We start from the raw sequence: 55,926 nt of genomic DNA, 5'->3' as shown, positions 1-55,926 counted from the left end.
CCGGGCCACAGCCTTTGCGCTTCCCGCGATCGAGATTGTTGGCAGCCGCGTGGCTAACTGGGACATCAAGCTTGCCGACACCATTGCTGACAATGCTTCCAGTGGCCTGTTTGTGCTGGGTTCGCGCCCCGTGAAACTGGATGCTTTTGATGTTGTTGGCTGCGGCATGGTGATGGAGCGTCGTGGCGATCAAGTCAGCGTTGGTATGGGGGCTGCCTGCATGGGCAATCCACTGCTGGCGGCTGTGTGGTTGGCGGACACCATGGCCCGTCTGGGTCAGCCGCTGCAACCGGGAGACATCATCATGACCGGTGCCCTGGGTCCAATGGTTGCCGCCGCTTTTGGCGACATTTTTGAAGCCAATATCCAAGGGCTGGGTCGCGTACGCGCCTCCTTCGCCCCTGCGAAGGAGTAACTGGACGTGAATCAGAACACTCGACTGAACGTCGCGATCATTGGTTCCGGCAACATCGGGACCGACCTGATGATCAAAGTACTGCGCAATTCCAAGCATCTGGCGATGGGTGCAATGGTGGGTATCGATGCCGCGTCCGATGGTTTGGCCCGTGCTGCCCGCATGGGCGTTGCGACCACGCATGAAGGCATTACCGGGTTGGTCAACCTGCCAGGCTTCGAGCAGATTCATATCGTTTTTGATGCGACCTCGGCCGGCGCCCATGCCAGGCACAACGAAATTCTTCAGGGGCACGGCGTCAAGGTCATCGACCTGACCCCGGCAGCCATTGGGCCGTATGTAATCCCCGTGGTCAATCTGGCGGATCACTTGGCGAGCCCGAACATCAACATGGTGACGTGCGGTGGACAGGCGACGATTCCTGTAGTGCGCGCTGTATCGCGCGTTACGCGGGTTCGTTATGCGGAAATCGTTGCCTCGATTGCCAGCAAGTCTGCCGGCCCCGGTACGCGCGCCAATATCGACGAGTTCACAGAAACCACGTCGCAGGCGATCGTCAGTGTGGGCGGCGCAGAGCATGGCAAAGCGATCATTGTGCTCAATCCGGCCGAGCCGCCGTTGATGATGCGGGACACCGTTCTGTGCCTGGCCGAAGCCAATGCCGATACCGACGCGATCCGCCAGTCGATCGAGCAGATGGTGAAAGAAGTGGCGGCCTACGTACCGGGTTACCGGATGAAGCAGGACGTGCAGTTCGACACGATCCCGACGGATCAACCGATCAACATTCCCGGGGTTGGTCTGGTGTCGGGCATCAAGGTGTCAGTGTTTCTGGAAGTCGAAGGCGCGGCGCATTACTTGCCTGCCTATGCAGGCAATCTCGACATCATGACGTCAGCCGCGCTCGCCGCCGCCGACCAGATTGCCGCAAAAATGATTGGGGCAGGGCAGGGAGATAACCATGAATAACACCAGGAAAATATTCATCCAGGACGTCACTCTGCGCGACGGTATGCACGCGATCCGTCATCAGTACTCCCTGGATCAAGTGATGGCGATCGCCAAGGCCCTCGACGTGGCCAAGGTCGACAGTATCGAAGTGGCGCACGGCGACGGGCTTGCCGGTTCCAGCTTCAATTACGGTTTTGGTGCCCACAGCGATCTGGAGTGGATTGAAGCCACGGCGTCGGTACTCGAACACGCCAAACTCGCCACTTTGCTGCTGCCAGGTATTGGCACCCTTCATGACCTCGACGCGGCTTTCAAGGCGGGTGTACGCACCGTCAGAGTCGCGACTCATTGCACGGAAGCCGACATCTCTCGGCAGCACATTGAGCACGCTCGCAAGTTGGGCATGGACACTGTCGGCTTCCTGATGATGTCGCACATGGCGACGCCACAGAAGCTCGCCGAGCAGGCGAAGCTGATGGAAAGCTACGGTGCCCAATGTGTGTACGTCGTGGACTCAGGTGGTGCGCTTACGATGCAAGGCATCGCAGAACGCTTCAAGGCGTTTAAAGAAGTCCTTGAACCGTCGACTCAAACCGGTATGCATGCGCACCACAACTTATCGTTGGGGGTCGCCAACTCGATCGTTGCCGTGGAAAACGGTTGTGATCGTGTCGATGCTTCCTTGGCAGGTATGGGCGCCGGCGCCGGCAACGCGCCGCTGGAAGTGTTCATCGCGGCCATCGAAAAGCTGGGCTGGAATCACGGTACCGACCTGTTCACGCTGATGAACGCCGCCGACGACCTGGTACGCCCGCTGCAAGATCGCCCGGTCCGGGTGGATCGCGAAACCCTCGCCCTGGGGTATGCCGGCGTTTATTCGAGTTTCTTGCGTCATGCGGAAGCTGCTTCGGCGCGTTATGGCGTGTCGGCTGTCGACATTCTGGTCGAGCTGGGCAATCGGCGAATGGTGGGAGGACAGGAAGACATGATCGTCGACGTCGCACTGGATTTGCTGAATAAAACAGGGGGCAAGGTATGAGCACGCTGGATATCCACGCCATTTCAACCGCGCTTGATAACGCGGCAAGGTACCAGGAAGAAGTCGATCCGTTGACCCCGGTCCACGGTTTTAACCTGGATGACGCCTATTTGATTCAGCGGGCGTCCATTGCCCTGCGGCACGCGCGCGGCGAGCTACCAGTAGGTATCAAACTGGGGTTCACCAGTCGGGCAAAGATGATCCAGATGGGGGTCGATAGCCTCATTTGGGGATTGCTGACTGACGCGATGTTGTATGAGGAAGGCGCGGTAGTTGACCTGGCTGACTTCATTCATCCCCGTGCTGAACCAGAAGTGTGCTTTTTGACCAAGCGCGACATCGACCGGCCGCTGACGTTACTGGAAGCCAGTGCCTATCTGGAAGGCGTTGCCCCGGCGATCGAGATCATTGACTCCCGCTACCGCAACTTCAAATTCACCCTGGAAGACGTGGTGGCCGATAACTGCTCTTCCGCAGGACTGGTGGTCGGTGCCCTGTCGGGCAACATCACTGACTTGGCGAACCTTGGGGTGGCGCTGCGTTTCAACGGCAAGCCTATGCAGATCGGCAGCACAGGCGCCATCCTGGGCGATCCACTGCGAAGTGTCGTCCAGGCTTCGCGCTTGGCTGCCCGTGCCGAAATGGTCCTCCCTGCCGGCTCGCTGATCATGGCGGGTGCGGCCACTGCTGCCCAAGCATTGACCGCTGGCACGCATGTCAGCGCAGAAATTAGTTCCTTGGGCCGGGTTGAGTTTTACACGGGAGCGCAAGCATGAGTACTGAAGCGAAATTGGTGGAAGGCAAAGCCTTGCCGCGCGGAAAGTTTCCCCACATCAAGCGGGCAGGGGACTTTCTTTTTGTATCAGGCACCAGTTCCCGTCGTCCGGACAATACGCTGGTAGGCGTCGAGGTGGATGAAATGGGCTCCACGCGCCTCGATATCGTGGCCCAAACAACCGCTGTTATTGAAAACATTCGGGACATCCTCGGCAGCGTTGGGGCGACCCTGGACGACGTGGTCGAGATTTCGACCTTCCTGGTCAACATGAATGATTTTGCGGGTTATAACGAAGTCTACGGTACGTATTTTGGCTACGAAGGCCCCACCCGAACGACGGTAGCGGTGCACCAGTTGCCACATCCATATCTGCTTATCGAAATCAAGGCAGTTGCCTACAAACCGTTGGCGCAGAAGGGGAATTGATGATGTTGACGTTCGGCAAACCATTGAATTTTCAGCGCTGGCTCGATGACCATTCCGACTTGTTGAAACCACCCGTTGGCAATCAACAAGTCTGGCAAGATTCCGATTTTATTGTGACAGTTGTCGGCGGGCCTAACTTTCGTACCGATTTCCATGATGATCCGATGGAAGAGTTTTTCTATCAGTTCAAGGGTAATGCTTACTTGAACATCATGGATCGAGGTCAGTTGGATCGTATCGAGTTGAAAGAGGGCGACATCTTTTTACTGCCTCCTCATTTACGGCATTCACCGCAACGTCCAGAGCCAGAAAGCCGTTGCCTGGTCATTGAGCGCCAGCGCCCTGAAGGCGTGATTGACGGTTTTGAGTGGTATTGCCTGAACTGCAATGGCCTGGTTTATCGGGTGGAGGTTCAGCTCAAAAGTATCGTGAGCGATTTGCCTCCGTTATTTGATGTCTTTTATGGCAACGTCGATTTGCGAAAGTGCCCTCAATGTGGTCAGGTCCATCCTGGAAAGGCAGCGTTAGAATCTGGCGTACGGGGAGATAAGGCATGAAAATCGATATGCACTCCCACTTCTTCCCCCGTATCTCGGAGCAAGAAGCGGCAAAGTTCGATGCAGATCAGGCGCCTTGGTTACAAGTCAGCGACAGGGGCAACACTGGTTCGATCATGATGGGGAAAAATAACTTTCGCCCTGTCTATCAAGCCCTGTGGGATCCGGCTTTCCGAATTGAGGAAATGGACGCACAAGGCGTGGATGTGCAAGTGACCTGCTCTACTCCCGTGATGTTCGGCTATACATGGGAAGCCAATAAGGCAGCGCAATGGTCGGAGCGAATGAATGATTTCGCCCTGGAGTTTGCAGCGCATAACCCCCAGCGCATCAAGGTATTGGCGCAAGTACCTTTGCAGGATCTTGAACTGGCATGCAAAGAAGCGTCCCGTGCCGTTGCGGCTGGACACGTGGGCATACAAATCGGAAACCATTTAGGCGACAAAGACCTGGACGATGCAACACTTGAGGCCTTCTTGACGCATTGCGCCAATGAGGATATTCCAATTCTGGTTCATCCATGGGACATGATGGGTGGGCAGAGAATGAAAAAATGGATGTTGCCGTGGTTGGTGGCGATGCCAGCAGAAACGCAACTTGCCATTCTGTCCTTGATATTGTCAGGTGCATTTGAGCGAATCCCCAAGTCACTCAAGATCTGTTTTGGGCATGGCGGCGGAAGTTTTGCATTTTTGCTTGGGCGAGTAGATAACGCCTGGCGGCATCGTGACATTGTACGAGAGGATTGCCCTCGACCACCTTCTGAATATGTCGACCGTTTCTTTGTCGACAGTGCAGTCTTCAATCCCGGTGCACTTGAGTTGTTGGTGGGTGTGATGGGTGAAGATCGGGTGATGCTCGGATCTGACTACCCGTTTCCGCTTGGCGAACAGAAGATTGGAGACTTGATTCTCAATAGCGATCTTGAACAATACGCCAAGAGCAAAATCATGTGGGGTAATGCGAGTAAGTTTTTTAATATAAATATCTAATTGCTTATACCATCCTGCCGCTCCATCGTGCCTGCAATAAGTTGGTTGGTGTAAAATAAAGATATTGTTTGGTTTCAGGCAGTGTGGCTCAAGTGTTTGCCGAGGCGCCAAACTATTGTCGAGTTTTTATCATATTGACCATCCTTTTGTAGCATGTTGGAAGGCAGGCGTTCTGCCGGAAGATAATGGCCATATTCCGGAGCGATTATCTTTATGCAATTCCGTGCTAAACTTATCTATAAGTTCATTCGATGCTAAGGTTGATCTCGTATAAGGAGTGTTATGGAAACTTCACCCATATCGACAATCACGCTAAGCCGAAAACTGAAATTCAACCAGCTCATGATATTTGAGTTGGTATTGGAGTCAGGGTCGTTTGTAAGAGCTGCGAATTCGATGGGGCTGACCCAACCGGCCATCACCAAAGCTATATATGATCTTGAGTCATTTTTTGGCGCGTCGTTGTTTGAGCGTTCCAATCGCGGTGTAACGCCTACGGAGTTCGGCGTCATGCTCGGTCGCCGAGTCAAGTCCTTGATCGCTGAAACCCGCTACATGACTGAAGAGGTTAATGCCTTTCGGACCGGAGAAGCGGGGCATGTGATTGTAGGAACTCTTATCTCGGCTTCAGCAAAACTTCTACCACGGACTATCGTAAAGTTGCGTAAGGCGACGCCTGGCGTACTGATTACGGTTCGTGAAGGAACAACAGCGCAAATGTTTCCTTCCTTGGCAACCGGGGATCTCGACATCGTTGTCGGGCGTCTTCCAGAGCAAGAATTACCTCTGACTCATGCTTTTCCACTCAAACACGAAGTTTTATTCGACGAATCTTTCTGCGCCGTTGTGGGCAAGGGGCACGTTCTGGCTGAGCGAAAAGCATTGAGTATTGGCGAACTCATGGGGGAAGAGTGGATCTTTCCACTTCAAGAATCGCCGTCCTACAATGCCGTAGAGAAGTTTTTCCGCGACACCGGTTTAGGTCTCCCTCCCCATCATATTAATTCTCTTTCTCTATTAACCAACATAGGTTTGTTGTTGGAAACCGACATGATTGCACTGATGCCCCGCGCTGCAGCATTGCAGTTTGTAAAAGCGGGTTTGTTAGTCATCCTGGATATGACGACGACGGCTAACTTTGGAGAGGTGGGGTTTTCAATACGGGCTGATAAAGATGTCAATCCGGCGTGTAAGAACTTTATTAAGTGCTTGCGTGAAGCGGCCAAGGAAATATTTGAGTAACACCCGTCGCGAAACAAATTTCTATCCCATCTAATAATGGCGAGTCATTCTCCATTGTCTCCGTCTGCTCTTTAATTTGAAGTCGATCATAGCAGCAGATATCTTAATATTGCTATTACCAACGGTAATGCACAGTCGCGGCATAATGATTGGCGTAAGTGTTTTGGTTGTTATAAAAAGATGATGTGTGTGTTTTTGGAGTTTTTCTTCGGCTTCTAGTAGCGCTCATAGTCTGTGCTGCTGCAATGATGCTGAGCTTGTTTCTGAGTCGGATCCATGCGTCAAACAGCTATTCAATAATAATTAACGGCTGTGGGCGAGCGGCATCTTGCTGCGCGTATCACAATAATAATTAATTTCGCTATCAAAGTCATAGATTGACTTTTTATGGAGTTCGCTATGCGCATAAAAACAATAAATTCAATCGTTTTGATTTTGGTTGCACCCGTAAATTTGGCGCTGGCCAGTCAGCAGTCCGATGCGAAAGGATTTGTCGAAGACTCAAAGGCGATCGTCAACATCAGAAATATGTACATGAATAGAGACTATCGTCAGTCGAATGCGCCACAGAGTTACGGTGAGGAGTGGGGCCAGGGTTTTATCGGCACCTTCCAGTCAGGCTTCACTCAGGGCATGGTTGGTTTTGGTGTGGATATAATTGGCCAGTTCGGCATGAAACTGGATACAGGAGATGGCCGCACAGGCGGGGGAACCGGCTTGTTGGAGAGGGATAAAGACGGGGCTAAGGACGAATATTCAAAGCTCGGTGGTGCACTTAAAGTCCGGTTTTCAAACAGTGTTCTGAAATACGGCAATCAGTTTATGTCATTGCCAATTTTGTCGACGTCGGATGCCCGATTGTTGCCAGAATCTGCCACTGGTTTGTCGGTAACCAGTAATGAAATAAAAAATCTTACCTTGTCGACGGGGCATTTTACCGGTCTCAATAATCGTAACGAGAGCAAGCCCGATAGCGCCAGACTGACCAGTCTGGATTACGTCGGCGGCGTCTACAAGTTCAATGACCAGCTGTCCAGTAGCCTGTTCTATCAAAAAATTGATGACTATTGGCGCAAGTACTACGGCAATTTGAATTATAACTTGCCGCTGAGTAACGCCCAGGCGCTCAACGTTGACTTCAATATATACGATACCCATAGCCTCGGTGAGGAACGAGCAGGTAAGTTGGATAACCGTATCTGGAGTCTGGCGGTAACTTACACTTTCGGTGCGCATCGCTTCATGATCGGTCGTCAAGAGGTGTCAGGTAAAGGAGATTACACCTACGGTATTGATGGATTGAGCACGGTGTATGTCGCCAACTCGGTTCAGTACACCGACTTTAACTATCAAGATGAAAAGTCCTGGCAGGCGCGTTACGATTTGAATTTTGCGCCTTACGGAATTCCGGGACTGACATTCATGACCCGCTACGTGAAAGGCTATGGATTCGATACGGCGGCGACGAACGATGGCCGTGCCTGGGAGCGAGACATCGATACCAAATACGTAGTGCAGGAAGGGACGGCGAAAAACCTCAGTTTCCGTTTGCGAAACGCTACGTACCGCAGCTCCGACAGAGGCGGCAAGATCGATGAGGTTCGGCTCATCATTGAGTATCCTTTGAGCATCTTTTAGTTTTTCGTAGTGGAACCAAGTCTTTAAAACGGCTATTGATACAGCCGTTTTGAAATAACACTTTGGGGGATGAATTAGTTATGCGAAAGCTTCGCCACCGATAAGAAGATGTTGGTCACTGACAAAGCCGTCCAACCCTCCCGCGAGATCATTGGCAGCGTTTGCAACGTCCTCTATCGTTTCTATGCATGGCATGGCATGGCATGGGGTGGGAATTACGAATGAAGTCTCGAAACTCGGCTGTCACTCCTTTGGTAAACCAGCCGACACCTTCGATTGCGGTGGGAAAAAATGAGACCGGCGCGATATCTGCGTTTGCGAGATCACAACGCCGAAACAGGTCGCTAGCCAACGACGTATGAGCAGCCAGGGATTGCCTTGGGCAGTGAGCGAAATGCCTATGGCCAAAGGCATCTTGATCCGCACCAGAAATTTCACGATCCAAAATGGCGGGCATGATCCTATTGTCGGTGGGCATCAAATCAATCCTTTGGCTGCTGGCATTTGGCTACGCATATTTTCGTTACTTCAGTAGGGCTGCAATAGTAATCCACCCCCACCCCCACACCGCCGTGGCAGGTCCTCTATGAGCGTCTCGCAATATGCCGCAAAGCATGCGCCAAATGAAGTGCTGGTCTAGAGCATCAAAATCGCAGGTGTTTTCACACAGTTTGGGTCGATTGCAGCCCATCGCGACAGGCAGAGATCGACCCAGGCTGTGTAAAAACACAGGCACCGTTTTGAAGTCTGCGTTGCTACGTAAAATCTGCCAGTGCTTGGTTAATCAGCAGACCTGAAATTTGCGTGGGAACGCGATTTTCCTTCTGGTTTTGACCGTAAAACCTGCTCTAAAACGTTTTTACACAGCCTGGACCCATTGCGGCCGGTCACTACAGTCAACAACCAAGACTAGTCAACCGCGTCAACCTCGCCTAGGTTGCCCGGCAAGAGATGGCCCTGCCGCATGTCTACAAAATGATTACGTCGCAACTTCCATCCGCAGTATCTTGGCATTTAACTGTCCAGCGTTGGGAATCCCCGATACCTTCTTCTGGCCGATGTTTGACTGTGGGCCGTCTATCGGCCGACGTAAGTTTTTTCCTGTCTCGAGCCCGTGACTCTGAGGCCCACCGACACATAGGGATTTTTTCCTCATAGCTCCCTATTATCCGCTATCCCGTGCGCTGCAATGTTGTTCGTAGAGCTCCCCCCAGAGAGGAATTTCTGGGAGCTTCATGCCAAGGACTTAGCTTATACCGAGTCATTGTTAGCGTGCTTGGCTCGACAGCAACGCTAAGCAAAACTCCAAAGCCCCAATATGTTGGCTTGAAAATTTCGTGCGCTCAGCTAAAGTTAGCTTTGCCTACTTAACATCATGTTGGTTTGTAATAGACGTGGTCTGTCTTATGAAGAATTCTTTTGAAGCCAAAAAGTAGCTTAGGTTGACTAGGCTTCTAGGAAGAAGGCAGATTTAAGTCTCGCAGCATGGAGGCATCCAATTTTTCTTCGCTATTCGATGAGTAGGAGTTCGGATAATGCAAACTACAGCACCTGAACCTGGTCCTGCCGGCCCCTTGGATAACATAGCTGAGGATGCTGCAAAGCTACTACGCTATTTAAAGTCTGATAATAAAGACGTTCAAACAATTCTATATTTCAGCTTGTTTTTGTGTGTTTTTCCCTTTGTGGCATTTTTCGGGTATCTGTTAGCAGGGATCATAATCATATCCCTGCCTCTCGTTCTTATGTTTTGCTGTGGTGTGCTTTGCTTCCGCGCAGCAAAAGCGATAGAAGGAGGCCGTTACCTATGAACACACCACCTATAGTAATTTTTGTCATCGTAGCCTTAATTACGATAGCCATCGCTGTTGCCTTTCTTTGGAATCAGCATCCAGTCGCAGCATCCTTCACTGCTTTGACTTCAACGCTGGCTGCTATGGTAGCTGGACTTACAATGCTGAATATTGAGTTAGAAGCTAAAATTATTTCTATTGAGGTGTTAGGAATTAAATTTGATGACGCGCACTTTGCGGTCACAGGAACGCCGGCATGGGTGTGGGTCATTGCATTTTTGTCAACAGCAGCGCTACTTGCATATTTTGCGAGGCTTTTAATGGCTGAACGAATCAGTAAACAAAAATTGAGACCGCCGGAGGATTAGGATATCAGGGTTCTCAATAGAGCTTCTAGCGCCGAGTTTAATTAATCAATTGTGCTCGGAAGGAACCAAATACACCGAGCCTTATGCAAAGCCATGAACAACTTTTCCAATAGAATGGCTAGGTAAAGTGATGGTATCCATTCTCTGCGCTGTTTGTAGGTGCACGCCATCGTGCAAGGCGGCATCGTCCGCTTCTGGCCGTTCTCTGTCGGTCGTCACTACGGCGCTTGTTGGCCAAGTCGAATGCAAACGGTTGGGCAGCACAGTATTCCATTACTCCCGCATTAAATCGGGATTCGCTCTTGAAGGAGGGGCAGGGGAAGTTAGATGATGCCTACGACTTGCGTATCCGCATGATGGCATCTGTGATCGCTTGTGCATTTGTGTCCAGCGTTTCCATGGCAGTCATTGCATTATCGGCGACACTCCCTACTCCGCTCTCTGAGAGCCACTTAGTAACCTCTTCGATGGCAGCAGCTAAGGCGTGCTGGTTGTGCAGGAGCAATGTCAGTGCGTCCGCTGTGGCGATGTGGGCCTCTGAATTATCTGACATGGCTATCGTCCTTGAGTGATGGTGCGGGAAGCCTAGATCATCTCGCCGCTGGTTGGGGACCACTTTTCCAGATCCGCTGACACCTGGGTAATTGCACTGACTTGACCACCCATTTGCGTCGGAATTGCCCAGCACACTTAGTAATCATGACCGGCATTGAACGGCCAATAGCAGACGTCCACCAAGCATGCGATCAGGAAATCAGATCATTGAAGGCAGATGGGGTGGCCTGATCGGTCAACTGCAAAGCCTTACTGCAGAGAAGATCAGCGCGAAACGGCCATCCAGCCCGCACAACCAGTCATTACGCCGGCTGACGTTCTATTCAGACGCTTCATTGCCTTCGGTGACTGGATGGCGCGCTTGATTCGCGATGCGGTAACGAGGTAAGCCAATTGGATGGTGAGATCGATCCCAATGCCGAGCGCGGTAATAAAAATGACTTCTGGCCAGGACAGCGCCGTCAGATCAAATGCATGAGGCAACACCGCGCCGAAAAATACAACGGCCTTTGGATTACTCAGCGTCAGCACAGCTCCTGCAAGAAGGCCTCGGCCTGCTGAGCGCTTTGGAGGTTCTTGAAGTTGTTCGGTGTTCTTCGACCATAAGTTCCATGCGATGAACAGGATAAAGGCAACACCGAGCCATTTCACCGCGATGAACACATGCTCGAACTGCAGTGCCAGCGCCGCAAGACCGAGGGTGGCGACCAGCAACCAGACAGCATTTCCCAGCACCATGCCTCCGATGAAGGGTATCGTAGACCTTGCGCCGCGCGACACCACTTGACCTAGAAGGGCTCCCTGAGCGGGGCCGGGGATTGCTGCTGCAATCGCGAATGGCACGACAAAAAACCAGATCGAAGAAGTAGCGCTCACGTGCAAAGCCTCCAGGTTGCCTTGGTTTACAAAGCAGCATATTTGCATTGGGTGAACTGGTAAAACAATACGGGAAACCTTTATCAGCAGCTTGGTGAACGGCCCGTTTGTTCAATCTGATCAGCCCCAGCGACCGGCTAAGAGCGCACGCTGAGACCAAGTACGCTTCCAGCAAATGCGGACAGTCGTAATACGCTTGATCTAAGCAGACAGATAGATAGACAGGTCTACAAACAGGTCAGCCAGCTGGCGGTGCTTCTCCAACAGGCGGCGCAATCAGGTGACCGACAGCGCCCGGTAATCCAGCCCCTTCAGCGCGAGCGTAATGCACACCCGATAGGACGAGGTGGACAGCGTTCCATGACCTGTACTCCTCAGCGGGCTGGCAGCACTTTGCCGCGGCACTCACCGAAACCGATGGAAGCAAACCCTTCACGACTGCAACGGCCACGCAGGATGATTTCGTCGCCATCTTCGAGGAACTTGCGTACTTCGCCCGACGCCAACTCGATCTGTTTTTTACCCCCCTCGGTGATTTCCAGCAGGCTGCCGAACTGATTGTTTTGTGGCCCCGACAAGGTGCCCGAACCAAACAGGTCGCCGGCCTGCAACTGGCAGCCGTTGACGCTGTGATGCGCAACCAGTTGCGCCACGGTCCAGTACATGTATTGCGTATTGCTCAGGGTCAGGCGATGGGCCGGCATGTTCTGCTCGCGCATGGCTTCGGTCAGCAGCAGCACTTCCAGTTCGATGTCGAAGGCGCCGGCGGCTTGATCGCGTTTATCAAACAGATACGGCAGCGGCTGCGGATCGCCTTCCGGACGTGCCGGCTGGGCGCGGCGGAACGGCTCCAGCGCTTCGGCCGTCACCACCCACGGCGAGATGCTGGTGATGAAACTCTTCGACAGGAACGGCCCCAGCGGCTGGTATTCCCACGCCTGGATATCCCGCGCCGACCAGTCGTTGAGCAGGCAGAAACCGGCAATGTGATCGGCGGCATCGCCAATGGCGATAGAGTCGCCCATCTCGTTACCTTGGCCAATCCAGATACCCAGTTCCAGTTCGTAATCCAGACGTGCGCACGGGCCAAAGGTTGGCGCGGTCTGGCCGGCCGGCAGGGCCTGGCCTTTTGGACGGCGAACGTCGGTGCCGGACGGGCGAATGGTCGACGCGCGACCGTGATAACCGATTGGTACGTACTTGTAGTTCGGCAGCAACGGGTCTTCCGGGCGGAACAGTTTGCCAGCGTTCTTCGCATGCTCGATGCCGACGTAGAAGTCGGTGTAATCGCTGATTTTTGCCGGCAGGAGCATTTCGCAGCTTGCCGCCAGCGGCAGCAGTTTCGCGCCTTGGGCTTCGATCTTGCCTTGCAGGGTGCTACCTTCCTGGAACAGTTCGATCAAGCGTTCACGCAGGGCGACGCGAGCCTCACGGCCCAGTTCGAAAAACGCATTGAGCTGACCGCCACGGGTGGTTTCGACAGCCGTTTTTGCCGCGCCGTCGAACAGGCCGGCGTCCAGCGCCGCCTCCAGATCAAAGATGTGGTCACCGATGGCCACACCGCTGCGCGGCGCACCGCCCTTCATGCTGAACACGCCCAGCGGCAGGTTTTGCAGCGGAAAATCCTCATGGCCATTGGCGGAGGCAACCCAGCTATGAGTGATGGAAGTTTGAGTCATGGGTTATCTCCGGTTCGGATCGAAAATGGCGGGTAATGGTAGACCAGCAGGCGTCCGATCTGAACACGCGTGTTCAATCAAGTCAATATCTCGAGCTCATGGCCTCGCATGCTCGTCCAGCTGAAAACATCAATAGCCTGGTGGCGCCGCTAGTTTTGCGGAAATCGAATGCGTTGCGTGTTCATGGGAAGTGCAATCTTGCGTTCAAGTCAGAGAAAATTGTCGTTTAAATGAAATGCAAATGGCCGGTTAGATGGCGGGCAATATCCCAGCTAGGTCAGGTGAGAAAGTGTCGTATGCACATGAGGGAACCACACACATATATATGCATAATTCAAATTGCATGAATTCGCTGGGGAATCCTCCGTTCTGGCCGACTTCTGCCTGTCGCCACCGACAGCTATGGGTCGATTAGCGAACTGCACGCATTGCCACTGATCCACCCTTGTCCTCCCTCAACCTGGAGGACAAGCCATGAACACTATCGCTTTACAGCGCCATCAGCCTTGGAACAAGGGAAGCTTGTAGGGCAGAAAGCCCCGCTCCGAGTCAGGGATATCTGGGCCATTCGGGTCAGGCTTCAGCTCGCGGAGAAGACACGGGATCTGGCTCTCTTCAACTTGGCCATCGACAGCAAACTGCGTGCCTGTGACTTAACCAAGCTACGAGTACGTGACATTACGCATGGGGAGCATGTTTCGTCACGGGCCATAGTGATGCAGCAGAAAACTCAACATCCAGTGCAGTTTGAAATTACTGAGCAAACACGAACGGTTCTGGTGGCTTGGATGCGTCAGGCGCATCTTCGCAGTGACGACTTTCTGTTCCCGACGCGATTGCATGACTCAGATCATCTCTCTACCAGGCAATACGCTCGAATAGTCAAAGCATGGGTAACAGCCATTGGACTTGACCCGACGATGTACGGTACCTACACGCTACGGCGAACCAAGGTTTCATTGATCTACCGCAGGACCAAGAACTTGAGGGCAGTTCAACTATTGCTTGGTCATACGAAACTCGAAAGCACTGTCAGGTACTTGGGCATCGAGGTAGACGATGCTCTAGAAATGGCAGAGCAGACAGAAGTCTAATCTTCCACTGCGACGGTCTGGGCCAGACCGTCGCTTTCCGACCCATTGTTGCCGGTCATAAGTGTCTTTAAATCAGGGGCAATCCGGTCGTCTTGGCTTGATTCATACAATAGCGATCCACGTCCACCACCGGTTATGATAGTAGATCACTCATAGTTTCAAATGATGGCCCGCCTAAGCAATGACCAAGTGACTGAGCTTCAAACACTCTGGATCAATCCTGCGTTCAGCCCGAACAGTCGCCACTCAGCTAGTGCAAACGTTTCGAACACGCCCTCGACGTGGTACGGGTCCTTCAGGGCCAGTGCCATCGCTTTGTCTGTCGACTGCGCCTGATAAATGAACAGTGCGCCCGAGCCGTCAGCGAAAGGCCCCGCCATGATCAGTTCTCCGTTCGCCTTGAGTGCCTGTGTATACGACTGATGCGCAGGCATCACTTGCTCGACGTGGGAGCGGTCGGACACGTATTTCGTGTAGTTGACGTAGAGGCGTGCGGTGTGTTCGTCCGGGGCGACGGGGATAGGGTCGGGTGCACGCGGTACGTTGGAAGGGGCACGCCGATTCGCAGGGACGAGCGAGGCAGTGAGCAACTCGATGTTGCTGTCGAGCACGGTCCATTCGGTCAGGCGATAGTTCGCAATCGCTCCTTTGAGAGCGAAGGGATCGTGTTGGGCCAGCATTTCGGCTTGCTGTTTCGATTCGACGTCATAAACGAGCAGGACGCCGCTGGGCCGTCCATCGTCGTCGAGCAGCGGTCCGCCCATCACCAGCCGATCGTGCTCGCGAAGCCTATCCGCATAGGTCTGGTGCTCGGCCCGGGACGCGTCCACCCTGGCCCGGTCCTGAACGTACATCGCGTAGTTCACGATTTTCATCTGGACTGGATTTCCCGAGAGCACTCCGGAAAGTGTGGGAAGTGAAGACGCCGCCATGACCGAAGGCATGTCGGTCAATGCAAGGCATGCGACACCTGCGGCGGATGCGAGAAAGCGGCGGCGCGACAGATCTTGAGACACAAAGTTGTCCTCGAGTTGGAGCACGGCTGATAAGGCGTATCGAATGTGGCTTTATTGCCCCTGCGATGCTTTCACCAGCACGGCATGCACGGCCTTCAAAATTTTATCGGACAACGTAGGGTCGCTTTTGGCGACGGCCCGGGCGACGGCCATGGCACCGATTTCCGCCGCGACGATGGTCATCGCCAGTTGGCGCCGTTCGGCCTCGGGAATGGTGTCGTCGAGCACCGCTTCGAACGCGCTCGCCTTGCTCTGAAACCCTTTGGCGAACTGTTCACTGATGTCCTTTCCGTGTCGGCTGATTTCACTCGCCGACGCCGTCAGCGGACAACTCATGCCTGGGTCGTCCCGGTTAAGCGGCGAAAGCAGGTAGTCGAGATACCCCGACACGCTGTGCTGGCGACGCGTCTCTTCGCCCCGGAACGCTTCGCGGCTCTGCATCAGGCCCAGCGAAAAGGCTTCCGCCGCAAGATCACCTTTCGAGCGGAAATGCGCGTACAGCGCTCCATGCGTCAGCCCGGCTTCGCGCGCGATTTGCGCAACGCCCACGCCATCGATGCCCCGTTCGCGAAATAGTCTGCTGGCCGTAGCCAGCAGCACTTCGCGGTTTTCGTCGGATTGCTCACGTTTTACATACACCACGGTCTTCTCCTGAAACGGCTGAAGTTCAGCGCTGCGCGAATACCAGCAATGGTTTGGCATCGTGTGCAGTGCTCTCGGCAGCCGTGAAGGCTTCGAATGCACGATCGACTGAATAGCGCTCTGTTGCCGGCGGTTTCAAGCTGCCCACGGCGATGCTATCCAGCAGATTGCGCAACGCCTGGCTGCTTTCATCCAGCCCCTTGCGTGCCAGCCACGAGAAGATGAGCCAGCCGCGCACCTCGGCACTTGAATAGATAAGCGCCGGGGCGAAAACAGGCATCTCGAAAGCCGCGGGGTCGGTCTGGCGGTGCGACGACAAGGCTCCATAGACGAGTAGGCGGCCATTCGGGGCCAACTGGCGCGCAAGCGTGGCGCCAGTGCGGCCGGCGACGCAATCGATTGCGCAGACGATGCCCTTGCCATCGGTGGCCTTCACCAACTGCTCGGGCCAGCTCTCGTCGGCAGTGCAGAGCACGATGTCACCACCAAGCTTCTGGATCTCGGCAACCTGTTCTGCACGGCGAACGAGGTTGATGGTGTGGACCCCCTGCGCTTTCGCGATCTGCAGTACAAGGCGACCCACCGTCGAGCCGGCCGCGCTCTGTACCAGCCAGTCGCCGCGTTGTAGTTGGTGCTCCGACATCGTCATCGCCCATGCCGTCATCGGATTGATCAGGGCCTGCGCGGCGTCCTCGTCGGAGATCGCCGCCGGTACAGGGATTGCGCGGGCCGCCGGACTAATGACTTGCTCTCTCCAGGTTCCGGGCACATCCAGTAAAACCACGCGTTCTCCGACCCGCGTGTGTGGCACCTCGCTACCGACGGCGTCGATGATTCCGACACCCTCGGTTCCGGGCGAGGCGGGCAGTACGGGCTGACGCTGACGGGCGAAGCGCCCACGGATGACATGCAAGTCGGACGGATGCACGGGCGCCATCAGCATCCTTACGCGGACTTCAGCTGGACCGGGCGTAGGCTCGGGCAAATCCCGCCAGTGGACTACCTCTGACGGCTCGCCGTTTTGTTCGATGATCAGGGCCTTCATGTGCTTTCTCCTTCACTCGAGTGACGGTGTCAATCATGCCCCCGTGGGCGCGACGCGATGCCAAGGCTGTACTCATGTAAAGCCAAGTTTAGAGTCTTGATTGTGGTCGCAATCAAAATGAGGCACAAGCGTCGCGCCACGCCCATTGACCAACGGTATGGATGCGCAATGAACCTGCCCCAAACTTTGGAGTTGTTTTCGTTTAGAACCTGCAATTCGAGTAAAAAATGAACCGGCATAAAAATACAGCAGCTGCCGGAGGCTCAAGCTAAAAAGGCCAGTGCTGAATTGGCACCACCCCAAAAAGTCTAAATACATCAGCGAAGCCGAGCGATTGAAGCTGGCTGCCGTGTCCAGTCAAGAACCAACTGTTTCTACCGAGAGTTGATTTGCAGCTGAAGCGGCATCTTCTGGAATCAGGGCCAAATGTCTTTGGCGACATCAAGAATGCTGGTCCAGTGCGATCTGTACGAGCCACTGTTCAAGCGATTGGCCGAACAGACCAGCTCGGCAGCATCGCCAATGGGATGGACGAGGGTGATGTTGTGCGGGGGAGAAGCCGATAGGGTGATCTGGCCGATGGTGTGCACAAGTGGAAAGATGCAGTTTCTGCTAAATCGTCACCATCTCAATGTGGCGCTATCCAGAGCTCGTGATTCGGTGATCATCTTCGGCCACTCGGATTGCCTGGCAGTTGAAGGCAAAAGCCTGGTTGCAGAACTAGTAGCGGTAAGGCACGCAAGGGGAGGTTGTTTGCAGCCCGTCACGACAGGCAGCAAATGGCCGATCAATGCCTGTCGCGAAGGTCAGCAATTCAAAGCAAACCTTCGACCTAGCGGTGACACAACCCAGATATTTCCTGATCCGGGTTGTAGTGATGCCACTCCGTCTGAATCTAATTCAGGGACAATTGGCGAAGCCCCCCGGATTACCAGAACTTAATCGTGTAACCGAGAATCAGGCGGTTCTCATCAACATCGGTGGTCAAGCCGTTGCCGGAACGGAAGGTGACATTGCGCCAGCGGATGCTCAGGCCCTTGAGGGCGCCACTCTGCACCACGTAGGCAAGGTCGCTGTCGCGTTCCCATTCTTCACCGTCATCAGTGCTGGCGGTCTTGACGTTGCGGCCGTCGACATAGCGGGTCATGAAAGTCAGGCCGGGGATACCCAGGCTGGCGAAGTCGAAGTCGTAGCGCAGCTGCCAGGCATCCTCCTCGGCGAGGGTGAAGTTGTTTAAGGTCACCAAGTTGACCACATAGGGGTCGCCGCCATTAAGGTAGGGAAAGGCGCTGTCGCCGGACATGTGCTGGAAGGCCGCACTGAACCGGTGCGGACCCTTGCTGAGGCTGACCATGCCGTTAAGGTTGCGGTTGTCGATCTCGCCGGCGCGCTCGACACCGTCGCCACGACTGTCGAAGAAGCGAAGGTCACTGCGCAGACTGAATCCGCCCGGCAGGGGTTGGGTATGCACCAGGCCGATGAACTGCTGGCGGTAGATCTCGTCCAGCCGGCCGTAGTAGTAGCTGACCGCCAGTTGGGGGTTGATGGTGTATGTGCCGCCAGCGAAGTCGAACGCATCGCTCGTCGCGGCACCGAATCCGACTTCGTCGCGGCCGGAGCTGTCGCGCAGGTTCGTGCGAGTCAGTCGGCCACCGTTGAAGGTCAGGCCATCCAGTTCCTGGGAAGTTAGCATGCCACCCTGGAAGGTCGAGGAGAGCAGCCGGGTGTCGTTGTAGGTAACCACGGGCAACTGCGGCTGTAGGGTACCCAGGCGCAGCACACTCTTCGAAACATGCAGCTTGGCGGTCAGACCGAGCTCGCTGTAGTCGTCCACTGGCTCCTTGCTAACGGGGTTGAAGGGCAAAAGGCCGGTGCCACGCCGATCGCGACTGGAGTCCAGCTTGAGCCCAAGCTGGCCGATGGCATCCAGGCCGACGCCTATCTTGCCCTCGGTGAAGCCCGACTCAAGGCGTGCGGTGAAGCCCTGGCCCCATTCAGCAGCTTTGGACTGGGGGGCGCCGCTCTGGCGGAAGTCGCGGTTCAGATAAAAGTTGCGCAGTTCCAGAGTAGCCTTGCTGTTTTCGACGAAGCCGGCCATGGCTGCGGAGACGGTAAGTAGGCAAGGAGCGGTGAATAGGATTGCAAGTCGCTGCGGGGTGAGCAAATAAGTACGGTTCATTGTTGTTGTTCCCGATACTGAGTCTTGTCGGTGAGCGTTAGCGTTCTGTGCTAAGTGGTGCGGGCAGCGCTGAACCCGGTCATGGAGCGGATGAAATAGGCCAGATATCCATCACCACCTCGTCTTCGATCACATTGCACTTGCAGGTGGAGTAGACGCCGGCGTTGCAGGAATAGTGGAGATCGGCACCTTGGTCGTCGCCGGAGCCGCACACGCTGACGCTATTGCGCGACCGTCGCTGATCAGAGTGATCTGGCTGGCGGCGCCATCGCGGCCTTCCGCGCTTCTGGCTGCTGCCGGCGACAGCGAACAGTTCGAAATGGATGTGCTCGACGGGCACGCCGCGTCCAAGGAGACTTGACGTCGATCCAGCGAGCGAACAGTTGACTGCGTTTGTCGGCGTCGGCCCGCCAGCTATAGAGATCCACGTCCTGCTGTTTGCGGCTGAACACGAAGATCAGGGTGAGACGCTGCAGGTGGCGGTTCTTCAGGTCTTCCAGTCGCTCACGGAACAGAGCAGGCGCTCCAGCTGATGAGGGCGCAATTGATCGACACTGGCGGTTTCCAACGTGTCGAGTCGGTAGGTTTTGGCGATTATGTTCATGGCTTCACTCGAATTGTTTTTATATAGCGGTCCATAGGAAGGGCATTGGCCGTCAGGAACAGCCAATGCCTCCAGAGGCGGTTTGATCTCGGCAGATCGGCGTCACACTCGTTCGATGATTAGTGATATCCCCTGGCCGACACCAATACACATGGTGCATAGGGCGTAGCGTGCCTGGCGCTCCTCCAGCTCGTGCAGCGCGGTGGTGACCAGGCGGGCGCCGCTCATGCCCAGCGGGTGGCCGAGAGCGATGGCGCCGCCATTGGGATTGACTCGCGGATCGTCGTCGGCCAGCCCCAGTTCGCGGAGCACGGCCAGGCCTTGTGCGGCGAAGGCTTCGTTGAGTTCGATCACGTCAAGATCAGCAAGGCTCAGGTTGGCTAGTTCCAGCACCTTGCGGGTCGCCGGTACCGGGCCGATGCCCATGATGCGCGGCTCGACGCCGGCGGTGGCCATGGCCACGACCCGGCCACGAGCCTTGAGGCCATAGCGTTGGGCCTGTTCGGAGCTGGCCAGGAGCAGGGCGCAGGCGCCGTCGTTCACGCCCGAGGCGTTGCCGGCGGTAACGCTGCCACCGTTGCGAAATGGGGTGCCGAGCTTCATCAGTTGCTCCAGGGTGGTGTCACCGCGTGGGTGCTCGTCCTGGTAAACCACCTTTGCCGGACCTTTGCGCTGAGCAATTTCGACCGCAACTATTTCTTTAGCCAGGCGGCCGTTGGCCTGGGCGGCAGCGGCGCGCTGCTGGCTGCGCAGGGCAAAGGCGTCCTGGTCGGCACGAGAAACATTGAACTGCTCGGCGACGTTTTCAGCGGTCTCGGGCATGGAGTCGATGCCGTACTGCTTTTGCATAAGCGGGTTGACGAAGCGCCAGCCGATGGTGGTGTCGAACAGTTCAGCCTGGCGCGAGAAGGCATGTTCGGCCTTACCCATGACCATGGGCGCGCGGGACATGGATTCGACACCGCCCACCAGCATCAGGCCGGCTTCGCCGCAGCGGATGGCGCGGGCGGCGCTGCCGATCGCGTCCAGTCCCGAGCCGCACAGACGGTTGAGGGTGGTGCCGGGCACGCTCACTGGCAGACCTGCCAGCAGGGCAGACATGCGCGCGACGTTGCGGTTGTCCTCGCCGGCCTGGTTTGCGCAGCCGTAGATGACGTCGTCGACCTGACTCCAGTCCACCTGAGGGTGGCGCTGCAACAGGGCACGCATTGGCACCGCGCCGAGGTCGTCGGCACGCACGCCGCTCAAGGCTCCTGCATAGCGACCGATGGGGGTGCGTACTGCATCGATGATCAGGGCGTCTTTCATTCGGGGGTCTCCTGCGCCAGCACTGTGCCGCGCACTTTGTAGGATTTGTCATGGAACAGCGCAATCAACTGCTCCTGCTTGTTTGCAATGCGTACGTCGTAGTTACTGGGCCGGCCGCTGCGGCTTTGCCCGCTGCACTCGGTGGTGAGGGTATCGTCCAGGCGAGCCGGGGCGATGTAGTCGATGCTGTAATCGATGGCGACGGTTGCATCGTTGTCACTGTTGCGGACGAGAGCGAAGACCGAGTCAGCAACGGCGAACAGGTAGCCGTCGTGGCCGGTGCCGTGGCCCTGGAACATGTCTTCACGCACACTAATGCCAACCTGGGAACTGTCCGGTCCACTGAACAGCAGGCGCATACCCATCCCCTGGCTGGCGGTGTTACGCTCGACTAGCGCGCGGGCACAGGCTACGGCGAGCGACAAGTCTTCATGGGTGGTCATGGAAGGCTCTCCCTTCGGCGCTAAGGCGGCGCAACAGCAGGGAAGGGCGGTAGCGCTCCTCACCATAGGCCGCCTGGAGGTTGCGGAGGATGGTCACCACGGCGGGTAGGCCGATGGCATCGGCCCAAGTCAGCGGGCCCTGGGGATAGTTCACGCCGGCGCGCATGGCTAGGTCGATGTCGCTGGCCGAGCCCACACGCTGGAACACCGCGTCGGCACCCTCGTTGGCCAGCATGGCGACGGTGCGCAGTACGACGAGTCCCGGAATGTCGGCGAGGGGGCTGACCTTGAGGCCGGCACGCCGCAGCAGAGCCACTGCTTGGTCGCGGGCGACGGCGGAGGCGCCGGCGGCCCAGGCGATACCGAGGCGGGAAGCCTTTGCGTAGTCCAGGGCGAGGTCCAGCAGCACCAGGTTGGTGAGGCCGTCCTCGCTGGCGCGCTGGCAGGCCAGGCGGCCGTCGGTCAGGGCCAGCACCGCGTCGCCGACCCGCAGCAGGCCGTCGCCGTCACGGCGGGTCACCTTCACGCCGACTTCGGCCAGGCGCTGCACCAGGGGTTCCGCAACTCCCAGGCTGCCTTCTACCACACAGGCATCGACGTGGGTCCCGCTACCGAGCTCGATGGCCTCGGGTCGCTGCGCGCCTTCGGTGTAGTCGTAGAAGCCGAAACCGCTCTTGCGGCCCAGGCGGCCAGCGTCCACCAGCTCCTTTTGAATCAGCGAGGGCTGGAAACGGAAGTCGCCGTAGTAGGCGTCGAACACCGAGCAGGTGACGGCGTAGTTGACGTCATGGCCAATCAGGTCGGTGAGCTCGAAGGCGCCCATGCGAAAGCCGCCGGCGTCGCGGATCAGCGCATCCAGGGTCGCGCAGTCGGCGGCGCCTTCTTGCAAGAGGCGCAGGCTTTCGGCGTAGAAGGGGCGCGCCACCCGGTTGACGATGAAGCCAGGTGTGGAGCGGGCGTACACCGGCTGCTTGCCCCAGGCCTTGGCGGTTTCATAGAGGCATGCGACCAGCACCGGGTCGCTGGCCAAGCCGGAGACGATCTCCACCAGGGCCATCAGCGGCGCCGGGTTGAAGAAATGCATGCCGATCATCCGGCCCTGGTGCTCCAGGCCGGCGGCGAGGCTGGTGATTGACAAGGAGGAGGTGTTGCTGGCGAGGATGCAGTCGGGGCTGCACACGGCTTCCAGTTGGCGCAGCAGGTCGCGCTTGACCTCCAGGTTCTCGACAATGGCCTCGATCACCAGGTCGGCGTCGGCCAGAGCCTCGATGCTCTCCACCGGCTGCAGGCGGTCGACGATGGCGGCGTGCGCCTCGGCGGCGAGCTTGCCTTTCTCCACAAGGCGGCCGAGCTGGCGATCGATGCCCTCGACCGCGTGAGCGGCTGCGCCGGCGCGGGCGTCGTAGAGCTTGACCGGGTGACCGCCTTGAGCGGCGACCTGGGCAATGCCGGCACCCATGGCGCCGGCGCCGATGACGGCGACGGTAGCGGAAGTTTTCAGGGCGGGCATGGGCTTAGCGTCCTTTGAAGGTGGGGGTGCGCTTTTCCAGGAAGGCACTGACGCCTTCGTGGTAATCCTCGCTGCGGCCGGCCAGACGCTGTAGGTCGCGCTCCAGGTCGAGTTGCTCGTCGAGGCTGTTGTTCAGACTGGCGTTGAGGCTGCGCTTGATCAGGGCCAGCCCGTAGGTGGGCTGGGTGGCCAGGTGGCGGGCGAGCTTGAAGGCCTCCTCGCGCAAGTCGGCATCGTCCACCACGCGGTAGATCAGACCCCACTGCTCGGCCTGCTCGGCGGAGAGGCGCCCCCCCAGCAGCGACAGCGCCTTGGCGCGGGCCATGCCGACGTGGCGGGGAAGGGTCCAGGTGCCGCCGGAATCCGGAAGCAGGCCGATCTTGCAAAAGGCCTGGATGAAGCTGGCGGAGCGTGCTGCCAGCACCAGGTCGCAGGCCAGAGGAATGTTAGCTCCGGCGCCGGCGGCGACGCCGTTCACCGCGCAGATCACCGGTAGTGGAAGGTCGCGCAGAGCGCGGATCAGCGGGTTGTAGAACTTCTCGATGGATTCGCCCAGATCCGGCGCGGCGGTGCCCGGCGTCACATTGCGGTCGGCCAGGTCCTGGCCCGCACAGAAGCCGCGACCCTCGCCGGTCAGCAGCAGAACGCGCACCTCGGCGTCCTGGCGCACCAGTTTGAGGACTTCGTGGACCTCGCCGTGCATCCTGGCATTGAAGCTGTTCAGTTGCTCCGGGCGGTTGAGACTGAGGATGGCGACGCCAGCCTCAATGGAAAAGAGGATGTGTTCTAAGTTCATGACTCGGGCGCTCCAGGGCGTCGGAAGAGGGCGGCCAGCGGTCACTGGCCGGTAAATTCGGGGCGGCGCTTTTCCTGGAAGGCGCGGATACCTTCCTCACGGTCGCGGGTGCCGGCCAGAAGTGTGAAGGCGTGGCGCTCGAAGCGCAGGCCGCTGGCCAAATCGGTGTCTTGGGCCTTCAGCAGCGCCTCCTTGGCCAGGCGCACCGCCAGGGGCGCCTTCTGAGCGATGCTCCGGGCAATGGCGATGGCCCGCTCGACGGTGAGTTCCGGTTGAGTTACTTCACTGACCAGACCAGCACGCAGGGCGTGGCGGGCGTCGATTGCCTCGCCGGTGAGGACCATTTGCATGGCCAGGGGCTTGCCCACCGCACGCAGCAGGCGTTGCGTGCCGCCAGCGCCCGGCATAATCCCGAGGTTGATTTCCGGCTGGCCGAAGCGGGCGTCCTCGCCTGCAATGAGGATGTCTGCGTGCATGGCCAGTTCGCAGCCACCGCCCAAGCAGAAGCCGTTGACGGCTGCAATCAGCGGCTTCGAGAAGCTGGCGATGTGTTGCCAATGAGCAATGCGTGGGTCGTTCAGGATGCCGACCAGGTCGCGTTCGGCCATTTCCTTAATGTCGGCACCGGCGGCGAAGGCCTTGCGGCTGCCGGTGATCACTACTGAACGGATATTGGCGTCCTGTTCGGCGGCAGCGAGTTCGGCGGCCAGTTCGCCGAGCAATTCGGTGTTCAATGCGTTGAGCGCTTCCGGGCGCTGCAGGGTGATCAGGCGGACGCCTGGCTCCGGGGAAAGTACGGCGAGGGTGAGAGACATTCCAAAATCCTCAGGCAGCACGCGCGGCTTCGCAAGCCGAACTGGTCATCGGTGTTAGTGCGTGTTGTCGTTCCAGGGCGGCCATGGGTCGCTGATCCGGCGCTGTCGTCGGCATATAGCGTCCATGGCCACGCGGGCCAGCTGCACCCGCGTGCGGCTGGCTGGCTTGCAAGCACTGGTTCGAGGCGCGGACTACCCGCGCGATCTTTCAACCGGCAAAGGCGTGGTCTTCATCAATCCGTTCTATGAATACCGCAGCCTCTTGAAGCGGCTTGCCGACGTCCGGCACGTGCGTCGACGACGAGACCCTCACCGGGTCCGGAACGCCGCCGACCAAGACTCCCGCCTGGACAGCTGCGCACACTTCGCTCATCGACAAGCCTGCGCTGCGGAATACCTGTTCGTTGTGCTCGCCGCGAAATGCCGGCGCGCTGCGCGGGCCGAGTTCGTCGTCTGAAAAACGCCACGGATAGCCGTGAAGACGATACGAGCCACCACGCCGATCAGGGACTTCCTGCACTGCGCCCCACTGCTTTGCCCAGTCGGTCTCGGCGAGTTCCTTCAGCGAACGGATCTGGCCGATGGCAATCTTCGCTTCGTCCAGCTGTGCATCGAGCGTCTGCAGGTCGCGGAACGAGAGCATCCATTTTTGGATCAGCGCATGCAGTTCGCCGTAGTTCTGTAGCCGCAGCTCAGCGGTACTGAAGCGCGGATCGCGCGCAAGATCCATCCGGCGCATCGCGCGCAGATAGTTTGGAAACGTGTTGGTGCCGACGATGCTCTGCGCCGCGACAAATGCCTCGCCCGCCGGTCCGACGAAGTGAGGGCCTTCTGTCGCACCGAGCACACCCGGTTCCGCACCGGTATCGACACCCGCGAGGTCAAGGTGCGCGCGTTCGTTTATGGACAGCATCACCGCCGCCATGGCCACATCGATGTACTGTCCGCGGCCAGTCACGTCTCGCTTGTGCACCGCAGCAAGCACCGCGATGGTCGCCTGCAAGCCCGCGTAGACGTCCGCGTGCGACAGCGGATCGGTCCATTTGCGCCCTGCATCGATGCCCTCGAAATGCCGCATTGTGTTGTGGGTGAAGCCGGCTTCGGCTTGCACTGTCGGCGCATAGGCCATGCGCGATGCCCAAGGTCCGCGCTGCCCGTAGCCGGTGATCGAAACATACACCAGCTTCGGATTGCGCAGGCTGAGCGTCTCGTAGTCAAGACCGAACGACTTGAGCGTGCCCGCACGGAAGTTTTCGACGATGATGTCAGCGTCGTCGCACAGGCGCAGCACCAGCTCGCGTGCGTTGCCCACATTCAGATCGACGCTGACGTTGCGCTTGCCGCTATTCTGTTGCGCGTAGTAGCCCGACATGCCGTTCTGGTTCGGGAACGCGGAGCGCGACACGTCCGGGCGAGGAGGCTCGATCTTGATCACATCCGCGCCAAGGTCGGCGAGTGTGCGTGCGCAGAGCGGTCCGGCCAGCACCCGCGAGAAGTCGACAACCTTGAGTCCGTTTAGTGGTCCAGTCATATCAGTCCCCCTTGAATTCTGCCGTGCCGGGTCCAGTCTTGCCGAAGGCTTCGAGTCCCCGCTTGAGATCCTGCGACGCCCAGATCGGCTTCTGTAGTTCGAACATCGCTTCGTCGGCTGCTTTGAGGCCCTCGTTGAGCGCGATGCTTACAAGCTGCTTCGTAGCGCCGTGCGCGACTGTCGGGCCCGCAGCCAGTTCCTGGGCGACCGACAGCGCTGCCTCGTCGAGGTTTTCGTCGGGCACTACCAGGTTGATCAGGCCCCAGCGCTCAAGCGTTGCGGCGTCATAGCGACGGCCGAGCATCGACATCTCCTTGGCGCGGGCCGGTCCCGCGCGCACCACCTGACGCTGGATTCCGCCAAGTAGCGGATGCAAGCCGACTGCGGCCTCGACTGAACCTATCTTGGCCGACTCGGCGACCACGCTGTAGTCGCACGCGAGCACCAGTTCGAAGCCGCCGCCGAGACAGGTGCCATTGACCGCTGCGACGATCGGAATCGGCAGCGTCTCGAATGCGCGCAGCACTTCGAGCGGATCGACCAGCCCTTTACCCTCTTGCGCAATGCGATCGGGGAACAGCGACACTTCGGCGCCCGCTGAGAAATGCCGCAATGCGCTGCGCAGCAGGATTGCGCGCGAACCGCGCTCGACAGCCGCGTCAATTTCCTCGAGTAGCGCACCGTACATCGTTGGACCCATCAGGTTGTGCGGACGAAAATTCATCGTCAGTACTGTCACGCGGTCCTTTATCTCGCGTATCACGATCGGTTCGTTCACTTTTTTGCTCCATATCACTGGTAGGTGTCTGCTACACAGACAGCGTTCGTTGCAATAGTCCGGGGGGCTTGAGTTAGCGGCTTCAGCCGGGCTTCCAGATCGCGTTCATCCGGCTGTCCCTCGCAGTAATTGGACGCCGGTCAGTTCACAGAGCGCATCGAACGACAGGTCCGTGCAGATCTCGATCGCCTCCAGGCCCGATCGCGTGACATCGATGACCGCGAGATCGGTATAGATCCGGCTCACGCAACCCATTCCCGTAACCGGATAGGAGCATCGTTCGACGATCTTGCTTGCACCCTCTCTGGTCAGATGCTCCATCATCACGTACACATTCTTCGCACCGGACGCGAGATCCATTGCACCGCCAACTGCCGGAATCGCATCGGCTTGTCCTGTGTGCCAATTCGCCAGGTCGCCACGGACCGAAACCTGGAACGCGCCCAAAATGCAGTAGTCGAGATGTCCGCCGCGAATCATTGCGAACGAATCGGCATGGTGGAAGAAGGCGCCTCCTGGAACCAGCGTGACGGGTTCCTTGCCAGCGTTGATCAGATCCTCGTCCTCTTCGCCAGGCACTGGCGCGGGTCCCATCCCGAGGACGCCGTTTTCGCTGTGTAGAATGATTTCCCGGTGTGGGTGCAGATGGTTGGCGACAAGCGTCGGGACGCCAATTCCCAGATTGACATACGCGCCGTCCGGGATATCTCGCGCGACGCGCTGTGCCATTTCGATACGTGTAAGCTTCTTCATTTCTGCGATCTCATCTCTAACTCTTCCACTCAATCAGCAGGCCGACTACGAGACCCGTACGACGCGCTGTACATATATTCCGGGCGTAACCACCGTCTCCGGATTCAACGTACCGAGTGGAACGATTTCGCTGACTTGAACGATCGTCGTTGTCGCCGCGCTGGCCATGACCGGGCCAAAATTGCGACCAGACATCCTGTACGTCAGGTTGCCCCAGCGGTCTGCGTGATATGCCTTCACGAGTGCGAAGTCAGCTTTCAGTGGTAATTCGAAAACGTAATTCTTGTCGCCGATCTTGCGGGACTCTTTTCCTTCCGCGAGCCTGGTACCGTAGGCTGTCGGGGTATAAAAGCCGCCAATTCCAGCGCCCGCTGCCCGCATGCGTTCCGCCAAGGTACCTTGTGGAATCACTTCAAGTTCCACCTCTCCTGCCCGATAAGCCGCGTCAAACAGGGTTGCTCCGGGGAGCCGTGGAAATGAACAAATAAGTTTCCTCACGCGCTTCTGCCGAATGAGCTCACCGAATCCGGAATCATCGCTGCCGGAGTTGTTGCTGATGATGGTGAGACCGCGCGCACCTTGTTCAACCAGCGCATCAATCAGCCGTAAGGGAAGACCTGCCCGCCCGAAGCCGCTGATCATGATGGTGGCCCCATCCTTGATGTCCTCCAGTGCTGTGTCACATGTGTCCAGAATCTTGTTCATCTTAAGAATCATCCAAGGGCGACTGGCATGCCCGTTCGCTTGGGTAAATGGTGTTCCATCGAGCGCCGGCGCCTGGTCTCGAGACAAACCGGGCACGAGTTCCTCCGCGAGGGTCGAATATTCGAACCACGTTCGGCATAGATGGAAAACTCTCTAGAGAGAGATGAGCAGCCAGAAGTCCGGGAAAGGCCTCAGTAATTGCTTGGCCGCTACCGAGGGCCGTTGCGTGTCAGCGTCCGAGATTTTTCAGGCGCAACCGGTCCGATCAGCCTTCGCTCGGATCGTAGGGTGAGGCGCAGTTCTCAAGCTTCCACCGCTTCTCGGCTACCGTATCGGGACGAGGCGGGTGAATGCTGTCGATCAACCAAAGTTCTTGCGGTGTTTCGCCGACATGCAACTCGAAGTGGTAGCCCCGGTCCTGAACAAAGGGTGCGATAGCGGCATTCGCCTTGCGTAGCCAGGAAGCCGTCCACTCGGGGTCATCGGCGATGTGCCTGGCGAAATGGTCCAGCCGGATTCTGACAAAATCACCGCGCGCCTCTCCTCCCATGTAGAAGGAGTCTTTGGGCTGTTCATGAAACAGAACGCCTACATAGAAGCGAGGAATGATGTAGATGTCGGCAATGCGATTTGCCATCTCCCTTTTTTCTTCTGCTGTATAGGCGCCGACTGGGTGATAGATATTCCACAAAGGCATTTTTTTATTCTCCACACTTCATAGATGCCGCTTTCCTCATGTCACGCATCTGAATTTCTTTAGAAAAGGTACGTGACATCTGTAAGACGGCGATATCAATAGCTCAGGAATGGGCTACCGGATTGAAATGATGCTTTTCGCAAATGCAGTATTCTCTTTTTGGGGAACGCGATTCGGCTTCCTGTCAGCTTCCCTTGGGTTTCGTGGGCAGCGTTCCAACCGGGTCCGTTGTAATCAGCTTCTTGTTAACGAACTCCTCGAATCCAGCCATCGACAGCTCCCTCCCGAATCCGGAGTTCTTGACACCTCCGAACGGTAGCTGAGGGGTCGTCGCAAACGGTCGATTGACAAACACCATGCCGCTGTCGATTTGCGTAGCAATCCGCTCGCCACGCTCAAGATCGGCAGTCAGGATTGAGCCTCCGAGCCCATACTGCGAATCGTTTGCCAGCCGAATGGCTTCTTCTTCATTTGCAACAACGAAGAAGGAAACGATAGGACCGAAGAACTCTTCCTGATAAATCGGAGCGCTCCTGTCGATGTTGCTAAGGATGGTGGGTTCGATATAGAAGCCTTCTCGATCGATACGATGGCCGCCACATTCGATTGTTGCGCCGGAATCCACTGCGCGCTGGATCTGGCCAAGAAGGTGTTCGAGGGCTCTTTCCGACGAAACCGGTCCGAGCGTCGTGTTCGCGTCCGTAGGGTCACCTGCCTGCAGGGCGGTCATGGCCTTTTTGAAACCACTGAGGAATTCTTCACCACGCTGCTTGCCGACGACGATGATGCGTTTCGAGCCAACGCAAACCTGTCCGCAATTCAACATCCGTCCGATTAATGCGGTATTGATTGCCCAATCGAGCGGCGCATCTTCCAGAACGATCATGGCATCGTTGCCGCCGAGTTCGAGCACCACCTTTTTCAGATTGCGCCCGGCTCGCTCAGCCACCGCGGCACCGGCTCTTTCACTGCCCGTGAGGGTTACACCACGCACACGTGGATCGTCGATGATCCTCCCGACCTGGTCAATCGACGCAAAAACGTTGGTGTAGACCCCCGTTGGCGCACCTGCTTCTTCAAATAGTTGGGCAAACGCCAGCGCGCATTGCGGAACGCTTTCAGCGTGCTTCAGGATGAGTACGTTGCCAACCATGAGCTGCGGAGCGGCAACGCGCGCGATTTGGTAGTAAGGGTAATTCCACGGCTCGACACCCAGCAGGATGCCAACCGGATTGACATGGACTCTGGCGCCCGAAACCTCAGGTACTGGTTTTGGCTCAACGAATGCGTGTGCATGCTGGGCGTAATAGTCGAGGATATTTGCAGACAGTCTCACTTCGACGCGTGCTTCGGCGATCCGCTTTCCCATCTCCAACGTAATGATCTGCGCATATTCTTCCTCCTTGTCGCGCAGTATAGAGGCGGCCTTCGAGATAATATGCGCACGATCCGCAACGGACCGGTGCCGCCAATCCATTTCAAAAGCACGGTGGGCGGTCGCGATCAGTCCCTCGATCTCGTGGTCATTAGCACCCTCGAACGCTTTGACTAATTTCCCGGTTGCCGGGTTGATTGTTTTGTAGTCCATCGAACAGTCCTCGCTGTGTCGGTCGCATAGGGATGAAAGATGGGATCAGACAGCGCCCGATTCCATGAATCTCCTTACCGCCCATGCGTCGTTTGTTCATTCTCGAACTGACGCTGTCGACTGACAATCCCATTGGGAACGGATGCTGTGTTCACTGCCAGTTAACCTTGCGCCTTCGTCACAGCCCCCAGGATCGGATGGGCGTGGCACGTCGATCAGTACACACGTGGCGAGGCCTGGTGTGGCGCGGGCGGTTGGTGCCGACGCGAACATGGCGTGTTCTGAGACGGACCGTTGGAGCGGGTGCTCCGGTGGTCAGCAGTGTGGTCAAAATGAACAAAGGGTTCTCGCGGCGGCGCCTGGGCCGCGCGATTATTGATACGCCTTGTTGACAGCTACGGTGCAACTAGATGGGGTGAGGCGTCGAATTGGCGCACCGGATGGGAGGGATGGCACAGGGTGATGCACTTACTTCCAGCACTCAGCGCATTCTCTCAATTCCATTTCCAGGTACTCCATCAACGCCCGCTTTGCGGGTGACGGGAAACGGCTGGGAAGCGTGAGAATATACAAGCTGTTTAGCTGGCCGACGATCTGGTACTGCGCAAGTACTTGCTGCAGATTTTTGGCGGTGGGTCCGCGCATTGCGTATGTCGGTAGAATACCGATGCCCATACCTTCCATTACCGCGTCGAGGATAAAGGGGTAGTCGGCCGATTGCAGCGTTGGCTGGATATGGACGAGTTGGGCGTCCGTGTCGTCATTTCGATTTCTAAGCTCGATCGTAGCCTCCAGACTTGGCGGCAATCCGATAAAAGTCTGCGACGCGAGGTCTGCAGGGTGGTTAATTGGTCCACGCCGCTGAAAATAGTCCGCAGATGCGCAAAGAATCCAGTCAATTGAGCAAACTTCACGCGCAACGCAATCCAGAGGCGGTGATCGCTCGATCCGCAGCGCGATGTCGACTTCGGAGGCGATAAGGTCTTCGATCCTGTTATTGAAGGTGATCGCCAGCGAGATTCCCGGATGAATCCGCGCGAATTCACGTAGCTTGGGCCCGACAAATAGCCTGCCAACACCAGTGGGTGCGCTGATGCGAATCCGCCCTGTCAGTGTTTGCCCAAGCATGTCGATGGATGCACGGGCGTTATCTAAATCATCCAGTATGCGCCGTCCGCTGGTGTAGAGAACCTGACCCGCTTCGGTCAACTCGAAGCTGCGTGCCGAACGTCGAACAAGTTGTGCTCCTGTTTCACGCTCAAGAACCTTGAGTCTCTGGCTGATGTTTGACTTCGACATATCGAGCTTGCGCGCTGCTGCAGCCAAGCCACGACACTCCACAATCTCGACGAACAACGTGATCAGATTCAGATCCATTTGAGGTACTTGATGAGTAGCGGCTGCAGGCCGGTGTCGACCTCTCAGTCATCGCACTGTGACTCGGTTACGAGAGGCCGGTAACGACGCAGGGCTACGTCGAAACTGATCTCACCATGTAGAAACAGGCCCTGGCCACGATCCAGGACCCAGGGGCGGATCTGGTAATCGATCCGCTTGTCGTCGATGGGCAGGTTGCCATTGTGCAGCGTGGATTGGTATTCAATCTTCGGCAGCGGGAGTCAGGCCGGCTGACGTCGCACCGGTTGTCTGAGGGTTGTCCATGGCAAGGAACAGGCCAATACCACCTAGAATCATCAGCGAGCCCATGACGAACAGTCCGTTGTTGAGACTGCCTGTCGTGACCTTGATCCAGCCCATGATGGCCGGACTGAAGAAGCTCCCCAACTGACCCAGGCTGCTGATGACGGCAATCCCCGCCGCGGCGCCAACGCCAGAGAGGTAGCGTTGCGGAATCGCCCAAAAGACAGCCAGGGCCGAGAAGGTCAGCGTCGCGGCAATGGTAAGTAACGCCAGCGCAGCCGGCAGGCTGTGTGTCCAGAAGGCCAGGACGAACAATGCAATACCGCCGCCGACCGCACAGATGAGATGGTGCCAGCGTCGCTCCTGCGTTGCATCCGAATGTCTGGAAATCAAGATGATTCCAGTGGTCCCGATACCGTAAGGAATCGCACTGAGATAGCCGACCTCAAAGATCGTCTTTGCGCCGGCGTCCTTGATCACGGCTGGCAGCCAGAAGCTGATCACCGCCCCTCCACAGACCAGCGAGAAATAGACTGCAGCCAGGAAATACACACGCGCATTCCTGAGCACATCCCTCGTGGAATTCGCTGTACCTTTCGTGTTTCGTTCGTCCTCTTCGCTCAGCCTGGCGATCAAGGTATCGCGCTCCAGCGGCGCCAGCCACATGGCAGTGCGCGGACCGTCATCGATCATCCAGTAGGCCATGATCCCAAGTACTACCGCGGGAATTCCCTCCAGTATGTACATCCATTGCCAGCCCCTGAGACCATGAAGCCCATTGGTGTGTTCCATGATCGCTCCCGACACGATTCCCCCAACGACGCCAGCAACGGTAATGCCTACGAAGATCCAGGAAATCGCGGAAGCTCGTCGGCTTGGCGGGAACCAGTAGGAGAGATAGAGGATGATCCCAGGGAAGAAGCCGGCCTCGAACACGCCCAACAGGAAACGCACAACATACATTTGCCAAGGTTCGACAACGAAAGCCATACCGGCGGAAACCAGACCCCAGCATGCCATGATTCGCACAAAGGTTCGGCGGGCCCCTATCCTGTGCAGGAGAAGGTTACTGGGCACTTCGAACAGGAAATAGCCAAGAAAAAAAATCCCTGCGCCCAGCCCGTATACCGCATCGCTGAAGCCGAGATCGCCCTTCATCTGCATCTGGGCAAAGCCAATATTGATACGGTCAATGAAGGCAACAACGTAGGCGACAAAGAGGAAGGGCATCACGCGGAGTGTGACTTTCCGGTAAAGAGCGTCCTCCGCTGCGGCGCAGCGGTTCTTATTCATAGGAATCATTTCTGTCTCCGGCTGCCTCTGCCTGCGAGCAGAAGCCGTTTTATGCCGCGTTACCTTTTCAGTTGGCGTCGCGGTCGATGAATATGGTTGGCCATTTCGACCATCCCAGGTAGGCCAAGGGCTTGAATCAGTGATGCGGGACAGGACTCCCTGGCCGCCAACGTCCTTCTGTCTGTGTGAGTTTCCCCAAATCCAAGGGCGGACGGAGTGAGCGAACTCTGCCGTCCACGCAGACGCAGCAAGGAACGGGCGGCGCAGAGGGACGCCCGCGCTGCCATTCGGCGGGGCCTGGCGCCAGCTCGTCTGCGGTTACGTCTCAGTCTTCTACACCTGCGATGATGCGCGCGTCCCTTTCTGCGCCATCCCCCAGTACGGCCAATACCTTTTGATAAGCCTCGCTCTGATACGCAGCAAGAGCCTGCTCGAAGCTCGGAAATTCAACCACGACTGTCCGCTGCTCCAGACCTGCCTCGGCCGCAACAACCTCGCCGCCTCGCGCCAGAAACTTTCCGCCCGCTGCCTTCACCACTGGTCCTGCGAGGGCTCCGTACGCCGCCAACTTATCTACATCATGAATTGCTCGATACGCTGCCACCCAATAGCCTTTTGCCATTTTTTTCTTCCTCAGTTGAAGAGCATTTGAGAACGCAAGGATCATTTACACAGACGTCTCTGCATGAGTACTGAGCGCGTGTATGCATGCGACGAAGAAGGGCCAAGGCATCACCGGCACTTGTCACAACGGAAACGGTGACGCGCGAAATATCGACTGGTCCCTAGTGCATAAACATACTTATTCACTCATCCAGACTGATGCCCATGGTACCGGTGGTTGGATTATGGAACTGTCTGAACAGAGAGGAGGGCTGATCGTATTCGATGGTAGTGCCGCCGACTGCAATCAGTGGCGCTTACAGGCCCGCGGCCCGAATCTCGCGCGTCATCTTGAATGCAGACAGATGTCTTGTAGTTCATCTAACGGTCCTCGCGGTGTCGGTCGAATATGGATGACATTGGGGTCAGACAGTGCCCGATTCCCTGAATCTCCTTACCGCCCATGCGCCTTTTTTTCATTCTGGAATTGACGCTACCGACTGACAATCCCATTGGGAACGGATGCTGTGTTCATTGTCAGTTAACCTTGCGCCTTCGTCACAGCCCCCAGGATCGGATGGGCGTGGCACGTCGATCAGTGCACACGTGGCAAGGCCTGGTGTGGCGCGGGCGGTGGGTGCCGACGCGAACATGGCGTGCTCTGCGACGGACCGTTGGAGCGGGTGCACCGGTGGTCAGCAGTGTGGTCAGAATAAGCAAAGGGTTCTCGCGGCGGCGCCTGGGCGACCGCGCGATTATTGATACGCCTTGTTGATAGCTACGGTGCAACTGGATGCGGTGATGCGTCGAATTGGCGCACAGGATGGGAGGGATGGCACAGGTTGATGCGCTTACTTCCAGCTCTCGGCGTATTCTCTCAATTCCTTTTCAAGGTATTCGATCAATGCTCGCTTTGCGGGTGACGGGAAACGGCTGGGAAGCGTGAGAATATACAAGCTGTTTAGCTGGCCGACGATCCGGTACTGCGGAAGTACTTGTTGCAGATTTTTGGCGGTCGATCCGCGTATTGCGTATATCGGCAGAATACCGATGCCCATGCCTTCCAGTACCGCGTCGAGGATAAAGGGGTAGTCGGGCGATTGCAGCGTTGGCTGGATATGGACGAGTTGGGCGTCCGTGTCGTCATTTCGATTTCTAAGCTCGATCGTAGTCTCCAGACTTGGCGGCAATCCGATAAAAGTCTGCGATGCGAGGTCTGCAGGGTGGTTAATCGGTCCACGTCGCTGAAAATAGTCCGCGGATGCGCAAAGAATCCAGTCAATTGAGCAAACTTCACGCGCAACGCAATCCAGAGGCGGTGCTCGTTCGATGCGCAGCGCGATGTCGACTTCGGAGGCGATAAGATCTTCGATCCTGTTATTGAAGGTGATCGCCAGCGAGATTCCCGGATGAATTCGCGCGAATTCACGTAGCTTGGGCCCGACAAATAACCTGCCAACACCAGTGGGTACGCTGATGCGAATCCGCCCCGTCAGCGTTTGCCCAAGCATGTCAATGGAGGCGCGAGCGTTATCCAAATCATCGAGCATGCGCCGTCCGCTGGTGTAGAGAACCTGACCCGCTTCGGTCAGCTCGAAACTGCGTGCCGAACGTCGCACAAGTTGTGCTCCTGTTTCACGCTCAAGAACCTTGAGTCTCTGGCTGATGTTTGACTTCGACATATCGAGCTTGCGCGCTGCTGCAGCCAAGCCACGACACTCAACAATCTCGACGAACAACGTGATCAGATTCAGATCCATTCCATGTACTCGATGAATAGTTGGTGGGAAGGGCTAAGCCAAAAGGCCTGGAGATCGTGCGTGCGTGGCCTCGAGCTGCTACGTGCTGATCGAAAACTACAAGGCGGGCTCGTTGGCGAAGTATGGGCTGGATTACGCCACCTTGTCCGGGCTCAATCCGCGACTGGTGTATTGCTCGGTGACGGGGTTCGGGCGAACCGGCCCTCGGGCGGCCGAACCGAGCTGTACTCGACGGTGGCCATTCAGGCCGCGTTGCCCAGTCGCGAGAGGACCTGCCCGGGCCAGCATGTCGACATAGCGCTGCTGGATGTGCAGGTCGCCACGTTGTGCAACCAGAGCCAGAATTACTTGGTTTCCGGCAAACCACTGGGGCGCTACGGCAACGCTCACGACAACATCGTGCCGTATCTGGCGTTCCGTGCCAGTGATAACGATTTCATAATTGCTTGCGGCAACAACTCGTAGCTTGTCGCCCTGTGCGAGGCCATTGCCTGCCAGACTTGCCCAAAGACCCGCGCTTTGCGTTTTAGCAATCAGTGGTTTTGAAGAGTTTTGAACGACTGACTGCTTTTGGCCGAAAGCGGTAGTTCGCCATCGGCAGCTATCGGACCAAGCAGCCACCCAGCAAGCAACGTTTTGATGAAGTATCGCTGAATCCGGGTGCCTCGATTTAGTGGTTTTTTGACGGATAATGCAGCGTACTTGATGACCCGTGGTGTCCTCGGGTACATCGCGAGCATGCTCGCTCCTACAGCTGTTTGCGTTCAGGCGAGATAACCAGAAACCCCATCCCACAGCAGTTTCCCGGCCGTCACCACCAGCAACCCATAACAGGCGCGATACATCTGGCGTTGATCCAGCCGTTCATGCAGCCGCCACCCCAGCCATACCCCGCTGGGCACCGCCAGCAGACAAATGCCCATCAGGCTCAGCACGCTTCCGGTCGGCTTGGCCAGCAGCAACCAGGGCGCGGCCTTCATCAGATTTCCCACCGTGAAAAACATGCTGGTGGTGCCGGCATAGAGTTGTTTGCTCAGGCCCAGCGGCAGCAGGTAAATCGCCAGGGGCGGGCCGCCGGAATGCGCAACCATCGTCGTGATGCCCGAGGTAAAACCCGCCGCCACCGCCTTGGGCGACGAGCGCGGACGGCCCCTGACTTCTCCGCCAGCCTTGAACCAGAGACCGACAAACACCAGGGTGATCGCCGCCATGGCGATGGCGACCATGCGATGGTCCACCACGCGAAAGAACAGATATCCGATGCCGATGCCGACCACCAGTCCGGGGATCAGCAACTTCAGGTCCGGCTTCGACCAGGTGGAGGGCTTCCAATAGCGCAGGCCGAACAGGTCCATGGCAATGAACAGCGGCGCGAGCAGGCCGCCGGCGGTGATCGGGTCCATCACCAGCGACAGCAGCGGAATGCCGACGATGGCGAAACCGCCGCCGAACGCGCCTTTCATGAAACAGATCAGAAAGACCCCGGCGAAGGTCACGAGGATCGTGGTGAGGGTCAGGTCCAAAACGCGGTCTCCTGTAACGGGGGATTTCATTCCCCATGGCGGGGCACCCATAATGTCGATCACAACCTTCACCATAAAAAGCGCCAGTTTCGAGGTTTTGCCATGGGCCAGTTTGCCAGCCAGTCCGATCCATCCACACGCGGTGCCGAACGCCGGATCTACGCCAGACTGCGGGCGCAGATAGAGGAGGGCACGCTGGCCGCCGGCACCAAACTGCTGTCGACACGGGCCCTGGCGGCCGAGCTGGGCGTTTCGCGAACCACCGTGACCGCGGCCTATGAGCAACTGGCCGCCGAAGGTTTTATGGTCACCACCAAGGGCAAGGCCGCCACCGTGGCCAGCGTGATCAGTACGCCAGCGGGGCGCGCCAGGGAGAGCCCGGCGCTGCCGCCGGTGCTGTCCGACTATGGTCAGCGCGTGGCGGCGATGAAGCCCTACAGCATGGCCACGCCCCATGCCCGCATCGACTTCCGCTACGGTTCGGTGGCAACCAGGGATTTCCCGGCCCTGGGCTGGCAGCGCGCTTATCGTGCTGAACTGGTCAAACGCCAGCCCAGTCTTTCCTATGGCCAGCCCGAAGGGGAATCACGCCTGCGCACCGCGTTGCAGGGCTATCTGCGCCGGGCGCGTGGCCTGACCTGCGAAGCCGATCAGATTCTCGTGGTGCATGGCTCGCAGCAGGGGCTGGATCTGTGCGCGCGGCTGCTTTTGAACCCGAACGATGCGTTCGTCTGCGAAGACCCTGGCTACCGCATGGCCCGCTACAGCTTCGCGGCCACGGGTGCAAAAGCGTTGCCCATCACCGTCGACGGTTCGGGACTGGATACCGGCGCGTTGCCGGAAGATGATCGCGTGCGCCTGGCTTACGTGACGCCTTCGCACCAGTTCCCCATGGGCGCGGTGCTTCCCGTCGCACGTCGCCTGGAACTGCTGGAATGGGCGAGCCGCCATCGTGCCTGGATCATCGAAGACGATTACGGCGGCGAGTTCCGTTACGGCCAACGCTCCATCGACGCGCTGCAATCGATGGATACCCAGGCGCGGGTCATTTATGTCGGAACCTTCTCCAAAGCACTGTCGCCGCAGCTCAGGCTGGGCTATCTGGTGCTCCCGAGGGAACTGGTCCACGTGTTCCGCGAAGCCAAGCGCCTGACGGATCGCCACTCACCGCGCTGGGAGCAGAACGTCCTCGCGTCGTTGATCGAAAGTGGCACTTACGAGCGCCACGTTCGCCGCCTGCGCCGTGACAACGAGCAACGGCGAAAGGCGCTGCTGGAGGCTTTCGAACAGCATCTGGCGGGGTACGGGAAACTGGGTGGCATGGCGGCGGGGTTGCATGGCGTGCTGTTGCTGCCGGGACTTCGTGCTGAGGATGAGGCGATAGTGCAAGCAATGGCACTCGAGCGCGGCGTAGGGGTATATCCTTTGTCCCCGCTGTATGCAGGTCCTACATCTGTGAAAATAGAGGGATCCGCAGGCCTGATCCTGGGCTATGCGGGCCTATCGGCTAAAGAAATTCATGAGGGAATAGCCGTTCTTTCGGAAGTGATTCGTTTCCTGACTCCTGCTCTCCCTCAATAATTGCTGGACGAGGTGCCCATTCGGGCCGCAAGCGTGTTCCGATCAAACAGCGAAGATCCGCTCCTGGTCGACTGCCGGCCCACGCGAAGGACTCCTATGGGTCGGAAAGCGACGGTCTGGCCCAGACCGTCGCAGTGGAAGATTAGACTTCTGTCTGCTCTGCCATTTCTAGAGCATCGTCTACCTCGATGCCCAAGTACCTGACAGTGCTTTCGAGTTTCGTATGACCAAGCAATAGTTGAACTGCCCTCAAGTTCTTGGTCCTGCGGTAGATCAATGAAACCTTGGTTCGCCGTAGCGTGTGGGGACCGTACATCGTCGGGTCAAGTCCAATGGCTGTTACCCATGCTTAGACTATTCGAGCGTATTGCCTGTTAGAGAGATGATCTGAGTCATGCAATCGCGTCGGGAACAGAAAGTCGTCACTGCAAAGCGCCTGACGCATCCAAGCCACCAGAACCGTTCGTGTTTGCTCAGTAATTTCAAACTGCACTGGATGTTGAGTTTTCTGCTGCATCACTATGGCCCGTGACGAAACATGCTCCCCATGCGCAATGTCACGTACTCGTAGCTTGGTTAAGTCACAGGCACGCAGTTTGCTGTCGATGGCCAAGTTGAAGAGAGCCAGATCCCGTGTCTTCTCCGCGAGCTGAAGCCTGACCCGAATGGCCCAGATATCCCTGACTCGGAGCGGGGCTTTCTGCCCTACAAGCTTTCCCTTGTTCCAAGGCTGATGGCGATGTAAAGCGATAGTGTTCATGGCTTGTCCTCCAGGTTGAGGGAGGACAAGGGTGGATCAGTGGCAATGCGTGCAGGTCGCTAATCGACCCATTGCAGACGTTCAGGGCAACTATTGGCTGGCAGGAGAGGAAAGCAAAGCGTGTACCACGGTCGACCTGGTCAACGTAACAAAGCCAAGCGGGCTACGTCGATTCCCCACTCAGCGTGAAAGGTGAAGTTCCAAGGTGCCTCTAGATCGGCAGCAACTCGGTGTCCAGACTGAACAGGACATCAACGAGGAGCCTTCACCCCATGAACCTGTCCAGACTCTGGCCGCTGCTGCTGGGTAGCGGTATCACGCTCGGCCTCGGTACTCCTATCGCGAAGGTAGCGGCGCACCACGGCGTGGGCGCACTCGCTTTCGCACTATGGCCCACGCTGGCAGCCGGCCTGCTGCTCGGTGCGATCGGGCTGTTCCGGCAAGGACGTCCTGCCGACCTGCCGCGCCTGGTGCGCTTCGGCAGCGTCGCTGGCCTGTTCGGCCACGCGTTGCCGATGTCCGCAGTGTTCTGGTTGTCTTCGCACGCGGGCGCCGGCTTCGCATCTTTTTCGCTGACGTTGCCGCCGGTGTTCACGCTGCTGTTCACCTTGCTGCTGGGGCTCGAGCGGTTTGCGCTACGCCGCGGGGTCGCAGTCGGGCTCGGTCTGTCCGGGGCGCTGCTGATGCTCGCCGGCCGCGGTGGTTCCTTCGAGGCCACGCCCGCGCTGCTGGCCATGGCGCTGGCCATTCCCGTCACAATCGGCGCAACTAATATCTACCGCGCGCGTTACATGCCGTCCGGCGTCAGCGGCGAGTGGTTGTCCTCAATGACGCTGCTGGCTTCGTCGTCGATGCTTGCAATCGCAGCCCTTGCTCTGGACTCCATCGTGCCACCGCTGACAACCCCAGCCCTCGCCTGGCTAGCGCTGCAGACCGCTGTGCTCATTGTTGGCTACCTTTTCTACTTCGCGCTGCAACGGCGGGCCGAACCGGTGACCTTCAGCTTCATCGGCTACGTGATGATGCTGCCTGGGGTGACGATCGGAACCTTTGTCTTCGGCGAGCGACTGCCGTGGACGGTGTGGCCCGCGGCAGTACTGGTGCTCGCGGCGCTGCTTCTGCTGCAGCGGCCGGCGCGGGCGTCCTTGCCACTTGCGGTCCACCGCGACCAGGGGGCGTCGGTATGAATCTCTTCGAGATCCGCCGCAGCGCAGAGCGCGGCACGATGCGCACCGACTGGCTCGACGCGCGCTTCAGCTTCAGCTTCGACAACTATGTCGATCCGCATCGCATGCGCTTCGGCCCGCTGTTGGCGCTCAACGACGACCGCGTGCAGCCGGGCACCGGCTTCCCGATGCACCCGCACCACGACCTCGAAATCGTTATGCTTCCGCGTAGCGGCGCCGTCGAGCATCGCGACAACCAGGGCCGCGAGATGTTGGTACATCCCGGCGAATTGCAGTGGATGCGCGCTGGAAGCGGCATCCGCCATCGGCAGTGGAACCCCTCATCGCACGAGGTCGACCACCATTTCCAGCTCTGGTTCGCGCCATCTATCACGGGTCTTGAGCCAGCCGTCGAACGGCTCGCGTACCAGACGCCCACACCCGGGGCCTGGCGCACCCTCGTGTCGCCGCAGCCGCAGGATGGTGCGCTGGACATTGGCGTCGACGTGGTGCTCGCCCTTGGCAGCGTCGAACGGGGCCAGGCGCTCGAGATACCGGCACGCATCACAGGCGGTCTCTACCTGCACTTGATGCAGGGGAGCATCGAAGTGCACGGCACCGGCCTCGGCCCCGTCGTCCTCCAGGACGGCGACGCAATCGTGTTCTTCGACGGCGCGCCTCAGTTGCAGCTGCAGGCGTCGGCATCGACGTCGCCCGAACTCCTGCGTTTCGACACCGCAGCGGTCGACCCGCGAACCGGCCTGATCGCGTCCCCATCCCTCCATTCGAGCATTTGAAGGAGCCCGCTCATGCCGCGCATCGTCGTCCTCTACTGGTCCAGGCGGCACGCCCACGACTCAACAGCGCTCGCCGGCGCGCAATTGCAAGGCCAGCGCATCGTGCTGGCAGTCACGCTGGCGTTCGCCTTCGACTACACTTTCATCATCGTGTCGATGCACTGGCAGGGCATGTGGTGGCGGGGTACTTACCGCGAGAGATTCATGGATACACACTTGGCTCTGCAATGCTTCTGTCGTGTTGTCGAGACGGGCGGGTTCGCCGCGGCAGCACGCGATCTTGACTACTCGCCATCGATGGTGAATAAGTACATCGTGCATCTCGAGGAGTGGACAGGCAGCCGCTTGCTCGCTCGTACCACGCGACGTATGCAACTCACCGAAGCAGGTGAGCAATTTTACGCGTACTGCCGACGCGTGCTGGACGACACCGAATGCACGCTAGGTGAGATCCGCGCGGCCCGTGGCGAGCTCTCCGGCCGGCTGGTGCTGGCGGTGCCGGTGTCGCTCACGCTGGCCTTCCTCAACGACCATCTGCATGCCTTTCAGGCGGCCTACCCGGGTATTGAGCTCGAGTTGAGGCTGTCGGACCAGCCCGTCGACCTGGTACGCGACGGCATCGATGTAGCGCTGCGCGGTCAGGCGCAGCTTGATGACTCCTCGCTGATCGCGGTGCCGCTGATGATGATAGAGCGTTCCGTCGCTGCGGCACCGGACTACTGGCGCCAATATGGCAAGCCCGAACATCCGTCGGCACTGGCGTGCCACAACTGCCTGCCCTATCTGCTCGGCAGCGACGCCACGCGCTGGCACTTCGACGGGCCTGACGGCCCACAGACTGTGGAGATTCGTGGCAACTTCCGCGCGGACAATAGCCTAATGCTGATCGACGCGATGCTGCGAGGCGTGGGCATTGGATTGGTTCCCCGAGTCATGATGCGGACCGAAATCTCCGAGGGTCGACTGGAGACAGCGCTGGACGATTGGCGTGCAGAGCCGCGAAAGTTGTTTGCCATCTACCCGAGTCGTGAGCACCTGCCCGAGAGGGTCCGTACGCTGTTGCACTTCCTAAAGCAGCGGCTTGGCGGGGCGGGCGATTTAGCTCAGGCCGTTGCTCGCTAAGGCAACCTCTCATTGCAAACGCCCCAGCGCCAACTCGCGTGATCGTCACCACAAACTTCGACGCAATCTTTGATTACTGGGCATATCCGTTCTCTGCATAGACGCCAAATGCAATTCCAACTGCCTGAGTATTTTCCACGTGAACTCAGGCGCCAATTCACCACCTGGAGGAGTATTAAGATGTATACGAAACTGCTTGTCGCCGTCGCATCCGCCTTGTTGGCCACCGCAACCTTCGCCGCCGATGTGAAGTCCGTATCGCGACTCGCATTCGGCCCCGATAACATTCTCTTTGTTGCCGACTGGAAAGGCGCCCAGGTGCATGCGCTGGCGCTGTCTGCGCCTGTGCCCAGGAAGGGCGAAGGGACCTTCAACATCGTGGACCTGGAGACGTTGCTGTCCAAGTCACTGGGCGCCGGCAAGGTCAAGGTTGAGGACATGGCAGCGCGCCCGGGCTCGGGCGAGGTGTACTTGGCAGTGAGCGTCGGGGCGAACAAGACGCCGGCGATTGTCGCAGTCACTGCCGACCAGAAGGTTCGCAAGCTCAACCTTGCGAGCATGAAATCGACGACGGTGACGCTGAAGAATCCAAACAACTCCAAGGTCGAGTTCTGGAAGGAAACACCGGAGCGCAGCTTCACTGTCACGGACATGAAATGGAACAACGGCGAGTTGTTCGTTGCGGGCCTGTCAAACCAGGACTTCGCGTCGACGCTGCGTCGCATTCCGTACCCGTTCACCGACAAGCAAACGATGACGTCGGTGGAGATCTACCACACCACGCACAATCAGATTGAAACGCGCGCACCGATTCGCGCGCTATCGTTCGCCACACTCGGCGGAAAGCCTTACATCGTCGCCGCCTATGTTTGCACGCCGCTCGTGACTATCCCGCTCGAGGACCTGAAGGACGGTGCGCACATCAAGGGCAAAGCTATCGCAGAACTGGGCTACGGCAACACGCCCGCGGACATGATCTCGTACAGCGCCAAGGACGCGAGCGGTAAGCCGCAGGACATGCTGATGCTGCTGAACTACCACCGCTCGGGCAACATCATCCCGGTCAACGAAATCCAGGCTGCGAATGAGAAGCCCGGCATCGACAAGCCCGTTCCTGCCGGTGAAATCATTGGCGTGCAGGAGACTCCGGCACCGTTGGTGGGGGCCACCCGTATCGACAACCTCGACGACCAGTTCTTCATCGTCGTGCGCCGTGCGCTGGAGACTGATGCCCTGCAGTTGGTGTCGTTCGACAAGGCCATGTTGTTCCGGCTAACCGATTTCGTTTCCGAGTACGACTTCCCGCAGTACCGCTACAACAACGTCGAGTTCCAGCTCAAGAACTTCAAGCCTGCCCATGACATCCTGATGAAACAGGAAGGGTTCCCCGAACTCATCGGCACGCATGAGTGAGGTCGGTATGACGAATGCGTTGCGCACTTTGTGCGCGTTGGCCCTGTGGACTGCGGCCGGTGCTCAGGCGGTCGCGGCTCAACTAGTGCCTGCTGCCGTTCAACCGTCCGGACCGGAGGTGCCAGCGAACCTGCTGCGGATCTCCCTGGTGTTCGCGCAGCCGGTTGGCGAGCCGGTCCTGCCTCGGTTGGAACTGCGCCAGGCCAACGGTAATGTTATCGACAAGCCATTCTTCGAGCAGGAGCTCTGGTCTCCCACCGGCAAGATCCTGACGGTGCTTCTGCATCCTGGGCGCGTGAAGAGCGGGCTTATAGCCCATGACACCGTCGGACCTGTGCTCCACGCCGACGGGGTGGTGGTGTTGATGTTGGACGGTCTAGAGATCAAGCGCTGGAAGGTGGGGTCGGACGACCTCGATGGCCCGCGCCCGTCTGGCTGGAGCATCACAAGCGTGCGTGCAGGCACACGCGAACCGCTAGTGGTGGAGTTGGACGCGCCCATCGACGGTCGTGATGTCGACTACCTTGCGGTTGCGAACTCGAGTAATCGCCGAGTCCGGGGCCGCGCTCGCCTGGAAGTTGGCGAAAAAAGATGGACCTTTACGCCCGACGTTCCCTGGGATGATTCGCGGTACACGCTGGCGGTCTTCGGCAACCTTGAAGATCCTTCCGGCAACCGGTTGAACGGACACTTCGAGTCACCCGGCACTGCGCCTGAGTCGACTACGGCCGACGTCTACATCCCTTTAGCGATAAACCCAGCGTTGGTGAAGCGTCAGCAGCACCCTTAGAGAGCGCGGTTAGAGGAGTTGCTGGACGTTACGCGGAACGAGATGCTTACCTAACCTCCGGGTTTCCAGCATCCTGGGAAAAATTATGAGAAGCCGCCTCTATCCGCTCTTCTAGTTGGGTAATGTAGGTTTTAGCATCCTCTAGGCTGGGGAACGAAACTGCCGTTTCGCCAAGCCAAACTTTGCAACCGCTTCCTTGCTCATTTGTTTCAATAGTGATTTTCATTTGCAACCCCCCTTTGCTGTCGAGGTGGCGGAGGGTAGCGCACTTTTAAGATGGTTCAAAATGTTTCAGAGGCTCTATATCGGGCATTTTAAGGCGATTTGATATCAGTTTTTAGACTTCGATAGGTCTTTCTCTAGGTGATCACGCAGCGACGCCAATTTCAGCTCGGCATCAGCCAGCGCCTGTTCTGACGCGACGTCCCAGTAGGGTGCGATTTCGAGCAAATCAGGTTCCGCCTCGGCCCGCAGGCACCATTGATGATGATCGTGCCATGAGCCGAGCGACGCTTGTACCGACTTTAATTGAGCCCTGGATTTTGCCTTGAGCGGTGACAGTGTTGGAAACGCATCGGAGAGGTATCTCGCGTTTTTCACGATGATCCTCAGCTCGTGCCGATCAAAATGTTTGTCCCGAAGGCCGGCGATCAGCTGAGTGATTCTTTTCTTCAGGGCTTTCTCGATCTGTCTTTTTACATCAACCAGCTCACCGGCTCGCTCGGCAGTCCTGAACAATTCTGGCCATCGATCCAGTTCGCCAAACAGTTTGTCGAGCACCGGGCTAACGGTGATCTTCCGATATTGTTCTGTCAGGGTTGCGCTCCGGCTCATCGCCTGGCGCGGATACCCCATATTCCGAAGTTCATCAACGATGACCTCCAGATCCCTCGTGGGAGTCGTCGCTCTGCCGACCTCAGCGGCAGCTTGATTCAATTCGATAACCTCCGGCATGTTGCGCAGCGGTCGCAAAAGGCTTCGAATTTTGCGAACTGCAATCCTCAGGTCATGCAACGCTTCGCTGTCACTGTTGGCTTGCAACCGAGAGCGCGAGTGATAGAGGGCGACTTCCAGGGAAATGATCTGAGCCACAAAATCGTCGACAAAAGACATCATCGTCCTCGCTTGTGAGTGGGTTCGCAGAGCGTAGCAGAGCAACTGTTTGTCGCAGCCCCTTTGCACGGGCACTGCAATATAAAATTCATTAAGTTGCCGCTGTGGATTCGTGGGAAGTCGATAAGCTGGAATCTTTTGCCGCAGGAATGGTGTTGATGCGTCGTGTTGTTTTCAATCAAAAAGGTGGGGTAGGCAAGTCGAGTATTGTGTGCAACCTGGCTGCTGCAAGCGCAATGGAAGGCTACCGGACGCTCGTTGTCGACCTGGACGCCCAGGCCAACTCCACGTATTACCTCACCGGCCTGACCGGGGATGACATCCCGGTGGGTATTGCGGACTTTTTCAAGCAAACGCTGTCGTCGGGGCCGGCAGCCAAAAAAAGCCGAGCTCAGATTGTTGAGACATCCTACGACAATCTTCACCTCATCACGGCCAGCGGCGAGCTTGCGGATCTGCAGCCCAAGCTGGAATCGAAGTTCAAGATAAACAAGCTGCGCCGGCTGCTGGACGACATTTCCCAGGACTACGACCGGGTTTACATCGACACGCCGCCGGCGATGAATTTCTATACGTTCAGTGCACTCATCGCAGCGGATGCGGTTTTGATTCCATTTGATTGCGATACCTTCGCTCGCCATGCGTTGTACCAGGTGCTGGCGCAGGTCGCAGAGCTTCAGGCTGACCATAATGAATCGCTGGTAGTTGAAGGCATTGTCATCAATCACTACGTCAGCAACACTGGCTTTCACCGCAATCTGGTCGAGGAACTCATCGCGGAAGGGCTGCCGATTCTTCCGGTGTATCTCGGTAGCTCAGTGAATATGCGTGAATCCCATGAGCGCTGCCAACCTTTGGTTTACCTCGACCGGCATCACAAGCTGACAGATCAGTTTGTTGATCTCTTGAATGTACTGGAGGAGGCAGACTGAATCGGCACGGGTACTGAAAGATTTCGAAACAGTGCACTCCATCGACTTGAGGTCGGGCGATCAAAAACGCTGCTTAACTGAGCAATGTCGTTTTCTCGGGTCACTGTTCGAACGGGGAGAAAGAAATGACTGACAAAAATCGGGTTCTGTTTTTCTGCGCTAAAAATGATGTCCGTTCGTTGCTGGCCGAAGCGCTGCTTCGCCATACTGACTCAACACACTTCGAAGCTTTCAGTGCTGGCCTCGAACCCGGTGAGGTTGATCCTCGAACCCTGGAGTCTCTCGAACACATAGGCATAGAAACAAACGGCCTGCGTAGCAAATTGATTAGTGAATTTGAAGGGCAACAGTTTCACTACGTGATCACCCTATGTGATAAGTCATCCGAAGAAGCTTCACGGATGCCGTCCTCCGGTGAGGTGATCGTTTGGAGTTTTGAAGACCCAACGACCAGTGAGAAACATGAGCCTTTCCGTCATGCACTCCAAGAGATTCACGATCGCATCAAAATGTTTGTCACAGTGAAGACAAGGCAGTGAACATCCGCGATAACGATAGCTAGCTGTTCTCAGACGCTCGTTCCAATGACCGTATATGGACTCCTCCTCGTTGCAAGCCTCCTTTGCTTTGGCGCCCGTGCCGACTGCACACGTATATTCGGCCTCTGACTTCGGCATCGATTCGATGCTGGGCCATGATGGGCTATTCGCGCGTCTGCTCCCAATCGCTTCTACGTGCTTTGCGCACCTGGACACTTGAGGGTTTTGCCGACGCCGGTTCGACCGGTTTGCCATTGCTCGGGTTGCTTCGCAATCGTGGTGTGAGGTGCTTCTCCCGGGATGAATAGGTCAGGCCGCTGCTCGATCCGGTTGGTAATCAGTGCCGCTGCGCAGCATCGCCCAAGCCATGCGTGCAGTTTTGTTCGCTAGTGCGATAGCGGCCACATTGGGATGTGAGCGCTCGGCTAAGCGGACGACCCACTGGCTAAGTCGATCGTCTTTGGACTTGGCTGTGCGCAGTGCTGACCGCGCACCGTGGACCATCAACGTTCGGAGATAAGCATCTCCACGTTTGCTGATGCCAAGCAGTCGATCCTTGCCGCCAGAACTGTGTTGCTTTGGCGTCAGCCCTAGCGAGGCGGCCAACTGTCGGCCATTGGCAAACTGTCGGGCATCACCGATGGCAGCAATGAGTGCGGTGGCGATCATCGGGCCGACGCCGCGAAGTTGCTGCAAACGGACGGCCGCTGGGTCGCTTGCCGCGATTGCAGATATCTCGCCATCGAGTTCGCTCACGCGCTCATCAAGTGCGCGCAGGTCATCCCACAAACCATTCAGCAGACGACGAAAGCGTGCCGTCAAACCGTTATCTGCATCTTTTAGCCAGCACGGTATTGCGCGACGCAGCATCAGTAATTCCTTCGGCGCAACGAGGCCGTACTCGGCGATCAGCCCACGAATCTGATTGGCTTTGGCCGTCCGCTGTTCGATTAAGCCGGCCCGGATGCGATGCGTCGCCTGGATATCCTGTTGTTCGATGGTCTTGACGGCGACGAAGCGCATGCTGGGGCGGCTCATCGCCTCACAGATTGCCTCGGCATCGTTGGCGTCGTTCTTGTTGCTCTTGACGTACGGTTTGACGAACTGCGGCGCGATCAGTCTCACCCGAAATCCGCGTGCCTGTAGCTGCCGTGCCCAATGGTGTGCACCGCCACAACTTTCCATGCCGATCTCACAGCCGGGTTCGATCTTTTTCAGCACCGTTTGCAGCCAGCGATCGCGCGATAAACGCTGCCGCCAGACGGGCTGCTCATTACGATCCACGCCGTGAATCTGAAACACGTTCTTGGCCAAGTCGACCCCAATGCGCATAAGCTTCATGTGTGGACTCCTTCTCACTGTTGACTGTGGTTCGCACCTTCAGTCTGGCACTCAAGATGCCGAGGTGAGGAGGAGTCCATCCCATTGCTTCTGGCCGATTACTGCCTGTGGCGAAAGGGCTGCAATCGACCCATAGCGGACTCTGACCAGCATTTGGTTAAGGGGGGCTTTAGCCTGTCCCATTGAGCGAAGTGAACGATTTTAACCAGTTGTTATGCATGTTTTACTAGCCGTTTCTTTAAATGATACAGGTTAGTCCCGATTGGGCGATCCTCAAGAACACCATAAATCTCATACCCATGCCGCTCATAGAACTTTTTAGCATCAACGGTTTTTAAGAATGCAACTACTGCCCCATTGTTGGCACCAATCTCTTCTGCTTTTTCCAAAAGCATAGATCCTACTTTTTTACCGCGATGAGATTCCTTAACCCAAAAGGTGTCAATTTCTAAGCCATCCCAGTAACAATTACAGCTTATTGCACCGATGTAGTCGCCTACTTCATCGTGTGCAATCACCATAAATATTTTATCTTCCGTTTCTGGTGGTAGATTTGGATATTGAATTCGAAGATATTCTGAAAACCTATTATTCAGAACTCCTTTATCCTTTTCTGTTGGAGAACCCAATACATCAATCTTGATTTCCACTTTATTGCTCCTTAAATTCAACTTTTAGGTGCCGAATGGCTTTTGGCATAACATTCCATGTTCATGCGTATTCCCTTGAGCAATCAAAAAAATCGACGTTGTAAACGCGACATCAAGAAGGGGGAAAGCGACATATTACTTTGCACATTACTGACGTATTAACTGCGTGTCCATGGTCTGCTTTTGGCCGATAGGTGCCTGTCGCGCCTGCGCGTCAGCACATGTAAATACGCGGTCATGGCTGCGACCCACCAATATGCAAATCTAGCGATGTCTAGCAAAATTCGCTAGACATCGCTAGACCTTCCTATGTTTCGTTGGCCAGTTCGGCCAATAGCCTGTCCACCGACTGCTACATATGGTCGTTGCTGCCTGTCACGAATAGGAGTGGGGATGCTTGCCCGTTTTATAAACTAATGACTTCATTTTATTTTCTAATGATCACTGAAGGGTAGGTAGGCAGTAATTTCAATAGGCTGTGTAAACCAAAAGTTTCTAGTGACTACTATGGAAACCTTTAGGTGTATCGAATGCTTTGTGCGCAGTGCTCGGGCTGGCATCTTGCCACCAAGGTCGCTCGGATCGCTAGGTGCATGAGCAGTAGCAGTTGTGTGGCCAAGAGTGTCGCCAGGCTGGGGGACGCTTTGGAGCGGGGCTGGTCAGTGCCGCACCGCGGATACTGGCCTAACAAAGGTCCGACTTCCACACACGGCGACCATGCTGGTTTTAAAGTTGTCGCGAGACAGCTGGCTACAGCTAGCTGATTCCATTCTTAATGAAAAAAATTCCAATCAAAGTGAAAACGTATGCCCGGCGCTTCCCTTGGCAGCGCACATACTGGCGCTTGCCTAAGCGTGCTGCACTTAAATCAATAAATTGTCAGTTACAACCATAGGCAACACCAAGCTGGATCTCATTTCTAATGAATTCGTTCTCATTTCTGATGAATCCTGACGGTAGTCGTTGTCGATGCATCGCGTGGTGACGAGCTTATTTATACGCAGGATTGGGATGAAATAAGAAAGACTAAATCTGTATCACCTACGTCAATACCAGCCTGTGAAAGCAGCGTAGTAACCTGGCCACGGTGATGGGTTTGATGGTTGAAAAAATGCATGACCAGGCTGTAAAAATCCTTATCGGACACTGCACCTTTCATGCTGGCGTAATGGAGATTGTGGTCTAGATCGGACTCTGAAATAGAGTGAGCCCATTCGACGATTATCTGATCGAGTCTCTCTCGATGCACTGAGAGCTCTGGAATAGTAGAGAACAACAGTTGGTCGAGGCTTTTCGGATCAGAAAGTTGCATCACCGGCTCCAGTGCCGAGTGGTCCGCTGGATGCTTGGCGAATCGCTTTAGCCACACAGTGTCTCCGATCGCTACGTGGTTTAGCGTCCCAAGAATAGACTTAAAGAACGCTTTCCTATCGGCTGAGAGCTCATCATCGGACAAGCACCTTGCTGCCCCATAGATCTTTGCGTTCATCCATTTGTTATAGGTCGCCATCAGACAGATGTGGTCGGTGCGGCTCATGTGTTCATCCTTTGAATATGTATTTGATAAGCGCTCCACGCTTATCTCAAGCGGCTGTGATGCAGGGCATCTATCGGTTTTGCGTCCCAGGCAAGGCGTATCGTTTGATCCGCTCTGCCTCTCCCGGATAATCCTCAAGAAATGGAGTATCTACGTGGATGTTCGAATGGCACTTGAAATCGAGACCGAACCCATAAGCTCGTCGATAAAAGGGGCCTTCTGTGCCAGGTATTCACCGATGCCGCCGGTGTTGCTCGCTTCCAGCTCAAGTTTCAAGTCTTGATACCGCTGGCGAATCACAGGGTCGTCCCTTAGCAGATCGCGAAAGCGGAGCATTCTTTCGATTTGACCATGGCCGGAGATACAAACGTGGGCCTTATGAGTTCGCACACCATCAACATCGCGCCGATAAAAGTGGTGACCTGGCGACAGATCGCTGCCTCGTGCGTAACCGAGTTCACGCATGACATTGTCTCGGGAGGATTCGTTTCGATGTTGCGCAACCTCGACCAGGAGGTCGATCTCTGGCTTGGCTGCGAGCTCGGGAACAGCGGTGCTTCCGACATGATGGATGGCAACAAGCTCAGTGCCAAACGCCTTTGCGATCTGCCCTTTGGCGCATAGGAAGAGCACGGGCCAGCTACTGTCATAGGGTGAAATCTTGCTAGTTAGCGCCATGGTGCTTCTTCCTTGTATCCGCAGGCTTGGCAATATGGAAACTCCGAGACTGTGCGTGCGCGCTCCACACCCTGCCAAGCAGCATCCATGCAAGCCCGGGATGTTATCGCCTCCAATGCGGAGCAGCTACTGGAGTTGGCAGATTAGGAACTTGGGCGCTGATGTACCCGCTGGCTGCGCTGCTAAAATGCACGCACCAATCCCGATTTTGGAGAACCAAGATGATCAGCAAGAACACGATTTGTCTCTGGTACGACGGCACCGCGTTGGACGCTGCGACGTTCTACGCCGGGACGTTTCCGGACAGCGCTGTGGGAGCTGTCCTTCACGCGCCTGGCGATTATCCGGCGGGCAAGCAGGGTGATGTCTTGACGGTCGAGTTCACGGTGATGGGCATCCCTTGTCTCGGACTGAACGGGGGGCCGGCGATTAAGCACAACCAGGCTTTTTCGTTCCAGATTGCGACCGATGACCAAGCCGAAACAGACCGCTTGTGGAACGCGATTGTCGGAAATGGCGGCGAGGAAAGTGTATGCGGCTGGTGCAAGGACAAGTGGGGATTGTCATGGCAGATCACACCACGGGTTCTGACAGCCGCGATAACCAATCCTGATCGAGCGGTGGCCAAGCGCGCTTTCGACGCCATGATGGAGATGAGAAAGATCGACATCGCTGCGATTGAAGCGGCTGTTAAGCGTTAACCAACGCAGCTTTTGGCTGGGTGCTCAGGCAGGTCGGATGCTGCCGCATCAACCGTAGTGGGTGTCCGGTTTGACAGGTATGAGTCCAAGGGGATAAAGCCGATCATCGAACTGACTCAACCGTGGGTACTCAATCGGCTGATCTTCATCGATGTTCTCCAGGCGCTGGCAATAGCTGACCAGGCATTCCTGTCGTGCTTCAGCGCTGATGTAGGGGACATGCCAGCCGACAAAAGGCTTCAGCACATTCAACCCGACATAGGCCAGTGTCCCGCGCAGAAGCGGGCGCAGCATGTCCTCCAAAGGGCCATGGATGGCGCCCTCGCCGAACATGTGTTCACGCCCGCCCAGCGTCACGGTCACCAGTGCTTTCTTGCCACTCAGGCCGCCTTGATCATAGAAGCGTTTGCCGCCGTAGCAGATGCCGGACACCAATACGCGATCAATCCAGCCCTTGAGGATGGCCGGTGTCGAGAACCAGTAGATAGGGAAGTTGAGGATCAGCAGATCCGCCCACAACAGTTTGTCCAGCTCTTGCTGTATATCGACGGCCAGTGTCTGCTCTTTGCTGCTGCGTCGTTGCTCAAGTGCGTAGACCAGGTACTCAGGGTTTTCTCTGGCCGAGAAATCATCGGCACTGGCCACCGGATTCCAATTCATCTCGTACAGGTCGGATACCCGAACCTCATGCCCTTGGGATTGTAGGGTCTCGACTGCCTGGTCGCGCAGCGCAGCGGTGAAGGATTTTGGTTCGGGGTGGGCATGCACGATTAAAACGTTCATGGCAGTTCCTTGATCAATTGTGTGCTGGCCGAAGGTTAAAAGTAGGTTGGCCACGTATGCATTTCATGGCGTCCGATACCGTTATTGAATCCGCGTCGCTGAGCCGCCAGTGCTTCGACGAGAAAGCGCCGGGTTTCTCGCGGTGCAATCACCTCGTGGGTGCCCATCGCACCGGCCAGCGCGAAGGCCGACGTGTCTTTCGAGAATTCGGCATGCAGGAGGTCGTAGCGCTCAGGGTCACTCTCGCGTGTCACGCCATGCACCACGCTGACCGCTACGCCGGGATCCACGAAACTGACATCCGCCATGCTCCACGCGGCCGACTGGTCACTGTTGCGACCGCCGCCGAAATTCAGATAGGCCTGACCGAAACTCTTGCGCACGACCACCGAGAGCTTCGGCACCGAGCAGAGTTGTACGGCGTGAATCATGTTCATGATGTGTGCGGGTGCGCTGCGTTTTTCGCCTTCGATACCCACGAGAAAGCCGGGTGTATCGACAAGAAATATCAGCGGGATGTTGAACGAGTCGCACAGGGCGATGAAGCCGGTGGCCTTGCGGCAGGCATCGGCGTCCAGAGCTCCGCCTTTGAATTGCGGGTTGGAAGCGACGATTCCGATGCTGACACCTTCAAGGCGGGCCAGGGCGGTGACCACCGAGCGACCGAAGCGGTCCTTGAGTGGGAACAGACTGTCGCGATCGACCAGCGTGGCGAGCAGCTTGCGCATGTCGTAGGTTTTGCTGCGCTCGTTCGGGACGATGCTTTCTGGTCCTGACGAGTCTGGGCGGTCTTCGGCTGCACAGGGCAGTACGGCTGGCGTCTCATTCGAGTGAGAGGGCAGGTAGCTGAGAAAACGCCGAATGGCGGTCAGCGCTTCCTGGTCATTGTTGACGACCATGTCCGCCAGGCCGGTGATTTCGGAATGCATGCGCCAGCCACCGAGCTCTTCGGTATCTGACGTCTCGCCGATCGCCACGGCGGTAACTTTTGGGCTGGAAACGGCGAGCAGTGCGCCTTTGCGCATCACGGTGAAATCCGCGAGGCACGAATACCAGCTCGCCGAGCCGAAGCAGGGTCCGAGCACCGCACTGACCCACGGGGTCTCGCGGCGTCGGCAGTATTGTTGGGCATCCTGGCCGCCACTGGCCATGCTGGCCGCGCCCATCGCATCCTGCATGCGCTGGCCCGACGATTCGCCGAGGAAGATCAGCGGCATGCCGTTGCGGGTAGCACATTCCTTCATGTAAGCGATCTTGCGCGCATTGATCCACGAGGAGGACGCGCCTTTCACCGTCATGTCGTTGGACACCACGGCCACCCGGCGCGAGTCGATACGGCCAAAGCCTGTGATCTTGCCGTCGGCGGGCGTACTGTCCCGGTCTTCGGGGCGGGAAGAGTGGGCCAGCATGCCGATCTCGCTGAACGACTGGGTATCCAGCAAACCCTCCAGACGTTCCCGTGCGTTAAGTACGCCGGCATTGCGACGCGCCTGAAGCTTGGCCTCGCCGCCCATTTGCAGGGTGCTCTCGCGGCGGGCATGCAGTTCTTGTTCCGGTGATAGGTGTTCGCGGGTCATCGTGAAGTCTCATTGGGAATTATAACGGCACGCCCGACGATTTCGCCGCGACGCATTTTGTGCAGGACTTGCGCCACTTCATCCAGCGGATGGCGATGCAGGTGGATCGGCAGGCGGCCGGTGGACGCCAGCGCGATGAGCTCGATCAGCTCGGATTTGCTGCCACCGAAGGTGGTGCTGATCATGGCGCCGTAGGGCAGCGAACCATTGCGTAATTCGAAGGCACCGTGCCCGCGCCCGACCACCACGATGTGCCCGAGCGGGCGAATCACGCCGGCCGCCAGACGCAGGGTGTCGCCGCTGCCGACAAAATCCAGGACCGCATCGACCCGGCCGATACGCTTGAGAAACAACTCTGGGGTTAAATCGGTGGCATCCAGCACCCGATCCACCCCTTGGCTGACGGCCAGCCCCAGGGCCTCGACGCGGGTATCGATGGCGACGACATGGGCCGCCGTGATCGCGCCAAGCGTGGCGATAGCGATATGCCCCAGTCCGCCGACACCGATGACCAGCACGTTGCTGCCGGGTTGCAGTAGTGGCGCAACGCGTTTGACCGCGTGGTAGGCACTGAGCCCGGCGTCGGTCAACGGCGCGGCTTTCCAGGGTTCAAGAGTGCCGATATCAACCAGGCAGTCCTCGTGGACCACGACGTATTCGGCAAGCCCGCCGTCATACCCTCCGCCGTAGATGCGCCGCGACGTGGAGCAATAGTTGTTCCAGCCGTCAATGCAGGCCCGGCAATGACCACAGCCGGGGATGCTCACGGCGCATGCTTGACCGACCGCCCAGCAGCTGACGCCCGGTCCGAGC

Annotated in this window: 54 protein-coding genes and 4 pseudogenes (2 of these 58 running past the window's edge); 23 read left to right on the top strand and 35 right to left on the bottom strand. The window is 57.3% G+C overall.

Annotated features, from left to right (window positions below):
- The 9 genes from ACYZT5_RS10670 to ACYZT5_RS10630 all read left to right on the top strand — a co-directional run.
- Nucleotides 1–415, top strand: partial view of a 2-keto-4-pentenoate hydratase gene (locus ACYZT5_RS10670; protein WP_462051067.1) — the 3' portion only. Its footprint begins 377 nt before the window's first position; only the last 415 of its 792 coding nucleotides appear in the window; the start codon falls outside the window, past its left edge; the stop codon is at nt 413–415.
- A 69-nt stretch (nt 416–484) separates the two neighbouring features.
- On the top strand, nt 485–1,384 hold the full coding sequence (locus tag ACYZT5_RS10665) for an acetaldehyde dehydrogenase (acetylating) (protein ID WP_462052227.1): 900 nt from the start codon (nt 485–487) through the stop codon (nt 1,382–1,384).
- Nucleotides 1,377–2,405: a 4-hydroxy-2-oxovalerate aldolase gene (gene dmpG, locus ACYZT5_RS10660; RefSeq protein ID WP_462051066.1), complete on the top strand. Its 1,029-nt coding sequence runs from the start codon at nt 1,377–1,379 to the stop codon at nt 2,403–2,405. Before ACYZT5_RS10665 ends, dmpG begins: the two co-directional genes overlap by 8 nt.
- Nucleotides 2,402–3,181, top strand: coding sequence for a 2-keto-4-pentenoate hydratase (locus tag ACYZT5_RS10655; RefSeq protein ID WP_462051065.1), 780 nt, complete (start codon nt 2,402–2,404; stop codon nt 3,179–3,181). Before dmpG ends, ACYZT5_RS10655 begins: the two co-directional genes overlap by 4 nt.
- The gene (locus ACYZT5_RS10650) at nt 3,178–3,609 is read left to right on the top strand and encodes a RidA family protein (RefSeq protein WP_462051064.1); all 432 of its coding nucleotides are present in this window, start codon (nt 3,178–3,180) and stop codon (nt 3,607–3,609) included. Before ACYZT5_RS10655 ends, ACYZT5_RS10650 begins: the two co-directional genes overlap by 4 nt.
- Nucleotides 3,609–4,166, top strand: a complete 558-nt coding sequence (locus tag ACYZT5_RS10645) for a 3-hydroxyanthranilate 3,4-dioxygenase (protein WP_462051063.1) — start codon at nt 3,609–3,611, stop codon at nt 4,164–4,166. Before ACYZT5_RS10650 ends, ACYZT5_RS10645 begins: the two co-directional genes overlap by 1 nt.
- Complete coding sequence (locus ACYZT5_RS10640; protein WP_462051062.1) at nt 4,163–5,158, top strand: amidohydrolase family protein; 996 nt, start codon at nt 4,163–4,165, stop codon at nt 5,156–5,158. The genes ACYZT5_RS10645 and ACYZT5_RS10640 overlap by 4 nt, the downstream gene beginning before the upstream one ends.
- Nucleotides 5,159–5,440: 282 nt before the next feature.
- A complete protein-coding gene (locus ACYZT5_RS10635; RefSeq protein WP_462051061.1) occupies nt 5,441–6,400 on the top strand; it encodes a LysR family transcriptional regulator in 960 nt (319 codons plus the stop codon).
- A 399-nt stretch (nt 6,401–6,799) separates the two neighbouring features.
- On the top strand, nt 6,800–8,038 hold the full coding sequence (locus ACYZT5_RS10630; protein ID WP_462051060.1) for an OprD family porin: 1,239 nt from the start codon (nt 6,800–6,802) through the stop codon (nt 8,036–8,038).
- A 148-nt stretch (nt 8,039–8,186) separates the two neighbouring features.
- Here the strand turns inward: ACYZT5_RS10630 and ACYZT5_RS10625 are convergent, their stop codons facing one another.
- Entirely contained in the window at nt 8,187–8,516 is a 330-nt protein-coding gene (locus ACYZT5_RS10625) for a hypothetical protein (protein WP_462051059.1), read from the bottom strand.
- 1,057 nt (nt 8,517–9,573) lie between these two features.
- On the opposite strand from ACYZT5_RS10625, the gene ACYZT5_RS10620 reads away from it, so the two are divergent.
- Together ACYZT5_RS10620 and ACYZT5_RS10615 are read left to right on the top strand one after the other, a co-directional pair.
- Nucleotides 9,574–9,849, top strand: coding sequence for a hypothetical protein (locus ACYZT5_RS10620; RefSeq protein ID WP_462051058.1), 276 nt, complete (start codon nt 9,574–9,576; stop codon nt 9,847–9,849).
- A complete protein-coding gene (locus ACYZT5_RS10615) occupies nt 9,846–10,199 on the top strand; it encodes a hypothetical protein (RefSeq protein WP_462051057.1) in 354 nt (117 codons plus the stop codon). The genes ACYZT5_RS10620 and ACYZT5_RS10615 overlap by 4 nt, the downstream gene beginning before the upstream one ends.
- Before the next feature lie 334 nt (nt 10,200–10,533).
- On the opposite strand, the gene ACYZT5_RS10610 is transcribed toward ACYZT5_RS10615, so the two are convergent.
- The 3 genes from ACYZT5_RS10610 to fahA all read right to left on the bottom strand — a co-directional run bounded on the left by ACYZT5_RS10610 (nt 10,534) and on the right by fahA (nt 13,309).
- Nucleotides 10,534–10,752, bottom strand: a complete 219-nt coding sequence (locus tag ACYZT5_RS10610) for a hypothetical protein (protein WP_222588988.1) — start codon at nt 10,750–10,752, stop codon at nt 10,534–10,536.
- Nucleotides 10,753–11,018: 266 nt separating this feature from the next.
- Nucleotides 11,019–11,630 carry a LysE family translocator gene (locus ACYZT5_RS10605; RefSeq protein ID WP_462051056.1) on the bottom strand — a complete coding sequence of 204 codons (612 nt, stop codon included), beginning with the start codon at nt 11,628–11,630 and terminating at the stop codon, nt 11,019–11,021.
- A gap of 374 nt (nt 11,631–12,004) precedes the next feature.
- Nucleotides 12,005–13,309, bottom strand: coding sequence for a fumarylacetoacetase (fahA, locus tag ACYZT5_RS10600; RefSeq protein WP_462051055.1), 1,305 nt, complete (start codon nt 13,307–13,309; stop codon nt 12,005–12,007).
- Between the two features lie 474 nt (nt 13,310–13,783).
- Here fahA and ACYZT5_RS10595 point away from each other — a divergent pair.
- Nucleotides 13,784–14,403, top strand: a pseudogene (locus tag ACYZT5_RS10595) (tyrosine-type recombinase/integrase).
- Nucleotides 14,404–14,603: 200 nt separating this feature from the next.
- Here the strand turns inward: ACYZT5_RS10595 and ACYZT5_RS10590 are convergent.
- From ACYZT5_RS10590 to ACYZT5_RS10580, 3 genes are read right to left on the bottom strand one after another with little or no spacing between them, the layout of a single operon-like run.
- On the bottom strand, nt 14,604–15,419 hold the full coding sequence (locus ACYZT5_RS10590; RefSeq protein WP_462051054.1) for a YciI family protein: 816 nt from the start codon (nt 15,417–15,419) through the stop codon (nt 14,604–14,606).
- A 51-nt stretch (nt 15,420–15,470) separates the two neighbouring features.
- On the bottom strand, nt 15,471–16,061 hold the full coding sequence (locus ACYZT5_RS10585) for a TetR/AcrR family transcriptional regulator (protein ID WP_462051053.1): 591 nt from the start codon (nt 16,059–16,061) through the stop codon (nt 15,471–15,473).
- Between the two features lie 25 nt (nt 16,062–16,086).
- Nucleotides 16,087–17,106, bottom strand: coding sequence for a zinc-dependent alcohol dehydrogenase family protein (locus ACYZT5_RS10580; RefSeq protein ID WP_462051052.1), 1,020 nt, complete (start codon nt 17,104–17,106; stop codon nt 16,087–16,089).
- A gap of 280 nt (nt 17,107–17,386) precedes the next feature.
- Here ACYZT5_RS10580 and ACYZT5_RS10575 point away from each other — a divergent pair, with 280 nt between their 5' ends.
- Nucleotides 17,387–17,494: a DUF2986 domain-containing protein gene (locus ACYZT5_RS10575; RefSeq protein ID WP_462051051.1), complete on the top strand. Its 108-nt coding sequence runs from the start codon at nt 17,387–17,389 to the stop codon at nt 17,492–17,494.
- Nucleotides 17,495–18,034: 540 nt separating this feature from the next.
- Here ACYZT5_RS10575 and ACYZT5_RS10570 read toward each other — a convergent pair.
- The 17 genes and pseudogenes from ACYZT5_RS10570 to ACYZT5_RS10490 form a co-directional block, all read right to left on the bottom strand.
- Nucleotides 18,035–19,285: an OprD family porin gene (locus ACYZT5_RS10570; protein ID WP_462051050.1), complete on the bottom strand. Its 1,251-nt coding sequence runs from the start codon at nt 19,283–19,285 to the stop codon at nt 18,035–18,037.
- A 106-nt stretch (nt 19,286–19,391) separates the two neighbouring features.
- Nucleotides 19,392–19,821: pseudogene (locus ACYZT5_RS10565) on the bottom strand (phenylacetic acid degradation protein); the annotation flags it as partial.
- A 170-nt stretch (nt 19,822–19,991) separates the two neighbouring features.
- A complete protein-coding gene (gene pcaF / locus ACYZT5_RS10560; protein ID WP_462051049.1) occupies nt 19,992–21,197 on the bottom strand; it encodes a 3-oxoadipyl-CoA thiolase in 1,206 nt (401 codons plus the stop codon).
- Complete coding sequence (locus ACYZT5_RS10555) at nt 21,194–21,640, bottom strand: hotdog fold thioesterase (RefSeq protein WP_462051048.1); 447 nt, start codon at nt 21,638–21,640, stop codon at nt 21,194–21,196. Before ACYZT5_RS10555 ends, pcaF begins: the two co-directional genes overlap by 4 nt.
- Nucleotides 21,627–23,150: a 3-hydroxyacyl-CoA dehydrogenase PaaH gene (gene paaH, locus ACYZT5_RS10550; RefSeq protein WP_462051047.1), complete on the bottom strand. Its 1,524-nt coding sequence runs from the start codon at nt 23,148–23,150 to the stop codon at nt 21,627–21,629. The genes ACYZT5_RS10555 and paaH overlap by 14 nt, the downstream gene beginning before the upstream one ends.
- 4 nt (nt 23,151–23,154) lie before the next feature.
- Nucleotides 23,155–23,946: a 2-(1,2-epoxy-1,2-dihydrophenyl)acetyl-CoA isomerase PaaG gene (gene paaG, locus ACYZT5_RS10545; protein ID WP_462051046.1), complete on the bottom strand. Its 792-nt coding sequence runs from the start codon at nt 23,944–23,946 to the stop codon at nt 23,155–23,157.
- Between the two features lie 41 nt (nt 23,947–23,987).
- Complete coding sequence (paaF, locus tag ACYZT5_RS10540; protein ID WP_462051045.1) at nt 23,988–24,761, bottom strand: 2,3-dehydroadipyl-CoA hydratase PaaF; 774 nt, start codon at nt 24,759–24,761, stop codon at nt 23,988–23,990.
- Between the two features lie 208 nt (nt 24,762–24,969).
- Nucleotides 24,970–26,292, bottom strand: coding sequence for a CaiB/BaiF CoA transferase family protein (locus tag ACYZT5_RS10535; RefSeq protein WP_462051044.1), 1,323 nt, complete (start codon nt 26,290–26,292; stop codon nt 24,970–24,972).
- Between the two features lies 1 nt (nt 26,293).
- Nucleotides 26,294–27,070 carry an enoyl-CoA hydratase/isomerase family protein gene (locus ACYZT5_RS10530; protein WP_462051043.1) on the bottom strand — a complete coding sequence of 259 codons (777 nt, stop codon included), beginning with the start codon at nt 27,068–27,070 and terminating at the stop codon, nt 26,294–26,296.
- Nucleotides 27,071–27,175: 105 nt separating this feature from the next.
- The gene (locus ACYZT5_RS10525) at nt 27,176–27,832 is read right to left on the bottom strand and encodes a 3-oxoacid CoA-transferase subunit B (RefSeq protein WP_462052226.1); all 657 of its coding nucleotides are present in this window, start codon (nt 27,830–27,832) and stop codon (nt 27,176–27,178) included.
- 36 nt (nt 27,833–27,868) lie between these two features.
- Nucleotides 27,869–28,528 (bottom strand): 3-oxoacid CoA-transferase subunit A, encoded by a 660-nt coding sequence (locus ACYZT5_RS10520; RefSeq protein WP_462051042.1) that lies wholly within the window; start codon nt 28,526–28,528, stop codon nt 27,869–27,871.
- Nucleotides 28,529–28,793: 265 nt separating this feature from the next.
- Nucleotides 28,794–29,225 (bottom strand): tautomerase family protein, encoded by a 432-nt coding sequence (locus ACYZT5_RS10515; protein ID WP_462051041.1) that lies wholly within the window; start codon nt 29,223–29,225, stop codon nt 28,794–28,796.
- A gap of 184 nt (nt 29,226–29,409) precedes the next feature.
- Entirely contained in the window at nt 29,410–30,813 is a 1,404-nt protein-coding gene (locus ACYZT5_RS10510; RefSeq protein WP_462051040.1) for an NAD-dependent succinate-semialdehyde dehydrogenase, read from the bottom strand.
- A gap of 468 nt (nt 30,814–31,281) precedes the next feature.
- Complete coding sequence (locus ACYZT5_RS10505) at nt 31,282–32,190, bottom strand: LysR family transcriptional regulator (protein WP_462051039.1); 909 nt, start codon at nt 32,188–32,190, stop codon at nt 31,282–31,284.
- A 222-nt stretch (nt 32,191–32,412) separates the two neighbouring features.
- Nucleotides 32,413–33,756 carry an MFS transporter gene (locus ACYZT5_RS10500; RefSeq protein ID WP_462051038.1) on the bottom strand — a complete coding sequence of 448 codons (1,344 nt, stop codon included), beginning with the start codon at nt 33,754–33,756 and terminating at the stop codon, nt 32,413–32,415.
- A 316-nt stretch (nt 33,757–34,072) separates the two neighbouring features.
- Complete coding sequence (locus ACYZT5_RS10495) at nt 34,073–34,369, bottom strand: DUF1330 domain-containing protein (protein ID WP_462051037.1); 297 nt, start codon at nt 34,367–34,369, stop codon at nt 34,073–34,075.
- 832 nt (nt 34,370–35,201) lie between these two features.
- Nucleotides 35,202–36,110 (bottom strand): LysR family transcriptional regulator, encoded by a 909-nt coding sequence (locus tag ACYZT5_RS10490; RefSeq protein ID WP_462051036.1) that lies wholly within the window; start codon nt 36,108–36,110, stop codon nt 35,202–35,204.
- A gap of 32 nt (nt 36,111–36,142) precedes the next feature.
- On the opposite strand from ACYZT5_RS10490, the pseudogene ACYZT5_RS10485 reads away from it, so the two are divergent.
- A pseudogene (locus tag ACYZT5_RS10485) lies at nt 36,143–36,634 on the top strand (CoA transferase); the annotation flags it as partial.
- Nucleotides 36,635–36,874: 240 nt separating this feature from the next.
- On the opposite strand, the gene ACYZT5_RS10480 reads toward ACYZT5_RS10485, so the two are convergent.
- On the bottom strand, nt 36,875–37,633 hold the full coding sequence (locus ACYZT5_RS10480) for a sulfite exporter TauE/SafE family protein (RefSeq protein WP_462051035.1): 759 nt from the start codon (nt 37,631–37,633) through the stop codon (nt 36,875–36,877).
- Nucleotides 37,634–37,735: 102 nt separating this feature from the next.
- Between ACYZT5_RS10480 and pdxR the strand changes: the two genes are divergently transcribed.
- A complete protein-coding gene (pdxR, locus tag ACYZT5_RS10475; RefSeq protein ID WP_462051034.1) occupies nt 37,736–39,214 on the top strand; it encodes a MocR-like pyridoxine biosynthesis transcription factor PdxR in 1,479 nt (492 codons plus the stop codon).
- A 142-nt stretch (nt 39,215–39,356) separates the two neighbouring features.
- Here pdxR and ACYZT5_RS10470 read toward each other — a convergent pair.
- Nucleotides 39,357–39,974, bottom strand: a pseudogene (locus ACYZT5_RS10470) (tyrosine-type recombinase/integrase).
- A 272-nt stretch (nt 39,975–40,246) separates the two neighbouring features.
- Here ACYZT5_RS10470 and ACYZT5_RS10465 point away from each other — a divergent pair.
- From ACYZT5_RS10465 to ACYZT5_RS10445, 5 genes are all read left to right on the top strand, one after another.
- Nucleotides 40,247–41,161 carry a DMT family transporter gene (locus ACYZT5_RS10465; protein ID WP_462051033.1) on the top strand — a complete coding sequence of 305 codons (915 nt, stop codon included), beginning with the start codon at nt 40,247–40,249 and terminating at the stop codon, nt 41,159–41,161.
- Nucleotides 41,158–41,937, top strand: coding sequence for a pirin family protein (locus ACYZT5_RS10460; protein ID WP_462051032.1), 780 nt, complete (start codon nt 41,158–41,160; stop codon nt 41,935–41,937). Before ACYZT5_RS10465 ends, ACYZT5_RS10460 begins: the two co-directional genes overlap by 4 nt.
- Nucleotides 41,938–41,949: 12 nt before the next feature.
- Nucleotides 41,950–43,059: a LysR family transcriptional regulator gene (locus ACYZT5_RS10455; RefSeq protein WP_462051031.1), complete on the top strand. Its 1,110-nt coding sequence runs from the start codon at nt 41,950–41,952 to the stop codon at nt 43,057–43,059.
- 180 nt (nt 43,060–43,239) lie between these two features.
- Complete coding sequence (locus ACYZT5_RS10450) at nt 43,240–44,472, top strand: hypothetical protein (RefSeq protein WP_462051030.1); 1,233 nt, start codon at nt 43,240–43,242, stop codon at nt 44,470–44,472.
- Nucleotides 44,473–44,491: 19 nt separating this feature from the next.
- Nucleotides 44,492–45,262 carry an Ig-like domain-containing protein gene (locus tag ACYZT5_RS10445; RefSeq protein WP_462051029.1) on the top strand — a complete coding sequence of 257 codons (771 nt, stop codon included), beginning with the start codon at nt 44,492–44,494 and terminating at the stop codon, nt 45,260–45,262.
- Nucleotides 45,263–45,308: 46 nt separating this feature from the next.
- Here the strand turns inward: ACYZT5_RS10445 and ACYZT5_RS10440 are convergent, their stop codons facing one another.
- Together ACYZT5_RS10440 and ACYZT5_RS10435 are read right to left on the bottom strand one after the other, a co-directional pair.
- A complete protein-coding gene (locus tag ACYZT5_RS10440; protein WP_462051028.1) occupies nt 45,309–45,488 on the bottom strand; it encodes a hypothetical protein in 180 nt (59 codons plus the stop codon).
- Nucleotides 45,489–45,592: 104 nt separating this feature from the next.
- Nucleotides 45,593–46,375, bottom strand: coding sequence for a CHAD domain-containing protein (locus tag ACYZT5_RS10435; RefSeq protein WP_462051027.1), 783 nt, complete (start codon nt 46,373–46,375; stop codon nt 45,593–45,595).
- Nucleotides 46,376–46,533: 158 nt separating this feature from the next.
- Between ACYZT5_RS10435 and ACYZT5_RS10430 the strand changes: the two genes are divergently transcribed.
- Nucleotides 46,534–47,307: a ParA family protein gene (locus tag ACYZT5_RS10430; RefSeq protein ID WP_462051026.1), complete on the top strand. Its 774-nt coding sequence runs from the start codon at nt 46,534–46,536 to the stop codon at nt 47,305–47,307.
- A gap of 125 nt (nt 47,308–47,432) precedes the next feature.
- Nucleotides 47,433–47,846 (top strand): arsenate reductase ArsC, encoded by a 414-nt coding sequence (locus ACYZT5_RS10425; RefSeq protein ID WP_462051025.1) that lies wholly within the window; start codon nt 47,433–47,435, stop codon nt 47,844–47,846.
- Nucleotides 47,847–48,155: 309 nt separating this feature from the next.
- Here the strand turns inward: ACYZT5_RS10425 and ACYZT5_RS10420 are convergent, their stop codons facing one another.
- The 4 genes from ACYZT5_RS10420 to ACYZT5_RS10405 all read right to left on the bottom strand — a co-directional run bounded on the left by ACYZT5_RS10420 (nt 48,156) and on the right by ACYZT5_RS10405 (nt 52,052).
- Nucleotides 48,156–49,187, bottom strand: coding sequence for an IS110 family RNA-guided transposase (locus ACYZT5_RS10420; RefSeq protein WP_462051024.1), 1,032 nt, complete (start codon nt 49,185–49,187; stop codon nt 48,156–48,158).
- 212 nt (nt 49,188–49,399) lie between these two features.
- The gene (locus ACYZT5_RS10415) at nt 49,400–49,837 is read right to left on the bottom strand and encodes a GNAT family N-acetyltransferase (protein ID WP_462051023.1); all 438 of its coding nucleotides are present in this window, start codon (nt 49,835–49,837) and stop codon (nt 49,400–49,402) included.
- Between the two features lie 994 nt (nt 49,838–50,831).
- The gene (locus ACYZT5_RS10410) at nt 50,832–51,374 is read right to left on the bottom strand and encodes a DinB family protein (RefSeq protein WP_462051022.1); all 543 of its coding nucleotides are present in this window, start codon (nt 51,372–51,374) and stop codon (nt 50,832–50,834) included.
- A 150-nt stretch (nt 51,375–51,524) separates the two neighbouring features.
- On the bottom strand, nt 51,525–52,052 hold the full coding sequence (locus ACYZT5_RS10405; RefSeq protein WP_462051021.1) for a GrpB family protein: 528 nt from the start codon (nt 52,050–52,052) through the stop codon (nt 51,525–51,527).
- Between the two features lie 221 nt (nt 52,053–52,273).
- Between ACYZT5_RS10405 and ACYZT5_RS10400 the strand changes: the two genes are divergently transcribed.
- The gene (locus ACYZT5_RS10400) at nt 52,274–52,753 is read left to right on the top strand and encodes a VOC family protein (protein ID WP_462051020.1); all 480 of its coding nucleotides are present in this window, start codon (nt 52,274–52,276) and stop codon (nt 52,751–52,753) included.
- 48 nt (nt 52,754–52,801) lie between these two features.
- Here ACYZT5_RS10400 and ACYZT5_RS10395 read toward each other — a convergent pair whose 3' ends face one another.
- The 3 genes in view from ACYZT5_RS10395 to ACYZT5_RS10385 are tightly spaced (at most 35 nt apart) and all read right to left on the bottom strand, a layout consistent with a single transcriptional unit that may run on beyond the window.
- Nucleotides 52,802–53,536: an NAD(P)H-dependent oxidoreductase gene (locus ACYZT5_RS10395; RefSeq protein WP_462051019.1), complete on the bottom strand. Its 735-nt coding sequence runs from the start codon at nt 53,534–53,536 to the stop codon at nt 52,802–52,804.
- 35 nt (nt 53,537–53,571) lie between these two features.
- A complete protein-coding gene (locus ACYZT5_RS10390) occupies nt 53,572–55,113 on the bottom strand; it encodes an acyl-CoA carboxylase subunit beta (RefSeq protein ID WP_462051018.1) in 1,542 nt (513 codons plus the stop codon).
- Nucleotides 55,110–55,926 carry the 3' portion of an alcohol dehydrogenase catalytic domain-containing protein gene (locus tag ACYZT5_RS10385; RefSeq protein WP_462051017.1) on the bottom strand. The gene runs 203 nt beyond the window's last position, so 817 of the gene's 1,020 nt are visible here — the last part of the coding sequence; its start codon lies beyond the right edge, outside the window; its stop codon occupies nt 55,110–55,112. Before ACYZT5_RS10385 ends, ACYZT5_RS10390 begins: the two co-directional genes overlap by 4 nt.

The sequence above is a fragment of the Pseudomonas sp. LB3P14 genome, from assembly GCF_054898045.1.
Note: the sequence above shows the minus strand (reverse complement) of the source record. Positions and strands in the feature narration are given on the sequence as shown.

What these genes read in the sequence shown, in the direction of transcription:
- ACYZT5_RS10665 (WP_462052227.1), top strand. Translation starts at nt 485, where the DNA reads ATGATCAAAGTACTGCGCAATTCCAAGCATCTGGCGATGGGTGCAATG.
- dmpG (WP_462051066.1), top strand. Translation starts at nt 1,377, where the DNA reads ATGAATAACACCAGGAAAATATTCATCCAGGACGTCACTCTGCGCGAC.
- ACYZT5_RS10655 (WP_462051065.1), top strand. Translation starts at nt 2,402, where the DNA reads ATGAGCACGCTGGATATCCACGCCATTTCAACCGCGCTTGATAACGCG.
- ACYZT5_RS10650 (WP_462051064.1), top strand. Translation starts at nt 3,178, where the DNA reads ATGAGTACTGAAGCGAAATTGGTGGAAGGCAAAGCCTTGCCGCGCGGA.
- ACYZT5_RS10645 (WP_462051063.1), top strand. Translation starts at nt 3,609, where the DNA reads ATGATGTTGACGTTCGGCAAACCATTGAATTTTCAGCGCTGGCTCGAT.
- ACYZT5_RS10640 (WP_462051062.1), top strand. Translation starts at nt 4,163, where the DNA reads ATGAAAATCGATATGCACTCCCACTTCTTCCCCCGTATCTCGGAGCAA.
- ACYZT5_RS10635 (WP_462051061.1), top strand. Translation starts at nt 5,441, where the DNA reads ATGGAAACTTCACCCATATCGACAATCACGCTAAGCCGAAAACTGAAA.
- ACYZT5_RS10630 (WP_462051060.1), top strand. Translation starts at nt 6,800, where the DNA reads ATGCGCATAAAAACAATAAATTCAATCGTTTTGATTTTGGTTGCACCC.
- ACYZT5_RS10625 (WP_462051059.1), bottom strand. Translation starts at nt 8,516, where the DNA reads ATGCCCACCGACAATAGGATCATGCCCGCCATTTTGGATCGTGAAATT.
- ACYZT5_RS10620 (WP_462051058.1), top strand. Translation starts at nt 9,574, where the DNA reads ATGCAAACTACAGCACCTGAACCTGGTCCTGCCGGCCCCTTGGATAAC.
- ACYZT5_RS10615 (WP_462051057.1), top strand. Translation starts at nt 9,846, where the DNA reads ATGAACACACCACCTATAGTAATTTTTGTCATCGTAGCCTTAATTACG.
- ACYZT5_RS10610 (WP_222588988.1), bottom strand. Translation starts at nt 10,752, where the DNA reads ATGTCAGATAATTCAGAGGCCCACATCGCCACAGCGGACGCACTGACA.
- fahA (WP_462051055.1), bottom strand. Translation starts at nt 13,309, where the DNA reads ATGACTCAAACTTCCATCACTCATAGCTGGGTTGCCTCCGCCAATGGC.
- ACYZT5_RS10580 (WP_462051052.1), bottom strand. Translation starts at nt 17,106, where the DNA reads ATGAAGGCCCTGATCATCGAACAAAACGGCGAGCCGTCAGAGGTAGTC.
- ACYZT5_RS10570 (WP_462051050.1), bottom strand. Translation starts at nt 19,285, where the DNA reads ATGAACCGTACTTATTTGCTCACCCCGCAGCGACTTGCAATCCTATTC.
- pcaF (WP_462051049.1), bottom strand. Translation starts at nt 21,197, where the DNA reads ATGAAAGACGCCCTGATCATCGATGCAGTACGCACCCCCATCGGTCGC.
- ACYZT5_RS10555 (WP_462051048.1), bottom strand. Translation starts at nt 21,640, where the DNA reads ATGACCACCCATGAAGACTTGTCGCTCGCCGTAGCCTGTGCCCGCGCG.
- paaH (WP_462051047.1), bottom strand. Translation starts at nt 23,150, where the DNA reads ATGCCCGCCCTGAAAACTTCCGCTACCGTCGCCGTCATCGGCGCCGGC.
- paaG (WP_462051046.1), bottom strand. Translation starts at nt 23,946, where the DNA reads ATGAACTTAGAACACATCCTCTTTTCCATTGAGGCTGGCGTCGCCATC.
- paaF (WP_462051045.1), bottom strand. Translation starts at nt 24,761, where the DNA reads ATGTCTCTCACCCTCGCCGTACTTTCCCCGGAGCCAGGCGTCCGCCTG.
- ACYZT5_RS10535 (WP_462051044.1), bottom strand. Translation starts at nt 26,292, where the DNA reads ATGACTGGACCACTAAACGGACTCAAGGTTGTCGACTTCTCGCGGGTG.
- ACYZT5_RS10520 (WP_462051042.1), bottom strand. Translation starts at nt 28,528, where the DNA reads ATGAACAAGATTCTGGACACATGTGACACAGCACTGGAGGACATCAAG.
- ACYZT5_RS10515 (WP_462051041.1), bottom strand. Translation starts at nt 29,225, where the DNA reads ATGCCTTTGTGGAATATCTATCACCCAGTCGGCGCCTATACAGCAGAA.
- ACYZT5_RS10510 (WP_462051040.1), bottom strand. Translation starts at nt 30,813, where the DNA reads ATGGACTACAAAACAATCAACCCGGCAACCGGGAAATTAGTCAAAGCG.
- ACYZT5_RS10505 (WP_462051039.1), bottom strand. Translation starts at nt 32,190, where the DNA reads ATGGATCTGAATCTGATCACGTTGTTCGTCGAGATTGTGGAGTGTCGT.
- ACYZT5_RS10500 (WP_462051038.1), bottom strand. Translation starts at nt 33,756, where the DNA reads ATGATTCCTATGAATAAGAACCGCTGCGCCGCAGCGGAGGACGCTCTT.
- ACYZT5_RS10495 (WP_462051037.1), bottom strand. Translation starts at nt 34,369, where the DNA reads ATGGCAAAAGGCTATTGGGTGGCAGCGTATCGAGCAATTCATGATGTA.
- ACYZT5_RS10490 (WP_462051036.1), bottom strand. Translation starts at nt 36,110, where the DNA reads ATGGATCTGAATCTGATCACGTTGTTCGTCGAGATTGTTGAGTGTCGT.
- pdxR (WP_462051034.1), top strand. Translation starts at nt 37,736, where the DNA reads ATGGGCCAGTTTGCCAGCCAGTCCGATCCATCCACACGCGGTGCCGAA.
- ACYZT5_RS10465 (WP_462051033.1), top strand. Translation starts at nt 40,247, where the DNA reads ATGAACCTGTCCAGACTCTGGCCGCTGCTGCTGGGTAGCGGTATCACG.
- ACYZT5_RS10460 (WP_462051032.1), top strand. Translation starts at nt 41,158, where the DNA reads ATGAATCTCTTCGAGATCCGCCGCAGCGCAGAGCGCGGCACGATGCGC.
- ACYZT5_RS10455 (WP_462051031.1), top strand. Translation starts at nt 41,950, where the DNA reads ATGCCGCGCATCGTCGTCCTCTACTGGTCCAGGCGGCACGCCCACGAC.
- ACYZT5_RS10450 (WP_462051030.1), top strand. Translation starts at nt 43,240, where the DNA reads ATGTATACGAAACTGCTTGTCGCCGTCGCATCCGCCTTGTTGGCCACC.
- ACYZT5_RS10440 (WP_462051028.1), bottom strand. Translation starts at nt 45,488, where the DNA reads ATGAAAATCACTATTGAAACAAATGAGCAAGGAAGCGGTTGCAAAGTT.
- ACYZT5_RS10435 (WP_462051027.1), bottom strand. Translation starts at nt 46,375, where the DNA reads ATGTCTTTTGTCGACGATTTTGTGGCTCAGATCATTTCCCTGGAAGTC.
- ACYZT5_RS10430 (WP_462051026.1), top strand. Translation starts at nt 46,534, where the DNA reads ATGCGTCGTGTTGTTTTCAATCAAAAAGGTGGGGTAGGCAAGTCGAGT.
- ACYZT5_RS10425 (WP_462051025.1), top strand. Translation starts at nt 47,433, where the DNA reads ATGACTGACAAAAATCGGGTTCTGTTTTTCTGCGCTAAAAATGATGTC.
- ACYZT5_RS10420 (WP_462051024.1), bottom strand. Translation starts at nt 49,187, where the DNA reads ATGAAGCTTATGCGCATTGGGGTCGACTTGGCCAAGAACGTGTTTCAG.
- ACYZT5_RS10410 (WP_462051022.1), bottom strand. Translation starts at nt 51,374, where the DNA reads ATGAGCCGCACCGACCACATCTGTCTGATGGCGACCTATAACAAATGG.
- ACYZT5_RS10405 (WP_462051021.1), bottom strand. Translation starts at nt 52,052, where the DNA reads ATGGCGCTAACTAGCAAGATTTCACCCTATGACAGTAGCTGGCCCGTG.
- ACYZT5_RS10400 (WP_462051020.1), top strand. Translation starts at nt 52,274, where the DNA reads ATGATCAGCAAGAACACGATTTGTCTCTGGTACGACGGCACCGCGTTG.
- ACYZT5_RS10395 (WP_462051019.1), bottom strand. Translation starts at nt 53,536, where the DNA reads ATGAACGTTTTAATCGTGCATGCCCACCCCGAACCAAAATCCTTCACC.
- ACYZT5_RS10390 (WP_462051018.1), bottom strand. Translation starts at nt 55,113, where the DNA reads ATGACCCGCGAACACCTATCACCGGAACAAGAACTGCATGCCCGCCGC.